Source organism: Allobacillus sp. SKP2-8, assembly GCF_007559355.1.
Lineage (GTDB): Bacteria > Bacillota > Bacilli > Bacillales > Alkalibacillaceae > Allobacillus > Allobacillus halotolerans.
In genome coordinates, this window is sequence record NZ_VMHF01000002.1 from 57672 (window position 1) to 103355 (window position 45684).

45 protein-coding genes, 1 other RNA gene, 1 pseudogene and 2 other annotated features (1 of these 49 cut by a window edge) are annotated in these 45684 nt (G+C 39.2%); of the genes and pseudogenes, 12 read left to right on the top strand and 35 right to left on the bottom strand.

Annotated features, from left to right (window positions below; translation table 11 throughout):
- The 6 genes from yqeK to FPQ10_RS03580 all read right to left on the bottom strand — a co-directional run.
- A protein-coding gene (gene yqeK, locus FPQ10_RS03555; protein ID WP_144160396.1) for a bis(5'-nucleosyl)-tetraphosphatase (symmetrical) YqeK crosses the window boundary here: on the bottom strand, positions 1 to 399 show its 5' portion. The gene continues 162 nt to the left of window position 1, outside the view; the window shows 399 of its 561 coding nt (coding positions 1-399); its start codon is at positions 397 to 399; its stop codon lies off the left edge, out of view.
- A complete protein-coding gene (locus FPQ10_RS03560; protein ID WP_255439671.1) occupies positions 389 to 949 on the bottom strand; it encodes a nicotinate-nucleotide adenylyltransferase in 561 nt (186 codons plus the stop codon). The genes yqeK and FPQ10_RS03560 overlap by 11 nt, the downstream gene beginning before the upstream one ends.
- Before the next feature lie 102 nt (positions 950 to 1051).
- Complete coding sequence (yhbY, locus tag FPQ10_RS03565) at positions 1052 to 1342, bottom strand: ribosome assembly RNA-binding protein YhbY (RefSeq protein WP_144160404.1); 291 nt, start codon at positions 1340 to 1342, stop codon at positions 1052 to 1054.
- A 4-nt stretch (positions 1343 to 1346) separates the two neighbouring features.
- Positions 1347 to 2159 carry a shikimate dehydrogenase gene (gene aroE, locus FPQ10_RS03570; protein ID WP_144160407.1) on the bottom strand — a complete coding sequence of 271 codons (813 nt, stop codon included), beginning with the start codon at positions 2157 to 2159 and terminating at the stop codon, positions 1347 to 1349.
- 13 nt (positions 2160 to 2172) lie between these two features.
- Complete coding sequence (yqeH, locus tag FPQ10_RS03575) at positions 2173 to 3279, bottom strand: ribosome biogenesis GTPase YqeH (RefSeq protein WP_144160410.1); 1107 nt, start codon at positions 3277 to 3279, stop codon at positions 2173 to 2175.
- A 1-nt stretch (position 3280) separates the two neighbouring features.
- Positions 3281 to 3796, bottom strand: coding sequence for a YqeG family HAD IIIA-type phosphatase (locus FPQ10_RS03580; RefSeq protein ID WP_144160413.1), 516 nt, complete (start codon positions 3794 to 3796; stop codon positions 3281 to 3283).
- Positions 3797 to 4212: 416 nt separating this feature from the next.
- On the opposite strand from FPQ10_RS03580, the gene sda reads away from it, so the two are divergent.
- The 8 genes from sda to sigK all read left to right on the top strand — a co-directional run bounded on the left by sda (position 4213) and on the right by sigK (position 10644).
- Positions 4213 to 4353: a sporulation histidine kinase inhibitor Sda gene (gene sda / locus FPQ10_RS03585; protein WP_144160416.1), complete on the top strand. Its 141-nt coding sequence runs from the start codon at positions 4213 to 4215 to the stop codon at positions 4351 to 4353.
- Positions 4354 to 4499: 146 nt separating this feature from the next.
- Entirely contained in the window at positions 4500 to 6833 is a 2334-nt protein-coding gene (locus FPQ10_RS03590; RefSeq protein ID WP_144160419.1) for a Na+/H+ antiporter subunit A, read from the top strand.
- A gap of 1 nt (position 6834) precedes the next feature.
- The gene (locus FPQ10_RS03595) at positions 6835 to 7173 is read left to right on the top strand and encodes a Na(+)/H(+) antiporter subunit C (protein WP_144160422.1); all 339 of its coding nucleotides are present in this window, start codon (positions 6835 to 6837) and stop codon (positions 7171 to 7173) included.
- A complete protein-coding gene (locus tag FPQ10_RS03600; RefSeq protein WP_144160424.1) occupies positions 7166 to 8650 on the top strand; it encodes a Na+/H+ antiporter subunit D in 1485 nt (494 codons plus the stop codon). The genes FPQ10_RS03595 and FPQ10_RS03600 overlap by 8 nt, the downstream gene beginning before the upstream one ends.
- Before the next feature lie 5 nt (positions 8651 to 8655).
- Positions 8656 to 9132 (top strand): Na+/H+ antiporter subunit E, encoded by a 477-nt coding sequence (locus tag FPQ10_RS03605; protein WP_144160427.1) that lies wholly within the window; start codon positions 8656 to 8658, stop codon positions 9130 to 9132.
- Positions 9132 to 9437, top strand: a complete 306-nt coding sequence (locus tag FPQ10_RS03610; RefSeq protein WP_144160430.1) for a Na(+)/H(+) antiporter subunit F1 — start codon at positions 9132 to 9134, stop codon at positions 9435 to 9437. Before FPQ10_RS03605 ends, FPQ10_RS03610 begins: the two co-directional genes overlap by 1 nt.
- On the top strand, positions 9418 to 9789 hold the full coding sequence (gene mnhG / locus FPQ10_RS03615) for a monovalent cation/H(+) antiporter subunit G (protein WP_144160433.1): 372 nt from the start codon (positions 9418 to 9420) through the stop codon (positions 9787 to 9789). Before FPQ10_RS03610 ends, mnhG begins: the two co-directional genes overlap by 20 nt.
- 147 nt (positions 9790 to 9936) lie before the next feature.
- On the top strand, positions 9937 to 10644 hold the full coding sequence (sigK, locus tag FPQ10_RS03620) for an RNA polymerase sporulation sigma factor SigK (RefSeq protein WP_370512021.1): 708 nt from the start codon (positions 9937 to 9939) through the stop codon (positions 10642 to 10644).
- A gap of 234 nt (positions 10645 to 10878) precedes the next feature.
- On the opposite strand, the gene mtnN is transcribed toward sigK, so the two are convergent.
- The 18 genes from mtnN to FPQ10_RS03705 all read right to left on the bottom strand — a co-directional run bounded on the left by mtnN (position 10879) and on the right by FPQ10_RS03705 (position 27751).
- Positions 10879 to 11565, bottom strand: a complete 687-nt coding sequence (gene mtnN, locus FPQ10_RS03625; protein WP_144160439.1) for a 5'-methylthioadenosine/S-adenosylhomocysteine nucleosidase — start codon at positions 11563 to 11565, stop codon at positions 10879 to 10881.
- A 20-nt stretch (positions 11566 to 11585) separates the two neighbouring features.
- Positions 11586 to 12320, bottom strand: coding sequence for a YrrS family protein (locus tag FPQ10_RS03630; protein WP_144160442.1), 735 nt, complete (start codon positions 12318 to 12320; stop codon positions 11586 to 11588).
- Between the two features lie 94 nt (positions 12321 to 12414).
- A complete protein-coding gene (gene greA / locus FPQ10_RS03635) occupies positions 12415 to 12891 on the bottom strand; it encodes a transcription elongation factor GreA (protein ID WP_144160445.1) in 477 nt (158 codons plus the stop codon).
- A gap of 48 nt (positions 12892 to 12939) precedes the next feature.
- A complete protein-coding gene (gene udk / locus FPQ10_RS03640) occupies positions 12940 to 13572 on the bottom strand; it encodes a uridine kinase (protein ID WP_144160448.1) in 633 nt (210 codons plus the stop codon).
- Positions 13565 to 14230, bottom strand: a complete 666-nt coding sequence (locus FPQ10_RS03645) for an O-methyltransferase (protein ID WP_186278523.1) — start codon at positions 14228 to 14230, stop codon at positions 13565 to 13567. Before FPQ10_RS03645 ends, udk begins: the two co-directional genes overlap by 8 nt.
- A gap of 97 nt (positions 14231 to 14327) precedes the next feature.
- Positions 14328 to 15461: an endolytic transglycosylase MltG gene (gene mltG, locus FPQ10_RS03650; protein WP_144160454.1), complete on the bottom strand. Its 1134-nt coding sequence runs from the start codon at positions 15459 to 15461 to the stop codon at positions 14328 to 14330.
- Between the two features lie 219 nt (positions 15462 to 15680).
- Positions 15681 to 15968: a DUF1292 domain-containing protein gene (locus FPQ10_RS03655; protein ID WP_144160457.1), complete on the bottom strand. Its 288-nt coding sequence runs from the start codon at positions 15966 to 15968 to the stop codon at positions 15681 to 15683.
- A 9-nt stretch (positions 15969 to 15977) separates the two neighbouring features.
- Positions 15978 to 16397 (bottom strand): Holliday junction resolvase RuvX, encoded by a 420-nt coding sequence (ruvX, locus tag FPQ10_RS03660; RefSeq protein WP_144160460.1) that lies wholly within the window; start codon positions 16395 to 16397, stop codon positions 15978 to 15980.
- On the bottom strand, positions 16394 to 16666 hold the full coding sequence (locus FPQ10_RS03665; RefSeq protein WP_144160463.1) for an IreB family regulatory phosphoprotein: 273 nt from the start codon (positions 16664 to 16666) through the stop codon (positions 16394 to 16396). Before FPQ10_RS03665 ends, ruvX begins: the two co-directional genes overlap by 4 nt.
- A 49-nt stretch (positions 16667 to 16715) precedes the next feature.
- Entirely contained in the window at positions 16716 to 19355 is a 2640-nt protein-coding gene (gene alaS / locus FPQ10_RS03670) for an alanine--tRNA ligase (protein ID WP_144160466.1), read from the bottom strand.
- 12 nt (positions 19356 to 19367) lie between these two features.
- Complete coding sequence (locus FPQ10_RS03675) at positions 19368 to 19703, bottom strand: hypothetical protein (RefSeq protein ID WP_144160469.1); 336 nt, start codon at positions 19701 to 19703, stop codon at positions 19368 to 19370.
- A gap of 25 nt (positions 19704 to 19728) precedes the next feature.
- Positions 19729 to 19969 (bottom strand) — a binding site (T-box leader).
- Positions 19970 to 20027: 58 nt separating this feature from the next.
- A complete protein-coding gene (locus FPQ10_RS12930) occupies positions 20028 to 20195 on the bottom strand; it encodes a hypothetical protein (RefSeq protein ID WP_186278524.1) in 168 nt (55 codons plus the stop codon).
- A 123-nt stretch (positions 20196 to 20318) separates the two neighbouring features.
- Entirely contained in the window at positions 20319 to 22751 is a 2433-nt protein-coding gene (gene recD2, locus FPQ10_RS03680; protein WP_144160472.1) for an SF1B family DNA helicase RecD2, read from the bottom strand.
- A 31-nt stretch (positions 22752 to 22782) separates the two neighbouring features.
- Positions 22783 to 23445 (bottom strand): tetratricopeptide repeat protein, encoded by a 663-nt coding sequence (locus FPQ10_RS03685; RefSeq protein ID WP_144160475.1) that lies wholly within the window; start codon positions 23443 to 23445, stop codon positions 22783 to 22785.
- Between the two features lie 172 nt (positions 23446 to 23617).
- Positions 23618 to 24733, bottom strand: coding sequence for a tRNA 2-thiouridine(34) synthase MnmA (mnmA, locus tag FPQ10_RS03690; protein ID WP_144160478.1), 1116 nt, complete (start codon positions 24731 to 24733; stop codon positions 23618 to 23620).
- Positions 24734 to 24744: 11 nt separating this feature from the next.
- Complete coding sequence (locus tag FPQ10_RS03695) at positions 24745 to 25902, bottom strand: cysteine desulfurase family protein (RefSeq protein WP_144160481.1); 1158 nt, start codon at positions 25900 to 25902, stop codon at positions 24745 to 24747.
- Between the two features lie 21 nt (positions 25903 to 25923).
- Complete coding sequence (cymR, locus tag FPQ10_RS03700; protein ID WP_144160485.1) at positions 25924 to 26346, bottom strand: cysteine metabolism transcriptional regulator CymR; 423 nt, start codon at positions 26344 to 26346, stop codon at positions 25924 to 25926.
- Positions 26347 to 26452: 106 nt separating this feature from the next.
- Positions 26453 to 27751 carry a replication-associated recombination protein A gene (locus FPQ10_RS03705; protein ID WP_144160488.1) on the bottom strand — a complete coding sequence of 433 codons (1299 nt, stop codon included), beginning with the start codon at positions 27749 to 27751 and terminating at the stop codon, positions 26453 to 26455.
- A 156-nt stretch (positions 27752 to 27907) separates the two neighbouring features.
- On the opposite strand from FPQ10_RS03705, the gene FPQ10_RS03710 reads away from it, so the two are divergent.
- Positions 27908 to 28519 (top strand): RsfA family transcriptional regulator, encoded by a 612-nt coding sequence (locus FPQ10_RS03710; protein WP_144160490.1) that lies wholly within the window; start codon positions 27908 to 27910, stop codon positions 28517 to 28519.
- A gap of 114 nt (positions 28520 to 28633) precedes the next feature.
- Here FPQ10_RS03710 and ssrS read toward each other — a convergent pair.
- The 10 genes and pseudogenes from ssrS to FPQ10_RS03760 all read right to left on the bottom strand — a co-directional run bounded on the left by ssrS (position 28634) and on the right by FPQ10_RS03760 (position 41288).
- A non-coding RNA gene (gene ssrS / locus FPQ10_RS03715) (6S RNA) lies at positions 28634 to 28815 on the bottom strand.
- Between the two features lie 105 nt (positions 28816 to 28920).
- Positions 28921 to 30693, bottom strand: a complete 1773-nt coding sequence (gene aspS / locus FPQ10_RS03720; RefSeq protein WP_144160493.1) for an aspartate--tRNA ligase — start codon at positions 30691 to 30693, stop codon at positions 28921 to 28923.
- 1 nt (position 30694) lies between these two features.
- Positions 30695 to 31957, bottom strand: a complete 1263-nt coding sequence (gene hisS, locus FPQ10_RS03725; protein ID WP_144160496.1) for a histidine--tRNA ligase — start codon at positions 31955 to 31957, stop codon at positions 30695 to 30697.
- A 71-nt stretch (positions 31958 to 32028) separates the two neighbouring features.
- Positions 32029 to 32252, bottom strand: a binding site (T-box leader).
- Between the two features lie 54 nt (positions 32253 to 32306).
- Complete coding sequence (gene dtd / locus FPQ10_RS03730) at positions 32307 to 32750, bottom strand: D-aminoacyl-tRNA deacylase (RefSeq protein WP_144160499.1); 444 nt, start codon at positions 32748 to 32750, stop codon at positions 32307 to 32309.
- A 30-nt stretch (positions 32751 to 32780) separates the two neighbouring features.
- Positions 32781 to 34977, bottom strand: a pseudogene (locus FPQ10_RS03735) (RelA/SpoT family protein).
- A 205-nt stretch (positions 34978 to 35182) separates the two neighbouring features.
- Positions 35183 to 35698, bottom strand: a complete 516-nt coding sequence (locus tag FPQ10_RS03740; RefSeq protein WP_144160503.1) for an adenine phosphoribosyltransferase — start codon at positions 35696 to 35698, stop codon at positions 35183 to 35185.
- Positions 35688 to 38006, bottom strand: coding sequence for a single-stranded-DNA-specific exonuclease RecJ (gene recJ / locus FPQ10_RS03745; RefSeq protein ID WP_144160506.1), 2319 nt, complete (start codon positions 38004 to 38006; stop codon positions 35688 to 35690). The genes FPQ10_RS03740 and recJ overlap by 11 nt, the downstream gene beginning before the upstream one ends.
- A gap of 59 nt (positions 38007 to 38065) precedes the next feature.
- Positions 38066 to 38431, bottom strand: coding sequence for a LapA family protein (locus tag FPQ10_RS03750; protein WP_144160509.1), 366 nt, complete (start codon positions 38429 to 38431; stop codon positions 38066 to 38068).
- Positions 38432 to 38626: 195 nt separating this feature from the next.
- Positions 38627 to 40921, bottom strand: a complete 2295-nt coding sequence (secDF, locus tag FPQ10_RS03755; protein WP_144160512.1) for a protein translocase subunit SecDF — start codon at positions 40919 to 40921, stop codon at positions 38627 to 38629.
- Between the two features lie 52 nt (positions 40922 to 40973).
- Positions 40974 to 41288: a post-transcriptional regulator gene (locus FPQ10_RS03760; protein ID WP_144160515.1), complete on the bottom strand. Its 315-nt coding sequence runs from the start codon at positions 41286 to 41288 to the stop codon at positions 40974 to 40976.
- 152 nt (positions 41289 to 41440) lie between these two features.
- Here FPQ10_RS03760 and spoVB point away from each other — a divergent pair, with 152 nt between their 5' ends.
- Positions 41441 to 42985 (top strand): stage V sporulation protein B, encoded by a 1545-nt coding sequence (spoVB, locus tag FPQ10_RS03765; protein WP_144160518.1) that lies wholly within the window; start codon positions 41441 to 41443, stop codon positions 42983 to 42985.
- A gap of 439 nt (positions 42986 to 43424) precedes the next feature.
- On the opposite strand, the gene FPQ10_RS03770 is transcribed toward spoVB, so the two are convergent.
- Positions 43425 to 44699, bottom strand: coding sequence for an ArsB/NhaD family transporter (locus tag FPQ10_RS03770; protein WP_144160521.1), 1275 nt, complete (start codon positions 44697 to 44699; stop codon positions 43425 to 43427).
- Positions 44700 to 44803: 104 nt separating this feature from the next.
- Between FPQ10_RS03770 and FPQ10_RS03775 the strand changes: the two genes are divergently transcribed.
- Both FPQ10_RS03775 and FPQ10_RS13175 read left to right on the top strand, forming a co-directional pair.
- On the top strand, positions 44804 to 45178 hold the full coding sequence (locus tag FPQ10_RS03775) for a TIGR04086 family membrane protein (protein ID WP_144160524.1): 375 nt from the start codon (positions 44804 to 44806) through the stop codon (positions 45176 to 45178).
- A gap of 282 nt (positions 45179 to 45460) precedes the next feature.
- On the top strand, positions 45461 to 45684 hold a 224-nt coding region (locus FPQ10_RS13175), incomplete at its 3' end, for a hypothetical protein (RefSeq protein ID WP_222103049.1).

Consider the following 45684-nt stretch of genomic DNA (forward strand, 5'->3'; position numbering starts at 1 on the left):
TCCTGGTTCAATATAATCCGCTAAGAAAACAATTTTTTCTTCAAGGGACATTCTCGCTCGCCCTGTCGTATGGTAACGAATGGAATGAAGTATATTTTTTTCTTCTATATTAAACTTTTCTCGGATGATCTCTGCACCTGCTGGACCATGTAACAGCTCTTCATTAAACAGCAATAAGTCTTTTGGCAGATGTACGGATGACTCAATCGTTTTTGTAAGAATTTCTTTATCAAACTCTTTTGCGTAATCATGTAGTGCAGCGGCAATACCTACTTGTTCTTGATCAGCATGATACAATTTAGCTAATTGCAATGCCTTTTCGGTTACACGCTCTACATGTGCTTGACGTTTGCTACTTAATACTTTTTTTGATTCCGCTAATGCCATTTCAACGTTCATAAAGATGATTCTCCCTTATATACCGTTCTACGTCTTTCTGCAAACCTTCTACCGGTTCATTTTGTTGTAATCCCTTTCGAATGCTAGTCGATGAATAGGGCAAGTCAGGAATCTCAACCATCTGAACTTGATCGGGTTTCGTATACGAATAGCCTTCTCTTCTCACCCCAATAAATTGTACCAAATCTTTTAATTCCTCGATTTGATACCAATTGGGTAAGTAAGCAATTTGATCGCCTCCGATAATAAAGTAAAACGCTACATCTGGATGAAGCTCTTGCAATGCTTTCACTGTATCGATTGTATAAGAACGGCCTTCTCGGTCGAACTCAATGGTTGATATGAAAAGTCCATCCTCACCATCAATCATTCGTTCCAACATACGTAGTCGGTCGTCTGGTGATGCCGTTGCTTCATCTTTATGAGGGGGTTCATAAGTTGGTATAAACCAGACTTCATCCAAATCCAATTTTTCTTTGACGGTTTTCCCGATCACAAAATGTCCTTTATGTGGTGGGTCAAATGTGCCCCCAAACAAACCTACTTTCATAAGATCACCTTTTATATCGGTATAATTATCTTTCCACACTCGTCGACCAATATAGCTCGCAAGAAACATGGGTGGTTGACACCCTATTATTGAAACTACGCATTATGGTAATTCAATCTGTTTATTTTCTTCAGAAGGCTTGTACAAAATAACGATATTCCCAATGATCTGCACCAACTCAGCATTTGTTCCCCGCACAATCTGTTGGGCGATCTCTTCTTTATCTTCAAAGACATTTTGTAAAATATTTATCTTGATCAATTCTCTTTTCTCAAGCACATCATTTAATTGGGCAATCAAATTGTCATTGACACCTTGTTTACCAACTTGAAAAATTGGTGATAAATGATGGGCTTCTTTACGTAAAAATCGTTTTTGTTTTCCGGTTAACATCTGATCACTCCTTCAGCCATTCTAACAGCCTTTCATTAGGTCGATGTCCTGTCCAAATTTCAAATGATTTTGCCGCTTGATGAATCAACATATCAATACCGAATAAAACTTCAATCCCCAATTCATCCGCTTGCTCTAGAAATTTCGTCCATTTCGGTTGATAAACGATATCACTCACTATAGCCTGTGGCTTTACGCGATCTAATCGGATAATTTGTGTATCGATATTCGGTTGCATTCCAACGGTAGTCGTTTGAATAATAAGGTCATATTTACCTAGATGTTCTTCAGCTTCAGTTAGATCGTATACTTGGCTTGTTTTTAGTTTCTTCGTAAGTTCAATTGCTTTTTCTTCGGTACGATTCGTAATATCAATCGTAAAATTTTCTATACCATTCAATGCAAGGGCGATTCCTTTTGCTGCGCCCCCTGCTCCGATAATCAAGATCTTTTTTTTCGTTTGATTGAAAAATTCTGATTTAGCTTGTCTTAAAGCTTCAATATATCCAATTCCATCTGTATTGTAACCAACAAGCTGCCCATCCATCAATTTAACGGTATTCACCGCATTCATTTCCTGCGCATAAAAGTCCAGTCGATCCAAATAAGGAATGATTGATGCTTTATATGGTGCAGTCACATTAAAACCCATCAATCCGTCTTGCTTCACTTGTTCTGTAAAGGCACCCAATTCTGCATGGGTTAATTCATATAATTCATATGCACCGTTTACCCCAAAATCTTTCAAAAAATGTTGATGAAGTTCAGGGGATTTGGAATGTTTGATGGGATTTCCAATCAGTCCGAAGTGATACATAGAATTCTTCTCCTTAGATAATTGCTTCGCGTATGATTACATTGACCCCTTCAGGTGCATACGCATCTACCGTGATTTTTCCGGCTGGAATCGTAATCCATCCAAGACCAGAAACTACAATATCCATTTTCTTTTCGTGAATATGAAAAGTTTTTCGTTTTAAAGCCGGCCACTTCTCTATTGTTTCTTCACTTGGTGGGGACAGCATTTCACCTAAATGATTTTCATATAAGTCTTCTGCTTTTTCCGTTTTCGTTCGGTGAATAGACAATCGGTTTGAAAAATAACAAATATATCCATATTTATCATCCGCTTCAGAAATGTCCAAGCGAACCATTCCGCCGACGAATAGCGTTTGTCCATCATTCAATTGGAAGACTCTCGGTTTCACTTCTTTTTTTGGAGTGATGATCTTCAAGTCTTTGGCAGTCATCAAATGGGCCATTTGATGATCATTAATAATTCCTGGTGTGTCAATCAAATTTGATTGTTCATCTAAAGGGATTTCGATGAATCCAAGCGTTGTTCCAGGAAAATAGGATGTCGTAATCACATCTTTTTCACCGACCGATTGATGAATTAAATGGTTGATGAAAGTCGATTTGCCGACGTTTGTACAACCGACAACATAGACATCTTTACCTTGTCTAAGTTGATCGAGTTGTAACGAGGCCTCTTCAATTCCTGTTCCTTTGACAGAACTGACTAAAAAGACATCCTCAACGATTAATCCATACTCTTTGGCTACATTTCGCAACCAAAGCTTAACTTTGTTCAAGTTCGTAGACTTTGGCAATAGGTCAACCTTATTACCGACTAAAACGATTGGGTTGTTACCAACGAACCGTTTTAAACCTGGAATAAAACTCCCGAGAACATCAAATAAATCAACAATATTGACGACCACTGCATCTTGGTCACTAATATCATGAAGCATTTGAAGAAAGTCATCTGCATGCATATTGACGTCTTGCACTTCATTATAATTTTTCAACCGAAAGCAGCGCTGGCAAATCAATTGTTCTTGATGCAGTGCAGATTCAGGTACATATCCAGGTTCTTGCTTATTTTCTGTCTGAATGGGTGCCCCACAACCTTGACAGTACAGTTGCTCATTCATATTATTCCTCCCAGTTCAACTTACCTTTTCGTTTAAAGTAATTCATAATTCTTCTTTCGATCATCCGATTGAATTTTGTAAAGAACCCATCCGATTCAACAACGGGTATGACAAGTATTGTATATAAACCTCCACGATTCCCACCGAGAACGTCAGTCAATAACTGATCACCTACCACCACAATTTCCTCTTTCGGAAGGTTCATGGTTTTTCTTGCCTTTCTAAAAGCTTTTTGTGTAGGCTTTTTAGCATTATGGATAAAAGGAATATCTAAGGGATTCGAAAAAAACCTTACCCGTTCTTCATTGTTATTGGAGATAATCGTCACTTGGAGTCCAGCTTCTCTCAATGATTTGAACCATTCAATGATTTCAGGAGTTGCCTCCGGCTGGTCCCAAGCTACTAACGTATTGTCTAAATCCGTAATAACGCCTTTAATTCCTCGTTCTTTTAAATAAGCAGGTGTTATTTCGAACACGTCTTTAACTTGGTCATTGGGCAAAAAATCTGAAAGCATACTTACACCTCACCTATATTCGCTAGTATTCATCATAAAGGAACGTCTAACAATTGAAAAGCGTTTTTAATGGATAAACATGAGCGAATCATTTTTTTGTGTATCATATGTTTACTTCATGGATTGAACGGTAATAATAAATAATAAGATTTATAAAGCAAAATAGCATGAATGTATGCTGAAAATCGTTCGACAAATTCATACATTTTTTTCTCTGTGGATAAACAAATCAACAGGATAAACATTAATATTGCAACATTTTCAAGTGATTTTTGATGCATTACGCACAACTTATACACAAGTTACACACAAAATAATCGAATTGTTTATTCACCTTATTAGTGATAGGATAAATCACGTAGGTTAGAGATTGACTCAGAGATTTATGGGAGGTGCGCCCTGTAAGGGTATTCATAATGGAACAATTATCAGATCATTTACTCATTGAGTCTTATTATCGTGCCATTAAGTTGGATTTAAATGATGACTTTATTAGCTTAATCGAACGAGAGCTTATCATTAGAGGGCTGGATGAAAAAATCAAAGAAATGTCATAAACAGCTTTTCTACCTATATATAACTAACACGAATAACCGTGTTAGTTTTTTTATTGGCTGATGGTTTACTCTTTTCAATTTTAATCATTAGCCATTATAATGGTTACTATATTTGTATTTATACCGTTGAAAGGATGTCACCATTCATGATTTACGCAGTTTTTGCACCAATTCTATTTGCAATCGTCATTCCATTCCTCAGCAGGATGAAACATAAAATACATACTGGATGGCTCATCCTGCCTGTTCCGTTATTGGTTTTTATTTATTTTGTTTCATTCGTCGGGAGTGGTTTTGAAAGTCAAGTAAGCAACTATAGTTGGATACCTTCACTTGATATATCGCTTAGCTTTCACTTGGATGGGCTGAGTCTTTTATTTGCTCTATTGATCAGCGGGATTGGTTCGTTGGTCGTTTTATACTCCATCTATTATTTAGACAGAGAGGAACGACTCGGTCATTTTTATACATATTTGTATATTTTTATGACAGCCATGTTGGGGGTTGTCCTATCCGATAACGTGTTTGCCCTCTATGCTTTTTGGGAGTTCACGTCCCTCTCTTCGTTTCTTTTAATCGGTTATTGGCATTTTAAAGAGAGATCCCGTTATGGAGCAATTAAGTCTCTATTAATTACGGTCAGTGGTGGTTTTAGTTTATTAGCTGGATTAATTTCACTAACCATCGTTACCGGGACGACAAGTATACGCGAAATGGTTGGCCAAGCGGATGTTATTTTGGAAAGTTCCTTTTTCCCTTTGATTTTAATCTTTTTATTGCTCGGTGCATTTACGAAATCCGCACAATTTCCTTTCCATATTTGGTTACCGGATGCGATGGAAGCGCCGACACCTGTTAGTGCTTATTTACACTCGGCAACGATGGTAAAAGCAGGAATTTACTTAATGGCTCGTTTCTCAGCCATTTTCGGTGGAGAACCTAGCTTTTTCGTGCTATTGAGTTTATTTGGAATCATTACTTTAGTATGTGGTTCCTATATGGCTGTCCGTCAAACAGATTTAAAAGCGATTCTTGCTTATTCAACGATTAGTCAATTAGGTATGATTATGGCTATGTTAGGTTTCGGAACGGATATCGCAATCTTTGCAGCTGTTTTCCATATTCTAAACCATGCAACCTTTAAAGGAAGCTTGTTTATGATTGCTGGTATTGTCGACCATGAAACCGGCACACGGGATATTCGAAAGCTGGGCGGGCTGATGACGTTTATGCCGATGTCTGCCACACTAGCCTTGTTTGGAACGTTTTCGATGGCCGGGGTACCATTGCCATTTTTAAACGGTTTTTATAGTAAAGAGATGTTTTTTGATGCATCACTCCAATTATCTGGATATGCAGGAACCTTTGTGGAAGTACTTGCTACCGTGCTTCCTTACTTAGCAGTGATTGGCAGTATATTCACGTTTGTTTATTCGATGTATTTATTCTTCGGAACATTTAGAGGTAAATATAAAGAAGAACAATTACCAGTTAAGCCGCATGAAGCACCATTCATGATGCTTTTATCGCCCATCATCTTAGTAGTTGGTGTAATTGTCATTGGGCTTTTCCCTAGTCTTTTCAACAATGGCTTATTGACCCATGCAGCAGATGCTGTTTTCGGTGCTGAGGTTACAAAAGAAATCAGTTTCTGGCATGGATTCATTCCACCGTTGTACATGTCTCTAGCAGTAGTCGCACTCGGAACAGTACTGTATTTAACCAAAACAAGTTGGGAAAAAGTTTACACGATTATACCTGGTAACTTTTCCTTTAACCGGATTTATGATTGGGGAGTCAATCAATTAGAAGCTGCTAGTAATCGGATTACATTCACTTATATGAATGGTTCTTTACGGCTTTATATGATCTTGTTACTAGCTTCTGTCACCACGATTACAGGAACTGTGTTATTTATTAGTGATGGCATCAATTTTGAAGTATCAGATGTGGCTCCTGTCACTGTTCATGAGGTTTTAATTGCGATTGTGATGGCAATCGCAGCAGTCGCAACCATTTTTGTGACCAATCGCATTGCTGCCATTCTAGTTGTAGGTGTAGTTGGATATGGTCTTGCGATTTTGTTCGTTCTATACAGTGCACCGGATTTAGCGCTGACTCAGCTGATTGTTGAGACTGTTACTGTCGCACTGTTTTTACTTTGTTTCTATCACTTACCGAACCTAACCAAACGAACAGAATCAATCGCCCATCGCGGTATGAACGCATTGATTTCGGTTGGATTCGGCGCATTGATGCTCGTCATATCCATTAGTGCATACAACAGTCAATTTTTCAGTACGATCTCCGATTACTTTACAGAAAACGCTTATAAGCTAGGCGGAGGAGACAATATCGTTAACGTGATCTTAGTTGATTTCCGTGGAATGGATACATTATTTGAAGTTTCTGTACTGTTTGGAGCAGGACTTGCAATTTATTCATTAATCCGTTTACGGAAGAATAAGGGGGCGAAATAATATGGAAATCTTGATGGCTATCTTGGCGTCCATTTTGTTCGCCACCGCCATATATAACTTATTGCAAAAGCAGTTTTTAAGAATCATCATAGGTACGGTACTACTTTCACATGCTGCCCATCTATTTTTGCTTACGATGGGAAAATTAAAACGAGGAAATCCTCCTGTATTGGTTGAGGGTGTAACAAACTATGCGGATCCTCTACCACAAGCTCTCATTCTGACATCCATTGTCATTAGCTTTGGGGTAACTAGTTTTCTACTCGTATTGGCTTACCGAACCTACACACTGAACAAATCTGATAATATGGACGAATTGAGAGGTAGTAGTGATGAGTAACTTAGCAGTTTTACCGATAGTTATACCTTTGATAGCTAGTGTTATCTCAGCGTTTATACCAAAAAAGCTTGGTCTATCACGGTTCATTGCGAAACTATTCGCGATAATCTTTTTAGTATATGCGGGGTACTTAGCTTGGGTCGTTTTCACGGACGGAATCATCGTTATGCAAGCAAGTGGCTGGGCCGCTCCATTCGGCATATCGATTGTGGCTGATTATTTATCTGTGACGCTTGTTTTGATTACATCAATCTTGACCACTGCAGCCGTCTTCTATGCACCAAGCTCATTAAGTCAACTTCAAGAAAGCTACTATTTTTATACGTTTATGTTCTTGATGATTAGTGGGGTTGTCGGTGCTTTCTTGACCGGAGACTTATTTAACTTGTTTGTTTTCTTTGAAGTATTACTAATGGCCTCGTATGGACTCATTGTACTAGGAGGAGGAAAGGTTCAATTAAGAGAGTCACTGAAATATGTTCTCTTTAATGTATTCTCTTCCATGCTGTTTGTCTCAACGGTTGGTTTCATTTATGCCTCCGTCGGAACAGTAAACATGGCCCACTTGGCTGAGCGAATTCAGGAAGCTGAACAAACGGGAATTTTAACGGGGCTTGGTGTCTTGCTGTTTTTCGTATTTGCGATTAAAGCAGCCATATTCCCACTTTATTATTGGTTGCCTAATTCTTATATCGTCCCAAACCCGGTCGTTTCCGCATTATTTGGGGCATTACTTACGAAAGTCGGAATCTATTCCATTCTTCGTGTTTTTACATTAATCTTCAATCATGATATAGGTATTACACACGAAATTTTCACCTGGTTAGCCATATTCACCATGTTATTCGGTGTGATTGGTGCATTATCTACACAAAACGTAAAATTAATTGTTACGTATAACATCATACCGGCAATTGGCTTCATCTTAATGGGGATTAGCTTATATTCGTCAGCCGGCATTGAAGGATCAGTCTATTACTTAGTGCATGATATGATAATTAAGGCAGCCCTATTCTTTCTCGTTGGTGCTTTGGTTGTAGCTGCCGGTACGGACGATCTGCGAAAAATGGGTGGATTGATTACCCGATATCCTGTTCTTGGCTGGCTTTTCTTTGTTGGTTCTCTCGTATTGGCAGGTGTCCCGCCATTCAGTGGCTTTATTGGAAAGTTACTATTATTAAGAGGATCATTAGAACAAGAAGAAATCCTTTTAACCGTGGCAGCCCTGATAACAAGCTTATTGATCCTCTATTCGATGATTCGTATCTTCGTCCGTGGGTTTTGGGGAGACACTGTTGAAGGACTTCCAGAAGGACAGAATAAAAAAGTTCGCCATCTAACCATTCCAGCCGCAGTATTACTTGCGATCAGTATTTTTATTGGAATCGGTGCTGAGTTTATCTATCCTCATGTTGAAACAATTGCTAATATGTTGTTAGATCGAGCAGAATACATTAACGCCGTACTAAGGGAGTAAGATTTATGGCTATTCAAATAATATTCAATTTACTTATTGCTGTTTTATGGATGTTTATGACAGAGTCTTATACATTCGTCACTTTTCTGATTGGTTATATCATCGGCATTGCTTTATTGTTCTTACTTCGTCGCTTCATACCAGATGCATTCTACTTTAAGCGAGTCTTATTGATGATCAAGTTGATTTTGTTATTCTTAAAAGAATTAATTGGATCGACCTGGCAAATAGCCAAACTTGTATACAAGCCCAAGTTGAGCGTAGAACCCGGGATCTTTGCACTACCGACTGAACTTCGTACGAATTGGGAAATTACGTTGCTTGCCAACTTAATTTCATTGACTCCTGGAACGTTGAGCGTTTCAATTTCTGATGATCATACGACAATCTATATCCACGCGATGGATATGCCGGATATCGAAAAAGAAATTGAAGGTATTAAGGAAACCTTTGAAAAAGCGATTATGGAGGTGACGAGATAATGTTAGAAGATTTCGGAGGCGAACTATTGGAATGGACAGTGATCGTTTGTCTGGTCGCAGTAGCATTTTCGGTAGTTATCCTATTGATTCGCATTATCATTGGTCCGACAAATGCGGACCGTGCTGTCGCCTTAGATACGATGGGAATCAATTTAATGGCTTTCGCCGGTCTGACAGCGATCCATCTAGTGACGACAAAACTAAACGATGTTATTTTATTGATTGGCATTTTATTGTTTATCGGTACGATCGCAATTGCGAAATTTATTGAAAAGGGTGTTATCATTGATCGAAATAATCATTAGTTTATTTTTACTTGTTGGCACCTTTTTCATTTTTTCAGGATCACTCGGCATACTTCGGTTTCCTGATGTCTATACACGACTTCACGCAGCAACAAAAGCTTCTACACTCGGTGTGGCCAGTGTCTTGCTAGCAGCGTTTTTATTTTTGTACGTAGACCACGAAATCATTAGTGGAAAACTTTTAATTGGGATATGGTTTATTATGCTCACCGCCCCAATTAGTGGACACATGATCTCCAGAGCTGCACATAACGCAGGAGTCAAGTTGCATGAAAGTAGTATTCGTGACGAATTACAAGAAGCAAATGACCAAGCGAATGCCGAACGACAATCCGAACAACCAGATTCTTAACATCTATTCTGTGCTCCTTTTAATTGGGAGCGCAGTTTTTTTATTGTTTTTAAGGTGGATAGGCACTAATTAAAATTTTCGCCATATAATTGGGGTGTAGGCAAATATCTAATCAACAGGAGTGATGTTTTGCTTAGTTTCTTAAAACTGCTTTCATTATTCGTGCAGCACCCATACTTTTTTGCCCTTTATATTAAGGGACAAATTTTTCCTCAACCGCTTTCAAAAGAAGATGAAAAGAAGTATTTGGACCTTTGGCAAAATGGTGATTTGGATGCCCGAAATAAACTAATTGAACATAACTTACGACTTGTAGCACATATTGCAAAAAAATATGAAAATAATAAAGAGGATCAAGAAGACCTTATTTCCATCGGTACAATCGGTCTCATCAAAGGAGTAGAGAGTTTCTCACCAGAAAAAGGCACGAAACTAGCAACTTATGTAGCGAGATGTATCGACAATGAAATACTTATGTTCCTTCGATCTACGAAAAAGAGCAATAAGGATATGTCTCTACAAGACCCGATTGGCAACGATAAAGAAGGAAATGAAATTAGCTTAATTGACATATTACAATCAGACCAACCCGACCTTGCTGATAAAGTTCAAACAACGATGGAAATTGAAAAAATCTTTCAATATATTCATTTATTAAATTCACGCGAAAAAGAAGTTATTGTTAAAAGGTATGGATTGAATAATCAGAAGGAGTTCACACAGCGAGAGATTTCTCAAGAACTCGGTATCTCACGTAGCTATGTCTCTCGAATCGAAAAACGCGCTTTAATGAAAATGTTTCATGCATTTTATCGTGAAAAGGAAAAAGCAAAAAAGCAAAAAAACCCTAAATGATATTGACCACTAAGCAAGATCAAAAGTACATTTTCACTGCTTAAAACACGGCTTACAAAACTGTTTGATACCCAATTTCCGAAGGTGAGTGACCTGATTACCGACCGAATTCATCGTCCAACAGACTGTTCAGGTAGTGGTCGTATTTCATCCACTCACCGATATCTTCCTGGAACATAACGAAACCCTAGACGGAGATCGATTTATGAATCGATTCCCATCTAGGGTTTTAGCTTACAGCATATTTAATATGAACGTTGCGCTGTTTTCCGCTGCTTTCTCGAGAAATTTTTCAAAACTGACTTCAGACGTTTTTCCGGCAATGTCAGACAATGATCGGATGATTAAAAATGGTGTTCCATATTGGTAGCAAACTTGTGCAATTGCAGCTGCTTCCATTTCCAATGCTTTCACTTCAGGAAACCGTTCGATAACTTGGCTGACTCTTTCAGCATCAGACATGAATGAGTCAGCTGTACCAATGATTCCTACTACCTTCTGAAAATCGCCTGTAAGCCGCTCAATCGATTCTTTTGCTCGTTGGACCAACTGGTCATCTGAAGTAAATACTTCTGGCATTTGTGGAATTTGCCCGAATTTATAACCAAATGCAGTCGCATCTGCATCGTGGTGAAGAATATTCTCACCAATAACGATGTCGCCAACCTCCAAGGTTGGATCCGTTCCACCGGCGCTACCTGTATTTATGACATAGTCAGGCTTAAACCGTTCATGTAAGATGGTGGTCGATAAAGCTGCATTGACTTTACCGATGCCAGACTGTAATAGAATAATTTCATGATCGCCATAGCTACCTATATTATATTCGCAATTTGCTATAGTCGTTGATGAATGAATTGTTATCCGTTCTTTGATTGCTTCCACTTCTTCTTCCATTGCGCCAATAATTGCGTATTTCATTTTCTATCTCCTTCGTCGAACTATTCAAACCGATGTTTTTGATCATTTTCTTCTAAAACTTTTACGAGTTGTGGTTGCCATCCTTCATTTTCAACCCACTCTAAGTGGACACGGTATATCTCACCATCTGTTTGATTTTCTATCGTCGCTTCTACATAATTCGGATTCCCGTCACTTCCAAACCACCAATAGGTAATATCTTCGGAATTACCGTTGATCGCTGAAGCTGAAGCTTCTTCCAGTTCTTGACGATCTTGGCTTCCTTTGTCTAAATCAATCGAATGTGGTTCTTCTTGTTCGGTTGGATATGTTGGCCAATCACCTTTAATGACTTGTATAACATTCTCTTCATCGGATTGCTCAACTTCAATCTCTTCTCCAAAGTTACTGTATTCGCCTGTATTTTCATCTGTTGACTCGTTCGTTTCCTCATCTGATTTTTCTTGTTCGTCTGTAGACTGGTCTTCGTCGGATGGTGTATCCTCATTACTTTCATCTGTTGACTCATTATTTTCTTCTTCTTGGCCTGATGCTTCGTTTTGATTCGACTCTCCATCAGATGAATCTTCTAACTCCACACCTTCTTCTGTTTCTTCATCCCCAGCCTCTTCATCACCAGAAAAGAAATATAGCATGATCAGCAACAGGATTAAAATCCCTGCTAAGATCAACATGTAATTCATCATTTTTGTTGTTCGTCTTCTTTTCTCAAATCGTTCAGCTCTTGTGTGTTCATTTTGATACTCGTCTGCCATAACACGGACCTCCACGAAATGGATTTGGTATACAGTTCAATAATATGTAAATGTCCTACACAGCGTTGCGTAGGACAATACATGGATGATTTGGTTATTTTACTTCTGTAATTCGAACTTCTAATTCGCCACCTGGTGTAGCGACGGTCACTTCTTCTCCGACTTTTTTACCGAGTAGGCTTTGAGCCATTGGAGAATCATTTGAGATTCTACCCTCAAATGGATCAGCTTCTGCACTTCCGACGATTTGATATTCTTCTTCGTCACCATCCGGTAACTCTACGAATTTAACTGTCTTACCTAGTTGGACAATGTCTGAGACGTTTTCATCGTTTTCGATGATCACTGCATAACGAAGCATCGTCTCAATTTGAGAAATACGAGATTCAACAAATGCTTGTTCATCTTTTGCCGAATCGTATTCTGAGTTCTCGGACAAGTCACCAAAATCTCTAGCTATTTTAATACGCTCGACCACTTCTGGACGACGAACGGTAATTAACTCGTTTAATTCATCTTCTAGTTTCTTTTTCCCTTCCTCTGTCATAAAAAACTGTTTTTCTTCTGCCATTTCTAACACCTCTCGTTAATTTCTAATCTGTTTGTTTCTAATCCATTGTTATGAATGTTTGTCTTCAATAATACTTTTAATTTTTGTCGTCAGTAAATCAATCGCAACGTAATTATGGCCACCTTCAGGAATAATGATGTCTGCATATCTCTTCGCTGGTTCGACAAATTGGAGATGCATCGGTCTCACGACATTAACGTATTGGTCGATGACTGATTCGATCGATCTTCCACGTTCATTGATGTCCCGCATCATTCGGCGGATAATTCGCAGGTCGGAATCCGTATCAACGAATACTTTAATATCCATCATCTCACGTAATCTTTCGTCTTCAAGGACTAAAATTCCTTCTAAAATGATAACATCTTTTGGTTCGACGCTAATTGTTTCGTCAGATCTCGTGTGCATTTCATAATTATAAACTGGTTTTTCAATCGATTGTCGATTTAAGAGCTTGTTTAAATCTTCCCTTAACAAGTCATTATCGAATGCTAATGGATGATCATAATTTGTTTTTAATCTTTCTTCAAATGGTAAGTGTGATTGATCCTTATAATAATAGTCTTGTTCAATCACTAACATGGATGTATCTTTAAATTGATCGTATATTGCTCTCGTTACAGTGGTTTTGCCCGAGCCGCTTCCTCCGGCAACGCCAATGATAATTGGTTTCTTACTCACGGGAATCCGAAGCTCCTTTCTTGTTTGTCTGTTTGATTGCCAGTGCGATTCCGTCTCCTACTTCTACGATCGTCGTCTCGTAACGTTCATCGTTCATTAACCACTGATTAAAGGAGCTAATTTTGGAACCAAGCTTGGATAACCGTCTGGATTCATTATTCTCTCCAGAAACATATCCCTTAAATAATACATTGTCAACTACCAATAAGCCATCTTTTTTTAAGAAAGGATCTGCGTAGTTTACAAATTCTTTATTTTTTCCTTTGGCTGCATCGATGAAAACTAAATCAAATAGTTCATCTTCTGTACGTCTTTTTAGGAAATCAAGGGCGTCTTGATGATACGCTTTTATTTGATTTTCGTAGTTCAACGTTTGAATATTTTCGATGGCTTGTTGATACCTAGATTCATCGACTTCCAGGGTTGTTACATGAATACTCGGATCTACCTTCGCCATTTGTATGGCAGAATAGCCAATTGCTGTTCCGATCTCAAGTATTTTTTTGGGTCGATGAATTCGAATCAATTGCTTGATGAATCGGATGCCATCAATTTCCATAATTGGCACCTGATGTTCTTCTGCATATTCTTCAATCTTTTGAAGGTCTGAATCCCATTCTTCATATAAAGACTGGATATATTTTTGTGAAGCACGCATGACTTTCCTCCAACGGTGCATTATTCTTCAATTTTGCTATTTTATCATAAAAAAAGGTGGGAACGCGAATAGCAGGCGCTCCCGATCAATTGATCCATTAATCTTTCGGCGGACGATATTCTTGGATATTTTGCTCATGTTCCGCATAAGTCTCTGCGTAATAAACTTCACCTTCATAAGACGCAACGAAATAGAGATATTCATGGTCCTCTGGATTTAATGCCGCTTCCATCGAATTCTTATGGAAATTGGCAATCGGTCCAATCGGTAACCCTTGAATATGATAGGTGTTATATGGAGATTCAATCTCCAAATCGGAATACAATACGCGTTCTTTATGTTCACCGTGAGCATATAACGCAGTTGGATCAGTTTGTAACTTCATGCCCTCTTCTAATCGGTTATAGAATACGCCAGAAATCATTTTACGATCATCCTTACCGACAGCTTCACGCTCGAGCAGGGATGCCATCGTAATCGCTTCGTGCACATTGAAGTCCGATGCTTCTATTTGTGTCATAAAAGGTTGTAATTGATTGGATGTTTCGGTCAACATCTTGTTAACAATATCTTCAACCGTTAAATTTTCTTGATAGACCGGATACGTAATGGCGAACAAATAACCTTCTAACGGGTATCTGATTTCTTCTTGTAAAATATCTTCTCCAAGAATTGTCGGATATTGACCGATGAGTGATTGGATATAATCTCGATCTTGCATTTTATCTAAAAACTCATCTTCATCGATCGGCGTCTCTTTACCCAACCGGGCAGCAATTTGTTCCACTGTGAACCCTTCTGGAATCGTTATCGTATACAATGGATCGACGAGAATCTTTCCTGTTTTTAACGTTTCGGTAATTTCATCAAGCTTCATATTTTGAGCCAATAAATATTCTCCAGCTTGGAAGCCCGATTCGTTTTTAAACTTCACATACAACCGAAAGATCAAACTATTATTGATGATGTTATTTTCTTCAAGGATGCTGGCAATCCCTTCCGTGCTTGTCCCTAACGGAATTTCCACTTCGATAATCTCATTATTATCTGGATCGACTGGACTCAGCCCTTCGTCTATGTAGTTATAAATAGACAGCCCACCAATGATTAACACGATCACCACGATCAAAAGGATGGTAACAATCCATTTCCGTGCAACCTTTGCTTCACCTATTCGCTTTTTCTTTACATCTTTATAGGTTAATTTTGAATCATCATTGGAAGTTGACATTTCTCTTCCCCCTATCTACCCGCTTCATTATAAAGTATTCATGGAATAATTTCTATAATTTCAATAGAGATTCCATAAAATTTGTCTCAATATTATTTTTTATGACGAATGTAAACACGTTTTTAGAGGGTGAGATTCATTAAAAATCATGTAAGTGGATTTAGAAAAAAGCCGCGTCCATCATGGACGCGGCTTTTTTGCTAAAACAATGTTACTAATTTACTCTGTATCTTCTTCTTCTGAGAAAGTCGCGAGCATTTCCTCAACCATTTCCCACTCTTCATCTGTTTCGATTTCAAATAGTGCCATGTCATCTTCATTTTCACCGTTTTCTTCGTAACGAAACGCATAAACTTCCACTTCGTCTTCATCCACTTGGTCAGATGGAACAACGACGATATACGATTTTTCTGTTTCATCTACATCAAACGAGAACAACACATCAAATAGATGTTCTTCACCATTTTCGTCTGGAATAATAATTCGTTCTTTCTCTTCCATTTTCAACACTCCTTTTTAATTGGATTGATCCAGATAACCTTGTAGGATCAACACGGCTGCCATTTTATCAATGACTTTTTTTCTCTTTTTGCGACTCATATCCGCTTCAAGAAGAACACGTTCAGCAGCCATCGACGTCAACCGTTCGTCCCATAAGATCGTTTCGATACCAAGTTCATCTTCAAGAAACGTGGCAAAACGCTTCGATGCCTCTCCACGATCGCCGATCGTTCCATTCATATGCTTGGGAAGACCGACGACGGCTTTATTGATTTCGTGTTCTTTGATGATTGATTCCAATTTCGAAAACACTTGGTCAAAACCCGCTTTTTCATCCCAAGAAATTGTTTCAATCCCTTGAGCCGTAAAATGTAGGGCATCAGAAACAGCTACGCCGATGGTTTTCTCCCCCACATCTAATCCTAATATCCTCATCGATGACCCTCTTTATTCGTTTTTAAGTAGTGCTTGACCACTTCCTCAATCAACTCATCTCGTTCTACTTTGCGGATCATATTCCGTGCATCTCGATGGCGGGGGATGTAAGCAGGGTCCCCTGATAATAGATAGCCAACAATTTGATTGATTGGATTATAGCCTTTTTCTTCAAGTGATTCATACACCGAATGTAAAATTTCATTTACGACTTGTTCTTGAGAGTCATCAGAAAACTGGAACTTCATCGTATGATCTTGATTATCCATAATTGATCCCCCTCACTTCTACTTACCCTCATTATAAACGTAAATGTATTCAAGAAGAAACATTTTTAATATAGTCTTTTGCTGATTCCAGTGCTTCATTGATTTTTTCAGGATTTTTTCCGCCTGCTTGAGCCATGTCTGGACGGCCTCCACCGCCGCCACCGCAAATACTTGCTGCTTGTTTAACCATATTTCCTGCATGGTAACCTTTTTTAACTAAATCTTCCGAGACACTGCCGGCAAGTTGTACTTTTTCACCGTTTTCGATTGCCAACAGGATGATTCCTGAAGTCAATTGCTGTTTAAACTCATCTACCATTTGTCTGAGTGCATTCATGTCTTTCACATTAACTTTTGCAGCCAAGAGTGGAACACCTTCAATATTTTCCGTTTGTTCGATTAAGTCAGCTGCTTCAGCATTTGCTAGACGGGCAGATAATGATTCGTTTTCTTTTTGTATTGACTTCATTTCTGTAAACAATGATTCGATTCGTTGTGGAACTTGATCTTCCTTCGTTTTCAACAAGGTTGCTGCTTGTTGTAATTGGGCTTCTTTCTCTTCAAAAAATTCATAAGCACCTTTACTCGTCTTTGCTTCAATACGTCTCGTTCCAGCGCCTATTCCCGACTCTGAAATAATCTTGAATAAGCCAATCTCAGCTGTGTTTTGCACATGGCAACCACCACATAGCTCGAGACTATATTCACCGATCGAAACGACACGAACTTCTTTTCCGTATTTTTCACCAAAAAGCGCCATTGCACCCATTTCTTTAGCTTCTTGAATGTCATGATAACTGACACCTACGTTGATCGAGTCCCAAATTTTTTCATTCACGTTTTTCTCAATTTCATTCAACTCCTCTTCCGTGACAGCATTGAAATGAGAGAAGTCGAACCGTAGACGACCGGGCGCAACAAGTGACCCTGATTGATTGACGTGATCGCCTAGTACATCTTTTAGCGCTTGATGCAATAGGTGCGTAGCTGTATGATTTTTGATCACTTTCTTCCGTTTCTGCTGGTCGACTGTCGCTTTTACAGATTCCTGATTACTCAATCTACCTTCCTCTACTTTGATGCGATGTAGATGTTGACCATTTGGCGCTTTTTGAACGTCCAATACAGAAGCTTTTCCGTTTTCTGATTGGATGATTCCTTCATCCGCAACCTGACCGCCACTCTCTGCATAAAAAGGTGTCTCCTTCAAAAATAAATAGGCTTCATCACCTTGGTTTACTTCTTGAACTTCTTGTCTGTCCTTAATTAATGCTGCGACGGTAGATTGAATAGTTAATTGTTCATAGCCTGTAAATTGACTTTCTACATGGATTTCTCTTAGTACTTGGTCTTGAACCTGCATGGAGTCAACGTTTTGTCGAGCTGCCCGCGCACGTTGACGCTGTGCTGCCATTTCTTTTTCAAATCCTGCTTCGTCTATTTGAAAGCCTTCATCTTGGATATATTCTTCAGTCAGTTCTTTCGGAAATCCATACGTGTCATAAAGAACAAACACTTCATTACCAGGGAAGATATAACTTCCTTTTTCTTTTTCTTGTTTCATTATTTTTTCTAAAATCGCAAGTCCCTCTTGAAGCGTTTCATGAAAACGTTCTTCTTCCTTCCGGATGACATTCTGGATGAAGTCACTTTTCTCACTGACTTCTGGATAGAAGTCCTTCATAATATCTGCAACGACTTCGACCAACTGATAAATGAACGGTTGGTTCATACCCAGTTCTTTCGAAAAACGTACCGCTCTTCTTAATAGTCTTCTTAAAACGTAACCTCTTCCTTCATTTGAAGGCAACGCTCCATCTCCAATCGCAAATGCTACGGTTCTTACATGATCGGCGACGACTTTAAATGCTGTATCGACTTCTTTTGCTTTACCATATGTTTTCCCACTGATTTCTTCAATTTTTTCAAGGATCGGTTTAAATAGATCCGTTTCAAAATTCGTAGGTGTATCTTGTATGACAGAAACAATCCGTTCCAAGCCCATACCTGTATCAATGTTTTTGTTCGGTAATGGTGTATACGTATGGTCTGGATTATGGTTAAACTGAGAAAAGACTAAATTCCAAATTTCCAAATATCGTTCATTTTCACCGCCTGGATATAACTCTGGATTTTTTGGATCGTTTCCATATTTTTCGCCACGATCATAAAAGATTTCTGAGTTTGGACCACTTGGACCTTCACCGATATCCCAAAAGTTTTCTTCAATACGAATAATTCTCTCTACAGGCAGGCCAATTCTTTCTGCCCAGATCTTATATGCTTCCTCATCCTCTGGGTGAACTGTTACCGATAATTTTTCCGGATCAAATCCAACCCAATCCTTGCTCGTCAAAAATTCCCATGCCCACTCAATCGCTTCTTCTTTAAAATACTCACCAATGGAAAAGTTGCCGAGCATTTCAAAAAATGTGTGGTGACGAGCAGTAAATCCAACGTTTTCAATATCATTTGTTCGGATAGCCTTTTGAGCATTGACGATTCTTGGATTATCCGGAATGACTCGTCCATCAAAATACTTTTTTAACGTTGCAACCCCACTATTAATCCATAATAAAGTCGGGTCTTCATGGGGAACCAATGATTGACTAGGTTCCACCGAGTGTTTTTTCTCTTGAAAAAAGTCCAAAAACATTTGTCGTACTTCACTTGATGTCAGTATTTTCATCGTTTTTCCTCCTTAAAAATTCTCATTTAAAATATAAAGCATTGTTAACGTCTGTGGTTGCTCTTTGGCAGCTTTGCTCGATTTTTCGACGGCTTCGCTCGGCTTTTCGACGGCTTCGCTCGACTTTTCGACGGCTTCACTCGATTTTTCAGCGGCTCCGCTCGTTTTTTCGACGGCTCCGCTCGTTTTTTCGACGGCTTCGCTCGATTTATCGGTGGCTTCGTTCGACTTTTCGGCGGCTTCGCTCGACTTTTCAGCGGCTTCACTCGACTTTTCAGCGGCTTCACTCGACTTTTCAGCGGCTTCATTCGATATTAAGAATTTAATACGTACGTTTAACTGAGCCAAATACAAAAAAGCCCCTACAGTATGATGTAGGGACGGTTATCCGCGGTGCCACCCTGATTATAGACTTTGCCTTGGTCAATTCTTCCCATTCAGAATGATAACCAAATAAAGCCTATCAGCTCAAACACCGTAACGGAGTGGACCGGCGGGGATTAGCCGCTCTCTGGAATAGCGTTCAATGACATTCACTTAGCGTCTTTTACAGCCAGGAAGACGCCTCTCTTGAAGTGATTCTGTCATTTACTCGTTTCCTTCATCGATTTCGTGAATTTTTGCTTCTGTCGTTATTATATTGAATCTCTATAAGGCTGTCAATTTCTACTATCATTCATCAGAAAATAAATCTTCTAAAAAATACTCAGGTTGGTGCAATTGGCTGACCATTTCTCTTGATTGTTGGTTCTGATCGACTTCTACTAGGCAATTCCAGCAATAAAATCGTCCTTCATTGATCAGTCCTATGTTGGGTGTGTGACAATTTGGGCATTTCATGGAAAATAACTCCTTTGTATTTTCCTCTCATTTTTTGTTATGAGCGCCCAATTTATGCATTTTAAATTCAATCGTTTGCCGCTTCAATACTCAACTTCATTATGACACAACGTTTGTATCATATTATTCCATAAAATCATAGGGTGATAAATCATCATCATGTTTTTCGGCATCTTCTAACGGAAGGCCTTCAAAATCATCTTCTGTATGGTTCTCCGTTTTCACATCATTTGCTTCGGTCGTTTTAGTAGGTTGTGCTTTTTCTTGCGTCCTACCCAGTTCTTTTGATGAGTGATTGACTTCCGTCGCGTCATTACGATCGATTTCTTCTACACTCATTCCCCAAACATACTTAAGCCGTTCGACTAACGTCGTATTACGGTTAAAAAAGTTCTTCTGCTTCAACCCATCCATGAATTGATTATATTCACCACAAATAATGAGTGATGACTTTCCTCGGGTGATCGCTGTGTAAATTAAATTTTTGACGAGCATTCTTCTGAAAGAGCGAACAATTGGAATGATCACAATTGGAAATTCCGAGCCTTGTGATTTATGGATCGAAATGGCGTAAGCGAGCATCAACTGATTGAAATCTTGCCGTGTATATGAAACTTCTAATCCTTCAAAGTCCACAATCATTTCTTCTTTTTTCGTTTCCGTTTCCGTTGGTTTTTTAATGGCTCTGATCTCTCCGATATCTCCGTTAAACACTTTCTTTTCTGGTTGATTAACGAGTTGAATCACTTTGTCCCCGGATCGATAGACCGAATCGAAGTGCTTGATTTCTCGTTTTTGCTGAGAAGGCGGATTAAACAGCTGCTGCAACGTTTCATTTAATGCATGAATACCCGCTTTCGATCGGTACATAGGGGCCAATACTTGTATATCCCGTTGCGTATATCCTTTTGCCAATGCGCGTTCGACTATTTTTTCAATGACGATTCCGGTGTTTTCAGTTGATGTCGGGAAAAAATTAAAGTCACTGGACTTCGATAAATCGAGTTCTTCGAAACGGTCATTTTTAATCGCATGTGCTAACTTAATAATCGATGAATCTTCTTTTTGCCGATAGATCTCTTCCAATCTGGCCACTTTAATGCAATCCGACTTCAATAAATCAGACAGTACTTCACCTGGTCCGACGGAGGGCAATTGATCTTCATCCCCTACAAGGATGACTTTCATGGAAGAAGGGATCGCTTTGACCAACCGATTGGCAAGCCAAACATCAACCATGGAAAATTCATCGATGATGATTAACTTTCCATCCAGTTGGTTACCAGCATCATACTCGAACTCACCCTCTCCGCTCCAACCGAGCAAACTATGGATGGTTTTCGCCTTCATCCCTGTCGATTCACTCAACCGCTTGGCAGCCCGGCCTGTCGGTGCACATAGCAAGTAATTGGAATCTTTGATTGTTTTCTCTTTGTCACACAGTTTTTGGTAGCTCTCCAAGATCCCTTTTACAACGGTCGTCTTTCCAGTGCCTGGACCGCCAGTCAATATCATGACTTTTTCATCCAAAGCCATCTTGATCGCTTCATACTGCTCTTCCCCGTATGAAATACCTTCTCGCTCTTCTAAATCACCAATGAATTTCAACAGTTCGCTTTCTTCATAGGATGTATCCTCTTTTACCTCTTGGATTCGAGCTAATTGAGACGCAATTCCTTCTTCTGCAAAGTAAAGCTGAGGGAGATATATCCGATCATCTTCTTTCACAAGTAAAGATTCTTCGATTAGTGATTGAAAAAAGGTTTGAAATGAAAAACCAACTTGTGCTCCACGCGAAAATAATAATTCCGTTGCCTGACGAATCAAGTAATTTTCGTAGACGAAAACATGACCGTTGAGTGACTCTTCTTCCAACACATGCAAAATACCTGCTTGAATTCGTGTTGGATGATCATTGCGGATTCCAATCTGCTGGGCAATTTCATCTGCACGCTGAAAACCGAACCCTTCAATTTGGAATACAAGTTGGTAGGGATTTTCTGTTAATACGTCCAAGGTTTTTTCTTGATGTAACGCATAAATTTTTTGCGCAAGCTGCAGTCCTATTCCGTATTTGGATAATTCAACGGTGACACGATCGAAACCTTGATGAAGTCGTAAGTCTTGAATAAACTGCTGCTTTGTTTCTGTTTTCAACGACACAATGCCATCTAAAACTGTTTCATCCCTGAGCACTTTTTCGACGGTATCGATTCCCAACTTACCAACAATTTTTTGTGCTGTTTTCAATCCGATCCCATAAAATAAATCGCTTGAGAGATAGCGGATTAAGCTTTCCTCTGTTTTCGGCAACTCTTTCTCATACGTGAAGGCATGAAATTGATCACCAAATCGAGGATGACTTTCCATTTTGCCGTAAAATATATAATCGTTTCCATACGTAAGTTTCGGAAAATGACCTTTAACAACAAATTCATCTTCTTTTAAGTCTATATTCGTTTCATCCAGTTTGATCGATGCGATGGAAAATTGTTTTTCGGCATTATGAAAAATCATATGATTCAATTGGCCTTTGATATAAAGTTGATCAGTCATTCCATCTATCTCCTTCAACGATCCAGTTGAGTTACCCTTCACTCAAATATTCTTCGACTTTAATTTTACCATCTGCTGCAAGCATGTGGTCTGGCTGTGCATCGAGAGTTTTTTTGAAATAAGTTAAAGCTTTCTTCGGCTGCTCCTTATGCAAATAACATACAGCCGTATTGTAAAGTGCATCTGCATGTTGGTCATCCAATTCCGTGACATACAACAGCTGATTCAGTGCATGGTCGATCTGCTCGTTATAAGCTAAGCTCAAGCCATACTGGAACTGAATTTCTGTGTCTGATTTTTTCAATTCACTTGCTCGTTGAAAGAATGGAAGCGCCAGCTTTTCGTTTTGCTGATTTCTCAAAGAAACAGCGAGCATATAATAAGCATCTGCATCATCTAATCCAAATCGAACCGCGTTTTGAAATTCTTTTGCGGCTTGTTGGTAATTTTTCTGTTCGAAATGGAGCACACCCAGGCCGTAATAAGCGGTCCCTGATTTCGAATCAATTTCTATCGCTCGAGTAAAGAAATTTTGTGCTTTATCATATTCACCTACATGGTTTAATAGATTCCCGAAATTAATAAAGCCTACAGGATCTGTTGGATTTTCTTCGATGTATTGATTGAATGTATTGGCGGCTTCTTCTAGCTCATTCGCTTGCATATGTTCGATTCCTTTTTCAATTAAGTTCATCCGGTTGACTCCTTTCGGTTAATTCGTTGATCGTCTTTTTATTCTATCGTATCGTAGAAGTAATGCGAAGAAAATATTTTCGTTATAAAAGTATGTATTTTCTTATCAATATCCTTCTATTGAATCAATCGTTTATCTGGCAAAAAAGCCACCACAATAAATGTGCTGACTTTTAAGCTAGATATGTTAGTTGTTTACCGTCTTTAAAAGCGCGATCGATGGTTCCGCCACCTAAGCAACGTTCGCCATCATAGAAAACGACTGCTTGACCTGGTGTAATCGCTCGTTGAGGTTCTTTAAAGATGACTTCTGCCTGATCTTTCTCCGAATCCACGACGACACGAACGGCATAATCTTCCTGTCTATATCTGAATTTGGCCGTACACTCAATAGGCGCACTTAAATCAATATCCGCTAACCAATTCAAGTGAACAGCTTCTAAAGAATCTGAATAAAGCGCTTCGTTGTTAAAGCTTTGTCCTACATAGAGAATATTCTCTTCTAAGTTTTTTCCGATGACAAACCAAGGGTCACCTGCACCACCGATTCCAAGACCTTGTCTTTGACCGATTGTGTAGTACATTAATCCGTCGTGATTACCTTTCACTTCACCTTCTAATGTTTGCATTTCACCTGGTTTAGCTGGTAGGTATTCACTCAAAAACTCTTTGAAGTTTCTTTCACCAATAAAACAAATTCCTGTACTGTCTTTCTTTGTTGCAGTAGCTAAATCATGTTTTTTGGCAATTTCACGGACTTCAGACTTATCAAGCTCTCCTAATGGAAACATCAGTCTCGGGAGTATTTCTTTCGGTATTTGATTCAAAAAATACGTTTGATCTTTATTTGAATCAACTCCTCGAAGCATTTGTGCTTGACCATCTATTTCACTGACACGGGCATAATGTCCGGTCGCCAAGTAATCTGCGCCTAATCCCATTGCATGGTCTAAGAAAGCCTTGAATTTAATCTCTTTATTACACATGACATCCGGATTCGGCGTTCGTCCCGCTTTATATTCCTCTAAAAAGTAGGTAAACACTTTATCCCAATATTGCTTTTCAAAATTTACGGAGTAGTACGGAATGTCTAACTGGTTAGCAACACGTGCAACGTCTTCGTAATCTTCCGTCGCTGTGCATACACCAAACTCATCTGTGTCATCCCAGTTTTTCATGAAAATTCCTACGACATCATAACCTTGTTGTTTCAAAAGCAACGCAGTAACAGATGAATCGACGCCTCCAGACATACCGACCACTACTCTTGTGTCTTCTGGCTTTTTCATTTTTTCACCACCTAACCTCTTGTATGATTTGGCAATAACCTGTTTAAGATTTTGCTGATTCTTTCAACACAAAACTGAATTTCTTCCTCGCTCGTTTCGATTCCAAAGCTAAAGCGAATGGAATTATATATACGGTCATTTTTTTCACCATACATTGCTTTTAATACATGTGATGGATCAATCGAACCGGCAGTACAAGCAGAACCGGAAGAAACCGCAATGCCTTCTAAATCTAGATTCGTCAAGAACATTTCTACTTCCACACCCGGAAAACTAATGTTCAAGATATTTGGCATATGCTCTTCTTTTTTTCCATTCATGTGATAATCGATGGAAAGTTCGTTCAATCCAGCAATGAATTTCTCGCTGAGCCTTTGATAATGAGTCATTCGATCTTCTCGTTCTTTCTCCAACAACTCAATAGCTTTTTTAAACCCTACAATCCCAAGCATGTTTTCTGTACCGGATCGCCACTTTCTTTCTTGTTCCCCGCCGAAAATTTGTTGAGCCAAATGAATATCATCATTTCGATATAAAAATCCGATTCCTTTTGGTCCGTAAATTTTATGCGATGAAACAGATAGAAGGTCAACATTGAGTGCAGTCACATCAAGTTTTTCCAGTCCGTACGCTTGTACAGCATCCGTATGGAAAATAGCTTGGTGTTCTTTTAAACGTTCACCAATAGCCTCAATCGGTTGTTGCATGCCAGTTTCGTTGTTTACCCGCATGATGGAGACGAAAATTGTATCCGGTCGAAGGGCTTCTTCAACTGCTTCGACAGAAACGACTCCCGACTCATCCACAGGGAGAAAGGTCACTTCAAAGCCTTCCTTTTCTAACTCCTCCATTGGATGTAAAACAGCGTGATGTTCAATCTGGGTCGTGATGATATGCTTGCCTTTATGGGCATGAGCCCGTGCAACTCCAAAGATCGCTAGATTGTTTGCCTCGGTTGCTCCACTCGTAAATATAATCGAAGAAAAATCGGCTCCGATACTCCGTGCAGCTTCGCTTCTAGCTTCATCCAATAGTTTTCTGCTTTCTCTGCCAAAGGAGTGGATACTGCTTGGGTTTCCATATGTCCCTTCCAGTGCTTCCATCATTTCTTGTTTGACTTCAGGGTGTAAAGGAGTTGTTGCTGCGTAATCTAAATAAACGCGTTTCACAGAAGTCACCTACTTTTTCTATTAAATATAAAACATATCTTCTTCTTGATAAATGGAGCCATCGTGCTCTGCTAAATCAGCCAACGTTGTTGAATCGAGTACATCCTTTACGGCGTCACGAATTCGTCGCCACAATTCTTGCTGAGCAGGTTGTTCATCCTCCATCTCTTCAACGGGGCGAATCGGTCCTTCAAGTGGTTTTATGATGTCTGCTGCCGTTATATTTTTCGGCTCTTCAGCCAATAAATAACCACCTTTAGCTCCGCGAACACTTCTGACCAAACCAACATTGCGAAGTGGTGCGATTAATTGTTCAAGATAATGTTCAGATAAATGATATTCTTGTGCAATTACTTTTAGCGAAATCGGATTTTTACTCGGATGTCCTTTTGCCAATGCAATCATGATCGTTAGTCCGTATCTCCCTTTCGTAGAGATCTTCATCCAATATCCCCCTCATCAATAACCAAATCTAACAGATGGATTGGCACCTTTTGCGAAAACCATCTGACATTATAGCATGTTTTAATACATTGTGGAATTTAATGAACTAGCGCTTCTTTTCATCCTGTCGCGATTCGTTCGATAACTTTTTCAACTTCTCGTATGTTTGCGCATATCTTTTTTCTTCACCTAACATTTTAGGCTGATAATATGACATACCACGGAGGGACTCAGGTAAATATTCTTGGTAAACCCATCCAGTAGAAGAATGATGCGGGTATTTATATTCAACTCCATGTCCCAGGTTGGATGCACCTGCATAATGCGAATCCTTTATATGATCTGGTATATCCGCCGTCACACCTTTTTTGACATGCTTAATCGCTTTATCCAGTGCTTTATAAGCGGTATTCGACTTCGGTGATAAACATAACTCAATGGTGATCACACTTAGAGGAATCCTCGCCTCAGGCAAGCCTAATCGTTCGACGGATTGAATGGCAGGCAACACACGTGCAGCTACGGCTGGACTAGCCAAACCAATATCCTCGTATGCAATCACCAACAATCGACGCATGATGGCTTCCAAATCGCCGCCTTCTAACAGTCTAGCTAAATAATATAAGGCGGCATCCGCATCACTGCCACGAATACTTTTTTGAAACCCCGATAGCAGATCGTAATAAATGTCTCCTTTATTATCATGCACAAAACCTTTATTTTGAATGCTTGACTGAACCGTTTCGAGTTCTACTTGGTAGGTACCTTCATCCGTCATATCCGAAGCGTAAACAACTTCTTCTAAAATCGTTAAAGCTGTACGCCCATCACCTGTCGTTTCAGCGATCAGCTTCAGATGATCCTCCGAAATATCAATCGTCATGTGGGATAATCCTCTTGGGTCTTTTAACGCTCGGTGAAGAAGGTCTAATATATCGTCTTGATTCAACGGGTGTAATTGCTTGATCTGTCCACAGCGCGACCGAATCGCGTTATTTACGCTATGATAAGGATTTTCAGTTGTCGCACCGATGAATGTTATAATGCCTTCCTCCATCGCATTCAGCAATGTATCCTGTTGTCCTTTGTGAAAGCGATGAATCTCATCGATGAACAAAAGCACATTTCTAGTTAATTTTGCTTCTTGGATAATCTGTTCAACCTCTTTTTTGCTGGCGCTTGTTGCATTAATCGCAAAGAATTCCATATTGGAAGAACCTGCAATGGCATAAGCTAAAGAAGTTTTTCCAGTTCCGGGTGGTCCATACAGAAGCATTGATGGTACATATCCATTTTTAATCATTTTATATAATGAAGTGTTTTCACCGATCACATGTTTTTGACCGACAACTTCTTCAATTTTCTCTGGTCGCATACGGAATGCAAGTGGTTCATTAGTAAACATATCTTTCTCCTTCAATTCATGCTCAATCTTTTTCTATTTTACTATAGATGTCCAGTTTTTTCTGAGTTTGAGCCTGGATTTCTATGTATATTATCCTCACAACTTGCACATGATAGAAATAGGAAACTATCATTCGAGATAAAAGGAGTTGGGAATATGGTTAAAGTGAGGCAAGACGCTTGGTCTCATGAAGATGATTTATTACTGGCAGAAACTGTGCTTAGACATATACGTGAAGGAAGTACACAATTAGTGGCTTTCGAGGAAGTCGGTGACAAACTGAATCGAACGGCTGCTGCATGTGGTTTTCGGTGGAACGCTGAAGTCCGTAAAAACTATGAAAAAGCAGTAGACTTGGCCAAAAGACAACGAAAAGAACGCAAAAAAGCAATGAAGCAACAAGCAACGAATGGAGTCACAAACATCTCCGAAGCAAAGGAAATACCGAAAACGAATCAACAACCTACCACCATTGATGAAATTATTCATTTACTAGAACAACTAAAAGAATCTACTTCAATCAATGATGAAGCTGAATTCGAGCAAATGAAGGAATATAATCAACAGTTAACCAATGAAAATGAAGAATGGAAAGCAAAATACGAACAACTGCAAAAAGATTACGATACCTTAAAAGAAGATTACCAGACATTTGTGAACATCATGGACCGTGCAAGGAAAATGGTCGTATTGGATGAAGATTCGTCCCTGTCCTCACCTGCTTTTAAGATGGCGAAAAATGGCAATTTAGAGCAAATTGCGAAATGAAAAAAGCAGGACACAAAGCATGTTCATTAAGATCTCTCAATAATTGATTTCTTCCAATATAAACATGTAAAAAAGCTATTTTAAGGTCTGCTTAAAATAGCTTTTTTGTATGTACACAATCCCAATTGTGCCGTTCCTCCTTAATGTTTTGAACCCGCTCCAGGCAGGTGGGTGTCCTGTTCTGTGCTTTGTATGTCCTATAAAAGGCATATACGCCACACAGAAACGCCGGACTCCCTTACATAAAAGTGTTCGGTCAAAACGTACGACGGAGAAGACGAACACATTAGGATTGCTCTGTTTCAACTTTGTAATCAAATAATATCACATACATTATCCAATATCAAGAGATACAAGCGCCCAATTTTTGGATTTCTTAATCTTTTTTTAGAATATTCAGCTTACTGGTTTTCATTATCTTTCAATTCTAAGTGTAATTCAGCTAGTTGCTCATCCGACACCGTAGACGGCGCTTCGGTCAATGGATCTGATGCTGATGCTGTCTTCGGAAATAAAATCGTGTCACGAAGATTCGTTTTACCGGCCAAAAGCATTACCAAGCGATCAAAGCCAAGGGCAATTCCACCGTGTGGAGGTGCTCCATATTCCAATGCTTCCAACAAGAATCCAAATTGTTCTTCTGCTGATTCTTTTGTAAAACCGAGTGCTTCAAACATTTTGTTTTGCAAGTCTTTTTCGTAGATACGTAATGACCCACCACCGAGTTCAAAGCCGTTTAACACAACATCATAAGCTTGTGCTTGAACATTTTCTGGTGAATCTGTCAATTGATCGATATGCTCAGGCTTCGGCATTGTAAATGGATGGTGAGCTGCGTGATATCGTCCATCCTCGGAATCATATTCAAACAATGGCCAATCAGTAACCCATAAGAAGTTTAGTTGTTCTTCATTGATTAAACCAAGATTTTTTCCTAATTTTAAGCGAAGTGCACCTAAACTGTCGTATACAATTTGTTTTTGATCAGCGACGAATAGAAGCAAGTCATTTGCTTTTGCATCTAATTGATTACGTAATGCTTTGGCATCATCTTCATCGAAAAATTTGGCGATTGGACCTGTCAATTCACCATTTTCATCAATTTTAATCCATGCTAACCCTTTTGCTCCATAGATTTTAACAAAATCAGTTAATTGATCGATATCTTTTCGTGAAAATTGGTCGGCCTGATTTTCTACATTTAATGCACTCACTTGACCGCCGTTTTCCACGGTTTGTTTAAACACATTAAAGTTTGAAGTTGCAGCGAATTCATTGATTTGTTTTAGCTCCATACCGAAGCGTGTATCCGGTTTGTCTGATCCATATCGCTCCATTGCTTCTTGATAGGTCATTCGAGGAAATGGGTTGGCTATGTCTTTTCCTTTAACCTCTTTCACGACAAAACGAAGCATCTCTTCAGTCATTTTCATGATCTCTTCTTGGTTCATGAAAGACGTTTCAATATCAATTTGTGTAAATTCAGGCTGGCGATCGGCACGCAAATCTTCATCACGGAAACAACGAGTAATCTGATAATATTTTTCGAATCCTGAGACCATCAGCAATTGCTTAAAGAGTTGCGGCGACTGTGGTAACGCATAGAATTCTCCTTCATGAACACGACTAGGAACTAAATAATCCCGCGCTCCTTCAGGTGTGCTTTTCGTCAACACTGGCGTTTCCATTTCCAAAAAGTTTTGTCGATTCAAATACTGGCGAATGGCTTGGGCAATTTCATGCCGTAAAATAAATGTTTCTTGCATCGTATTCCGACGTAGATCCAAATAACGATATTTCAAACGAATTTCTTCTGAAACATCTATTTTATCCTCAATCTGGATTGGCAATGCCTTCGATTTATTGATAATTGTTAACTGATTGGCTACGATTTCAAGTTCACCTGTTTGCATCGATGGATTGATGGTACCTTCATCTCTTCGTTTCACGACACCAGTAACTTCGATGACATACTCACTTCGAATCTTTTCTGCTTGCTCCAAAGCTTCTTTCGATTCAGGACTGAATACAACTTGCACAATCCCTGAGCGGTCACGTAAATCAATAAAAATTAATCCGCCAAGGTCCCGACGTCGTTGTACCCATCCTTTTAATAATACAGTCTGTTCCTCTTGATCAAGAGTAAGCATCCCGCAGTATGAACGTTCGAGCATCTTATTTCCCTCCAATATAAGTGGCAATCTCGTTGAGTGGAACGGTCGTTTGTTCCCCGGTTGCTAATTCTTTTACTTTTGCTTTACCTTCATTCATTTCCTCTTCTCCAAGGATGACGACAAATTTAGCTTTCGCCCGTTCAGCTGCCTTAAACTGAGCCTTCATTTTTTTATTCAAATAATCCCGGTCAGCTCGAATTCCTTGTTGGCGTAATTGATGAATGAGTTCGGTTGCTTTGAATGTCACTTCATCGCCGATCGAAACGATATAACAATCAATTCCTGCGTTTGTTTCAAGCGACAGCTTTTCAGCATCAAGTGCCATCAACAATCGTTCAATACTCAAAGCAAAACCGATTCCTGATGTTTCAGGGCCACCAAGATCTTCAATTAATCCGTTGTATCGGCCACCACCGGATAGTGTAGTAATGGAACCAAACCCTTCTGCTTCGCTCATGATTTCAAAAGCAGTTTGTGTATAATAGTCCAATCCCCGAACAAGATTTTCATCTACAGTATAGGAAATCCCCATCGCATCCAAATGTTTTTTGACAGATTCAAAGTAGTTGCTTGAATACTCATTGAGGTAATCCAATATAGACGGTGCTGTTTTCATCGCTGGATGATCTTGATCGACCTTACAGTCCAGTAAACGGAGTGGATTCTTTTCCAGTCTAACTTGACAATCTTGGCATAGCTCTTCTTGATGTGGCTGAAAATGGTTGATCAATGCTTCCCGGTGGCTTTGACGGCTTTCTCGGTCGCCTAGACTATTGATGACTAACTTAAGCGACTTCAAGCCAAATGCTTCATAGCACTCCATCGCAAATGCTAATACTTCCGCGTCAATTGCCGGATTGTCACTGCCAATCGCTTCAATGCCAAACTGAGTAAATTGCCGCGTGCGTCCTTGTTGTGGTCGTTCATACCTGAACATCGGCCCGATATAATACAATTTAGTAGGCTGCTCTGGTAGTCCGTGCATTTTATGTTGTACATATGATCTTGCTACAGAAGCTGTGCCTTCAGGGCGTAATGTTAAGCTTCTCCCACCTCTGTCTTCAAATGTGTACATCTCTTTTTGAACGATGTCTGTTGTATCACCGACACCTCGCTGAAATAATTCTGTTCGCTCAAACATAGGCGTACGTATCTCTCTATAATGATATTTTTCCGATAATTTTCTTAACGTATTTTCAATGACTTGCCATTTCTCTGTCGCTTCTGGCAATAGATCTTCCGTACCTCTAGGTATATGAATCAACGTCAGTTCCTCCTTCGTTTTATGTAAGTCTTTTGAAAATAAAAAAATCCCTATCAATCCGCATTCCAATTGATAGGGACGAGTTTACCCCGTGTTGCCACCCTGATTAAAGCAACCTAAGAGAGTTGCTTTCACTTCATTTCATTAACGCTTCTCGCGGCCTATACCTACTTTTACATTCGGCAAGGCACCTCCGGAATGTCTTTCACAAAGGACATATGAGTTTGCTTCCAGCCATGGCAAACCCTCTCTGTCATATGTGTTTCTTTGCTACTTTTTCCCTCATTGGTATTGATCACTATTCAATTAATTTCAATTATCATAGCTATATTTCAATAGCTTGTCAAGACTAATCATCTGTATCCAATATTAAGGTGACAGGGCCATCATTGATCAGTGACACTTCCATGTGTTCACCAAATTTCCCTTCTTCTACTTCTATACCTAACTGTCTAATCCGATCATTAAATTGCTGGTATAATTCAAGTGCTTGGTCTGGCTTAGCCGCTTGCATAAAGTTAGGCCGTCTGCCTTTCCTTGTATCTCCATATAATGTAAATTGAGAGATGGATAAAATTTTACCATGGACATCTTTAAGTGAAAGGTTCATTTTCTCCTGATCATCTTCAAATACTCGCAGGTTAATGATTTTCTCTGCTAAATAGTTCACATCTGTTTCGGTGTCTTTTGTCGATACTCCAAGTAGAACGACTAGTCCATCTTGGATCTCGCCTGTCCGTTCTCCGTTGACATCGACAGCACCACTCGTCACACGTTGAATTATAGCTCGCATTACTTTTACCCCTTTATCCATCAAAATCCATTAGTGAATCAGTCGCTGAACGGCAAAAACATCTCGGATCTTTTTAATACGTTCGACGATTCGTCGTAAATGCTCTAAATTGTGAATTAAAATGGTTAAGTTAATCGTTGCAATCTTATTCTTGTCTGATTTTCCATTCACATGCGTAATGGAAGTATTCGTCTCATTGACAGCTTGTAAAATTTCATTTAAGAAGCCACTACGATCATAACCGGTAATTTCCAAGTCTACATGATAACTTTGTTGACGCTGGCTGTTTCGTTCCCATTCCACATCGATCAAACGTGTTTCATCTTCATTGGAAATGTTTGGACAATCGGCACGGTGCACGGAGACTCCTCTTCCTTTTGTAATATAGCCGACAATTTCATCCCCTGGAACAGGGTTACAACATTTCGATAGACGGATAAGCAAATTATCGAGTCCGCGCACAATGACACCAGATGTAGAGGCTTTCCGTTTTTGTGGAGAGACTTCATTTTGAAGATTTTCAAGCGTCTGTTCCAAATTGACTTCTTTTTCTTTTCGGCGAATTTTTTCAGTTATTCGATTGGCTACTTGAAGGGCCGTTACACCTTGGTAACCCACTGCTGCATACAAGTCATTCTCATGTTGAAAATGAAACCGATCTAATGCCAACTGAATATTTTCTTCCGTCAATACTTCTTTTGGTTGGAGATCCATATTCTTAATCTCTTTTTCTACCAACTCACGTCCACGTTGAACATTTTCTTCTTTCCGTTGTCTTTTGAAAAATTGTTTAATTTTATTTTTAGCTTGAGTTGTCTTCGTTATTTTCAACCAATCTTCAGAAGGCCCATACGAATGTTTGGAAGTCATGATCTCGATAATGTCGCCCGTTTTCAATTGATAATCAAGCGGTACGATTTTCCCATTTACTTTGGCACCAACCGTTTTGTTCCCAACCTCAGTATGGATTCGATAAGCAAAATCCAACGGTACGGAGCCACTCGGTAACTCGATGACATCTCCTTTTGGTGTAAAAATATAGACCATGTCTGAGAAGAAATCGAACTTGAGTGATTCCATGAATTCCTCTGCATCTCTCGTTTCATTTTGCCATTCCAGGATTTCTCGGAACCATGCTAGTTGTTTTGACATATCTTTTGGGGCATCGTTCTCTGCTTTTCCTTCTTTGTAAGCCCAATGTGCCGCAATTCCATATTCAGCAATCTCGTGCATTTCAGAAGTTCTGATTTGGACTTCTAACGGATCACCTTCCGGACCGATTACCGTTGTATGAAGTGATTGATAAAGATTTGGTTTCGGCATGGCAATATAATCTTTAAATCGTCCAGGCATTGGTTTCCAAAGCGTGTGAATAACCCCTAATACGGCATAGCATTCTTTAATATTTCTCACGATAATTCGCACAGCGAGCAAATCATAGATTTCGTTAAAATCTTTCTTTTGAATGGCCATTTTCCGGTAAATGCTATACAAGTGTTTTGGTCTACCGGATATTTCTGCCTCTATGTTAATTTCGCCTAATTGCTCATTAATTTCTCCAATAACCGTATCAATGTATTGTTCACGTTCACTTCTTTTTTGCTTCATCAGTTGAACAATTCGGTAATATTGTTGCGGATTCATGTAGCGAAGCGCCGTATCCTCAAGTTCCCATTTTATGGTTGAAATTCAGAGTCGGTGAGCCAATGGCGCGAAGATTTCTAAGGTTTCATTTGCGATTCTCCGCTGTTTTTCCTCCGGCAAAAATGATAATGTGCGCATATTATGTAGTCGGTCGGCAAGCTTAAATTAAAATCACGCGAATATCTTTCGCCATCGCGATAAACATTTTTCGGTGATTTTCTGCTTGTTGTTCTTGCTTAGATTTATATTTGATTTTCCCTAGTTTCGTAACTCCATCAACCAATTGAGCCACTTCTTCACTGAAAGCTTCTTTTAAATCATTATAAGTGATTTCGGTATCTTCGATTACATCATGAAGAAATCCGCCTGCGATCGTTGCCGGATCCATCTTTAGATCAATTAAAATATCTGCCACTTGAATTGGGTGTAAAATATATTCTTGACCGGACTTTCTAATTTGACCTTCATGGGCTTTGGCTGCATATTCATAGGCACGCTGAAGAAAAGCCACGTGTTCTTCATTCATATAATGACTGGCTCTTTCTATCACTTGATCGATTGTTCGTATACTGTGTTTAGACATATACAACCACCTAGCTGCTTCCTTTTCTTTTTTTCCATTATTCATAAATAAATGGCATATGTAAAGAGAAACACTTCTTTTTGTGCGTTTCACACGCCCCGTTGTAGATTTTTCGCAATTATTAATTGCTCTGTTCGTTCACTCAATTGAGTGGATATAATTAAAAAAGAGTTGGCTGACCCTTTCGAAGAGTCAGCCGATCAGCTTATTCATATGTCATTAACGGTAAAATGTCATAGCCTTTCAACTTGTCACGGCCATTTAAATAGGCTAACTCAATCAAAAAGGCACACCCTACAACTTCTCCACCTAACTCTTCCACTAATTGAATCGTCGCCTCGACTGTCCCTCCAGTGGCCAATAAATCATCTACTACTAAGACTTTTTGCCCTGGCTTAATGGCATCCTTATGAATTGTCAAAACGTCTTTTCCATATTCCAATCCATAGTCTACCTTAACAGTCTCTCTTGGAAGTTTTCCTTCTTTTCTCACGGGTGCAAACCCAATTTCAAGTGCGTAAGAGACTGGGCATCCAACAATGAATCCTCTAGCTTCAGGACCTACTACAAGTTCGGCTCCTACTTTTTTGGCATACTCGACAATCTCGTCCACTGCTGATTTAAATGCTTTCCCATCATCCATCAATGTGGTGATATCTTTAAATTGAATTCCTTCTTTTGGCCAGTCTTCAACGATTGTTATATGTTTTTTATAATCCATGTAAGACTACTCCTTCCTTCCCTTGGCGACCGCGTCTCATGGAAATCCACTCTTTCAATTCTTTGTAGTTTGAGTAATATAGCGTTTTTTCCATTTTTATTCGGTTTAACCGTTGTTGATAAGTAACTGATTCACTTAATTGTTTAGGTTTTGTTTGATCGAGATAATAAATGTCACCATCTACTATATTAACAAAATCTAGATCAAAAAACACTTGGAGCATAAAATCCAATTCGTCTTCACTGACTTTTTTCGCTTCTGCCAGCAATTGACGTTGTTGATATTCAATAATTTGATGTTCTTTAATAGTGATAAATAGGTCTTTGAATGCTTCTCTTGATGGAAATCGTTCAAAGTATGATGACCGTTCGATTTGATAGCATACGTACAGTGTGTGAAATGAAAGACGCCCTAATACGTTTTCCAATTCTTCTAGTGTATTTGGTAAATCATGAATCAGTAGATGCTTATGTTCTTCTAAGTAGTGCAGATCAGTCGTGTTTTCAACGTGAAATGCTGAAAAATTCATTTCTTTTGGTTTGTTTTCACGTTGAAAATAGATAACCGCCAGCTCATCCGGTGAAACCGAAGAGGGTAAGTTAAACTTTTTTCCACGGAAGTCAAAGAGCTGCCATTCTTTGCATCGTACATCTTTTAACAATACCTGTAATTTCCGATTACCATTCCACTCATTGATCTGTACTTCACCAGCTAAATCAATCTTACTTCCAGTACTTAACCGATCAACGACATCTCCAATCTGAAAACCTACAGCTTCAATCCGCTTACCACCAGCGTTCCCAGATAACTTCAAATGATTACTCTTCGCACCGATTTTACGTAACTCTTTAATTTCCACATCATTGATTTGAAACACTGGCCGATTATTATTCATGCCAAACGGTGCTAGCATTTCAACTAATTCCGGAAAATCCATGTCAACTTCTTCCCAATCGATCACTTCTTCTATTTGAAGTGTCGGGTGGAAATCAGCGGGTGTTAACTCACTCTCAGCTTGCTGATTAAGTTCTCGTCTCAATTCATCAATGTCTTCTGTACGTACGGTCATGCCTGCCGCTTGCGGGTGACCTCCAAAATGAACAAATAAATGCTTCAGTTCCATGCCATGTTTGAAAATATCAAAAGCAGGAATGCTTCTGGCGCTTCCTTTAGCTACTTGTTGTGTATTATCGATGCTTAACATCAGTGTCGGACGATGGTATTTATTGATGATTCGAGAAGCAACAATACCTAGCACTCCAGGATTCCAGTCCTCTTTTGCAATGACCAAAATCTGGTCATCTGAATAATTTGTCTCAATCATTTCATCTGCTTCTTCAAAAATCTGCTGAACAAGCTTCTGTCTTTCCTTATTAATTTGATCGATCTCTAGCGCCATTTCAGCGGCCAACACGGCATCTTTCTCCAATAACAGATCGACAGCCAATCCTGCGTCTTGTAATCGACCGACAGCATTTAACCGCGGACCAATGACAAATCCAATGTTTTCAGTTGTCATCGCACCAGTTAATTTACCAATATTTTTCAAGGCCATCAATCCGGGTAACTTCGTGTGAGTCAATGCTTTTAATCCTTCCCTCACAATCACCCGATTTTCGCCAATCATCGGTACCAAGTCTGCTACCGTACCAATTGAAGCCAGAGCTAGATAATCATCGTCCAATTTTCCAGTCAATGCGTGTGCCAATTTTAAGGCTACACCTGCTCCCGCCAAATCATTAAATGGGTATTGGTTCGATAATTTTGGATGGATCATTGCGACAGATTCAGGTAACTCATCTTGCTCTTCGTGGTGGTCTGTGATGATTAAATCCATCCCTAGCTCAATTGCTAGTTTCGCTTCTTCAGGGGCAGCAATACCGTTATCGACCGTGATAATCAAACTGACGCCATGCGCTTTGATTGCTTGAAAAGCTAGTTCATTCGGTCCATATCCTTCTGTAAAACGGTTCGGGATATAATAGTCTACATCTGCACCCATATTTCTTAAAGTTGAAACTAGAATAGCAGTAGAAGTCACACCATCTGCATCATAGTCTCCGTAGATCATGACTTTTTCCTTTGTTTGAATTGCTTTATGAATTCGTTTCACTGCTGTATCCATCTCTTCAAACAAAAATGGATCATGCATTTGTTTTTTCGTTGGATAAAGAAAAGTTTCTGCCTCTTCTTTACTATGTATCTTTCTCTTCGCCAACATGCGGTTGACAATCGGAGATGGATGAATCTGTGTTGGTTCATCAATCAGCTGATCGTTCACCAACCAATTCATTTTGCTCTCAAGCATAATAAAAACACCCCTAACGTATCTATTATACTAGAGGTCATTAGGGGTAGCAATAAAGATTAATGCCAATCCTTCTTCTGTTCATTTTCCGAATCTTCACCTTGTTGTTGATCTATTTTTTGGTCACCTTCGTAACTGGTATCATGATTTTCTTCAATCATTGATGTTTCTTCTTGTTCCAAGAGAGATTCATTTTCTTTTTTCAGCTGTCTGATCTCTTTTTTTAATTGATAAAATTTAGCATACGTCACGCTTGCAACAGCTAAGCAACCGAGTAAAGCAGACAATAATATAACAAGTATTAAAGGTGCGTCCGTCTGCACAAACAAGAAATCCACTTGCACCGGTTCAACATTAATTACAGCAAAGACCGCAATAATCAAGGCAAATAATAAAGTTAATATAATCCATGTTTGTTGCTTCATCATGGTCCCTCCTCTTCGCTTTTGTGCATTGTTCTTTATTTACCCGGTAAGTATGTGTGTTATTCGTTTGCTTTTATGATTACTCGGCTAATCACCAACCACTTCTGTGTGATGCTCACTTTAGTCAGTAAAAGTTACAAAAAGACCCGAACGGATGATAAAAGCATGTTCGGGTCTAAAACTTGCTATTTTGTTTTAAACTTGAGGGCCACCGGATGGTTTTTTCTTCTTTTGAATAATTGGATTGGACTCAATATTTTTTCCTCTCCATACTAACCATAGCTGAGCCGCCAAGAACAAGGATGAATACGTTCCTGCAATCAAACCAACGATTAAGGCAAAGGAGAAGTAAGTGATGGCTTGAGCACCAAAGATAAACAGCATGACCGCTGCAAACACAACAGTAATTACTGTGTTAAAGCTACGCGTCAACGTCTGCATCAAGCTTTTATTAACGACGTGAGCTAACTGCTTGAATGACTTGACTCGTTTTTCAAGACTCAAATTCTCCCTAATCCGATCAAACGTAACAATCGTATCATTGATGGAATAACCGACAATAGTTAAGATCGCTGCAATAATCGTAATATCAAACTCAAACTGGAAAATACTGAATAACGCCAAGATAAAGAATGCATCATGCAGTAATGCGATAATCGCCGTTATCGCAAATATCAATTCAAATCGGATGGCGACATAGATCACAATACCAATTGAAGCAATCAATACGGCATAAACGGCATTTTTGGCCAGCTCTTGTCCCACCTGAGGTGAAACGGTACTGACACTCGGTTGGTTTCCGTATAGTTCTTGAAAATGATTGTTGACTTCAGCAATCTCATCTTGTGAAAGTACTTTGTCAAAACGGACCATCGCCATTTCTTCGTTGTCCCCAGCAAGTACTAGTTGTTTTGGTTCATGTCCGAGTTCCTCAAACTCTGTACGGACCTCTTCCACTGTCAATTGGTTTTCAGCCATGACTTGAATTCTTGAACCACTTTCAAAATCGACTCCTAAGTTCAATCGCATCGTTGCCAAAAATATGGCTCCAACAATAATCAACAGAATTGACGTGCTGAAATAAATTTTACGGTGTTTCACAAAATCAAATGCTTTACCTAAGAAAGTCGGCTTGACTTCTTCCCCTTTACTAATATCCATGATTTCTTTTGGATTGACACCTAACCATCTTGGCTTATTGTTCAAGGCTTTACTTTTAATCCACAAATTCATCAATAACCTTGTACCATAAACAGCCGTAATGAAACTTAGTAATATACTGATGATTAACATCGTAGCAAAGCCTTTGACAGAGCTCGTACCAAAGATAAATAAAACAATTGCTGCTAAAATTGTTGTAATGTTCGCATCCAAAATCGTAGTAAATGAACGCTTATTACCAGCTTTTGCCGCTGAAGCGACGGTTTTTCCTGCCCGCAATTCTTCCTTCAGCCGTTCATACGTGATGATATTCGCATCGACAGCCATACCAACACCTAAAACGAGAGCGGCAATGCCCGGAAGCGTCAGTACACCATTGATTAGATTAAAGACGAGCAAAATCAAATAGATATACGCACTAAGTGAAATAACTGCGATAACACCTAGGAAACGGTAAACAATGATCATAAACACAAATATTAGAATAACCCCAAGAATTCCGGCAAAAACGGTTTTGTCGAAGGCTTGTTCACCAAATTGAGCCCCGACAGCGACAGAATAAACTTCTGTTAATTCTGCTGGTAATGAACCGGCGTTTAGCATATCCGCTAAATTTTTGGCTTCTTCAACGGTAAACGATCCGTCAATTTGAACATTTGTTCCAGGAATTGGATTACTTACACTAGGTGCTGAAATAAATTTCGGGTCTTCTTTCCCGTATTCTTCAGCAAAGGAGTCCCCTTCTTGATAGTCCAGCCAAATAACAATTAAATTTTGTGGATAAGGAACCTCGGCGGTTGGTCTACTCGGTAATTGAGAAACCTCACGCGTTAACTCTTCAAAGTTTTCGTATTCACTATTTGAAAAGTTTCTTTTCGTTTCTAATGTGACAATTGGTTGGTTAAATTCGTTAAAGTTTTGCTGTGCACTACCCTCAACCAGTTCTGAGCCGCCAAAATAAAACTCATCTTCTACACTTCGAAAAGACAAACTAGCCGTTGTCGAAAGTATTTCTCTTGCCTCATTTTGGTCACTCACACCAGCCAGTTGAACGCGTATCCGATTTTCACCTTCGATATCAATAACTGGTTCATTGACACCTAGTATATCCACCCGCTTATACAGGCTTTGTACAACAGCTTCCATCATTTGGTTATTTACTTCTTGATCGTCATCAATCGGTTCAACTTCATAAAGAATTTCAAACCCGCCTTGTAGGTCGAGACCAAGTGGAATATCTTTCGTAATTCCTTGGGTTGTCGTTCCGATTATTCCTCCTAAAAGTAGAACAATTAGAAAGAAGGCAATAATTCTGCCTTTTCTTTTCATATGTAAGACTCCTTCCTTGTTAACGTTGCTTCTGTTCGTTCATTTAACCGATTTATTTTAGACCTTCCTCAGTCGCAACTTCTAATGCCCCAATCTGTTGGAACAAATCATCATTATTTGCTTGCTTTTGCGCTTCGACAGTCAAATAACTCATATAGGTACTGCCGCTCAAATGCAAAATATCCTGTATAACTTGATGAAGCCTTAAGCGTTTTTCTTTTTTCCACACCTTTGCTAAGAGGCATGCCCAGGTTTCTTCCGCATTGACTCCATCATAGCCTAACAATTTTAGTTCATCTACTTTACTTTGTAAAACTTCACACGTTTCATTTCGCCATTCATCAACATGTCGAGTATAGTGATCCAATCGTTCGACGCCCCTGTCTATTTTGAATTGCAGTCCAATTAATAAAGGCTTAAGTAATTGACATCTTAAAGACTTGTCATGACTTGTACCTATTGAAGCATATAAATTATTGTACCTAAAATTTATTCATTTGAGAAGGCAGGGCCTATGAGATGTCCAAACAAACTTTTATTAAAGGTGCATTGATTTTAATTGTCGCGGGTATGATCAGCCGCTTACTTGGCTTTGTCAATCGCATGGTCATGGCCAGGTTATTAGGAGAGGAAGGCGTCGGAATCTACATGCTGACAGTTCCGGCATTATTATTGATGATTACATTATCCCAAGTAGGTATTCCGGTGGCCGTTTCTAAATTAGTCTCTGAAGCTGTTGCAATCAATGACAGAAAACGAATCAAAAAAATTCTTTATAGTTCATTTACCATTACAGTCAGTTTAAGTATTGTATTGACTATCTTTTTCGCCCTCTTCATTCCTGTCATTGCAGAGAGATTATTATTAGATGAACGGACATTATTACCGATGCTTGTGATGAGTCCGATTATAATCATCATTGCAATTTCGTCTGTATTACGTGGATATTTTCAAGGATTACAGAACATGAAGCCTCAAGCCTTTGCACAAGTCATCGAACAAGTCATTCGAATTGTACTCGTCGTCATCATGATTAAACTACTCTTGCCTTTTGGATTGGCTCATGCAGCAGCCGGTGCTATGGGGTCTGCTGTTCTTGGTGAACTCGCTTCATTAGCTTATATTTTTTATTGTTTTAAACGATCGCAGAAAAGAAGACAATTAACCGTTTCACGCTATCCATTCCGTTCATTGAAAAATACATATGTGAATATATTCCAAATTGCTTTGCCGACAGCAGGGAGCCGGATGATTGGCTCAATTACTTATTTCTTTGAACCCATTCTTGTGTCACAGAGTTTATTTATCGCAGGATATACCGTCTCACAAAGCACTTCTCTTTATGGGCAACTAACCGGCTTTGTCATGCCGCTTCTATTATTACCGACTTTTATCACCCACTCATTATCTGTCGCTTTAATTCCATCGGTTAGTGAATCAAACGCCTTAAAGCATCATCGAACCGTTCATTTTCGAATTACTCAAGCATTACGGCTATCCTTTGTATCTGGCGGACTGGCGACCATCTTATTTATGTTATTGTCTGCAAGTTTACTTCAACTGATCTATGGAACGAATAATGGTGCCGAATTTTTGAAGTTTATGGCTCCGTTTTTTATACTGTTGTATTTTCAAGCGCCACTCCAAGCTGCTCTTCAAGCGTTGAATTATGCCAAACATGCGATGATTAATAGCCTGATTGGTGCAATGGTTAAATTATCTGTTTTATGGTTACTCGCGACCAATCCGAATTTTGGTATCGATGGTGTCATTCTTTCGGTCGTTGTAGGGATATTGGTGGTTACGTTGTTGCACTTTGCTGCTTTATATCGTCTGATTCGATTCAAATTACCTGTTTCATTGATCATTCGAATGGGTTTTCTACTTACCCTCTTGTATATCGTTGGGAATTGGATCATCACAAACCATTCTTTTACATCTGACTTTCAATTAATTTTAGTTGTCTCGGTTAGTTTGGGAATCATGTATCTGATTGGTTTACTAATTATGAAGTTAGTGACCATAGAGGAGTGGAGACAACTCTTTCAAAGAAACTCAAAGTAAATGATCGTTGACTAGTTGCAGTTAAGAGACTAGGAACTGTTTTGAATGCTGCTAATCGGGGGTGGAGCTCAATTTTGAGCTCTACCCTTTTGGTGTTTCTGATTGAAGATAGCGCTCTAGGGTGCTCTATCTGCGATTAGAGCGCTTCTATTCAAAGATGGCACGAAGGATGGACACTTTATCTGTGATTAGCGTGCTTCTTTTGTAGAAGTTTACCAAGCTAGCTTCAGTAATAAACGTTGGTGTTTTTAGGTAGCTGTTTGCCTTCCTACTACCGTATTAATTGCCTCTGCTTCTTAACAAATTAAGAATGTCTTAAGCGCTGACTATTCAATATCAACGTTTATCACACAAAAAAACACCGACCGAAGTCAGTGCCTCTCCATTCGTCTAGCCATTTTGTTTTGAAGTAAATAACCGATTGCAGAAATTCCATCACCTAAAAATATCTTACGTATAGATAAATGGATGATAAAATCATCGATATCAATACGACTAGCATTCCGTAAGCCATAAACGTTATAAAACGAATCTTTATCTGGTGTGTGCTAGCTATTCCGGCAACGACGACATTGGCGGATGCTCCTAATAATGATCCATTCCCGCCGAGGCATGCGCCAAGTGCCAATGCCCACCACATCGAATCTGTTGCGACCACTCCATACTGTTCAAATTCAAACAAAACCGGGATCATCGCAGCGACATAGGGAATGTTGTCTAAGAATCCAGATAGCAAACCAGCTGACCATAAAATATACATGGACGATGTCATCGGTTCGCCACCTGTAATGTCCAAAAAGCTCTCTGCCATCCGATCAATCAAGCCGACCTCTTCCAAACCACCGACGAGCACAAACAGCCCAATGAAAAAAAACAATGTTGTCCATTCCATTTTTTCAAAAACCGTTTCAGTCATTTTATCTTTTTCCGATAAGAGTAATAATAATAAGGCTGAACAAAATGCAATCGTCGTCAGTTCAATATGTAAATACCCATGGAAGGTAAAACCAACGATTGTTAAACCTAATATAATAAGTGATTGATACAATAAGGGTGATTTTTTCAGTACATCTGTCGGTTTGATCTTTTCCATAGAGGCTGGGGCAGTTTGTGGCCGCAATTGTTTACGAAACAAAAATAATAATAGTGCCATGACAACAGTGAAGATGATGAGAATAATGGGCCCTAGATGAACAATAAATGAAATAAAGGTAAATCGTTCAACCGCTTGTCCGATCATAATATTCGGTGGATCACCAATCATGGTTGCTGTCCCACCAACATTTGAGAGGATAATCACCATGATCAAGTAGGGTACAGCAGGTAGATTTAATTGCTTCGTCATATTGATGATGACAGGTACAAGTAGCAAGACGGTCGTGACATTGTCCAACAACGCGGAACCGATTGCTGTCATCACTCCGATCCACAAAAACAGAGGAACCGGTTTTCCATTGACCTTTTGAATCATCCAAATCGATATAAACTCAAACACACCTGTTTTCTGTGTAATTGATATCAATACCATCATGGAAAATAATAAGACAATTGTACTCCAATCAACATAAGTCGATAACGCTTCGTCTACACTGAAAATATTGAACAAAATAAGAATTGCAGCTCCACTCAAAGCGACGAGTGCGCGGTTGATTTGATCCCAAAGCAAAAAAATATAACTGATAATGAATACAACTAACGTGATCACTAGTTCCATATCCTTGTCCCCTTTAGTCTCTCTTATCAAATAAGTACGTCTTTTTATAAGGAAACATGCATAATTTATAGCAATAGTCTTAATACAAAGGGGGACAAAGCATAATGAATAATCGATTACGTGGTATCTTATATGGAATTGCATCTATTCTAGTTCTTATGTTTTTCTGCAGTTTGATCATTGCTATGTTTGTGAAATTTACAGATTTATCAAGCACGACGTTAACATGGACAACCTTTATCGCGAGTATTCTCGTTTTGATGATTGGTGGATTTATCGCTGGTAGAAAAACGTTTCATAAAGGATGGCTAACAGGCCTTTTAACCGGGGCTATCTATGTGTTTGGGGTCATGTTTTATCAATTTCTAGCTTACGATTACTGGCTTGCTGATCGTCAAGCAACCTATTTTCTTATTTTCCTCATCGCTGCCATTACGGGGAGTATGTTTGGTGTGAATTTCTCTAAAAATGAAAGTTAAATGTTCTACTGACTTTCCTAAAAAGCGGTACTTAATCATAAGTTGGAGGCTGGGAAGAATCTTTGAAGTTGAGTCAGATTGAAACATTTTGGCAAAAAATACTTGCTTCGGAAACATACTGCCGCATTCAATTACTCAGAGCAAAGTAAGGCCTTTGGAAAGATTGGCTTTCGAATGAGTTAGAGAATGCATGTAAAAAAGAGCACTAACCGAGTAGACTTTTCAATTCGGTTGGTGCCGGTTTTTTTATGTAAGACAAGAAACGGATGATGGCAGGCATATTTGCGGATTAACACTGAAGGTTTGCGAATTAACGCTGAAGCTCCGCTAATTAACACTGAAGATTCGCTAATTAACACTGAAGCCTTGCGATTTAACCCTGAAGATCCACAATTTAACACTGAAGCCCTGCAAATTAACACTGAAGCCCCACAAATTAACACTGAAGGCCCGCAGATTAACACTGAGATCCACAATTTAACACTGAAGCTCCACAAATTAACACT

What these genes read in the sequence shown, in the direction of transcription:
- FPQ10_RS03560 (WP_255439671.1), bottom strand. Translation starts at nt 949, where the DNA reads ATGAAAGTAGGTTTGTTTGGGGGCACATTTGACCCACCACATAAAGGA.
- yhbY (WP_144160404.1), bottom strand. Translation starts at nt 1,342, where the DNA reads ATGTTAACCGGAAAACAAAAACGATTTTTACGTAAAGAAGCCCATCAT.
- aroE (WP_144160407.1), bottom strand. Translation starts at nt 2,159, where the DNA reads ATGTATCACTTCGGACTGATTGGAAATCCCATCAAACATTCCAAATCC.
- yqeH (WP_144160410.1), bottom strand. Translation starts at nt 3,279, where the DNA reads ATGAATGAGCAACTGTACTGTCAAGGTTGTGGGGCACCCATTCAGACA.
- FPQ10_RS03580 (WP_144160413.1), bottom strand. Translation starts at nt 3,796, where the DNA reads ATGCTTTCAGATTTTTTGCCCAATGACCAAGTTAAAGACGTGTTCGAA.
- sda (WP_144160416.1), top strand. Translation starts at nt 4,213, where the DNA reads ATGGAACAATTATCAGATCATTTACTCATTGAGTCTTATTATCGTGCC.
- FPQ10_RS03590 (WP_144160419.1), top strand. Translation starts at nt 4,500, where the DNA reads ATGATTTACGCAGTTTTTGCACCAATTCTATTTGCAATCGTCATTCCA.
- FPQ10_RS03595 (WP_144160422.1), top strand. Translation starts at nt 6,835, where the DNA reads ATGGAAATCTTGATGGCTATCTTGGCGTCCATTTTGTTCGCCACCGCC.
- FPQ10_RS03600 (WP_144160424.1), top strand. Translation starts at nt 7,166, where the DNA reads ATGAGTAACTTAGCAGTTTTACCGATAGTTATACCTTTGATAGCTAGT.
- FPQ10_RS03605 (WP_144160427.1), top strand. Translation starts at nt 8,656, where the DNA reads ATGGCTATTCAAATAATATTCAATTTACTTATTGCTGTTTTATGGATG.
- FPQ10_RS03610 (WP_144160430.1), top strand. Translation starts at nt 9,132, where the DNA reads ATGTTAGAAGATTTCGGAGGCGAACTATTGGAATGGACAGTGATCGTT.
- mtnN (WP_144160439.1), bottom strand. Translation starts at nt 11,565, where the DNA reads ATGAAATACGCAATTATTGGCGCAATGGAAGAAGAAGTGGAAGCAATC.
- FPQ10_RS03630 (WP_144160442.1), bottom strand. Translation starts at nt 12,320, where the DNA reads ATGGCAGACGAGTATCAAAATGAACACACAAGAGCTGAACGATTTGAG.
- greA (WP_144160445.1), bottom strand. Translation starts at nt 12,891, where the DNA reads ATGGCAGAAGAAAAACAGTTTTTTATGACAGAGGAAGGGAAAAAGAAA.
- FPQ10_RS03645 (WP_186278523.1), bottom strand. Translation starts at nt 14,230, where the DNA reads ATGCGTGCTTCACAAAAATATATCCAGTCTTTATATGAAGAATGGGAT.
- mltG (WP_144160454.1), bottom strand. Translation starts at nt 15,461, where the DNA reads ATGTCAACTTCCAATGATGATTCAAAATTAACCTATAAAGATGTAAAG.
- ruvX (WP_144160460.1), bottom strand. Translation starts at nt 16,397, where the DNA reads ATGAGGATATTAGGATTAGATGTGGGGGAGAAAACCATCGGCGTAGCT.
- FPQ10_RS03665 (WP_144160463.1), bottom strand. Translation starts at nt 16,666, where the DNA reads ATGGATAATCAAGATCATACGATGAAGTTCCAGTTTTCTGATGACTCT.
- alaS (WP_144160466.1), bottom strand. Translation starts at nt 19,355, where the DNA reads ATGAAAATACTGACATCAAGTGAAGTACGACAAATGTTTTTGGACTTT.
- FPQ10_RS12930 (WP_186278524.1), bottom strand. Translation starts at nt 20,195, where the DNA reads ATGAAATGCCCAAATTGTCACACACCCAACATAGGACTGATCAATGAA.
- recD2 (WP_144160472.1), bottom strand. Translation starts at nt 22,751, where the DNA reads ATGACTGATCAACTTTATATCAAAGGCCAATTGAATCATATGATTTTT.
- FPQ10_RS03685 (WP_144160475.1), bottom strand. Translation starts at nt 23,445, where the DNA reads ATGAACTTAATTGAAAAAGGAATCGAACATATGCAAGCGAATGAGCTA.
- mnmA (WP_144160478.1), bottom strand. Translation starts at nt 24,733, where the DNA reads ATGAAAAAGCCAGAAGACACAAGAGTAGTGGTCGGTATGTCTGGAGGC.
- cymR (WP_144160485.1), bottom strand. Translation starts at nt 26,346, where the DNA reads ATGAAGATCTCTACGAAAGGGAGATACGGACTAACGATCATGATTGCA.
- FPQ10_RS03705 (WP_144160488.1), bottom strand. Translation starts at nt 27,751, where the DNA reads ATGTTTACTAATGAACCACTTGCATTCCGTATGCGACCAGAGAAAATT.
- FPQ10_RS03710 (WP_144160490.1), top strand. Translation starts at nt 27,908, where the DNA reads ATGGTTAAAGTGAGGCAAGACGCTTGGTCTCATGAAGATGATTTATTA.
- aspS (WP_144160493.1), bottom strand. Translation starts at nt 30,693, where the DNA reads ATGCTCGAACGTTCATACTGCGGGATGCTTACTCTTGATCAAGAGGAA.
- dtd (WP_144160499.1), bottom strand. Translation starts at nt 32,750, where the DNA reads ATGCGAGCTATAATTCAACGTGTGACGAGTGGTGCTGTCGATGTCAAC.
- FPQ10_RS03740 (WP_144160503.1), bottom strand. Translation starts at nt 35,698, where the DNA reads ATGGATTATAAAAAACATATAACAATCGTTGAAGACTGGCCAAAAGAA.
- recJ (WP_144160506.1), bottom strand. Translation starts at nt 38,006, where the DNA reads ATGCTTGAGAGCAAAATGAATTGGTTGGTGAACGATCAGCTGATTGAT.
- FPQ10_RS03750 (WP_144160509.1), bottom strand. Translation starts at nt 38,431, where the DNA reads ATGAAGCAACAAACATGGATTATATTAACTTTATTATTTGCCTTGATT.
- secDF (WP_144160512.1), bottom strand. Translation starts at nt 40,921, where the DNA reads ATGAAAAGAAAAGGCAGAATTATTGCCTTCTTTCTAATTGTTCTACTT.
- spoVB (WP_144160518.1), top strand. Translation starts at nt 41,441, where the DNA reads ATGTCCAAACAAACTTTTATTAAAGGTGCATTGATTTTAATTGTCGCG.
- FPQ10_RS03770 (WP_144160521.1), bottom strand. Translation starts at nt 44,699, where the DNA reads ATGGAACTAGTGATCACGTTAGTTGTATTCATTATCAGTTATATTTTT.
- FPQ10_RS03775 (WP_144160524.1), top strand. Translation starts at nt 44,804, where the DNA reads ATGAATAATCGATTACGTGGTATCTTATATGGAATTGCATCTATTCTA.